51 protein-coding genes and 1 pseudogene (2 of these 52 running past the window's edge) are annotated in these 57,671 nt (G+C 34.8%); 45 read left to right on the top strand and 7 right to left on the bottom strand.

Annotated elements, in window-relative coordinates; all coding sequences use genetic code 11:
* The 26 genes from nifE to CHB72_RS06270 form a co-directional block, all read left to right on the top strand.
* Window positions 1-942: the 3' portion of a nitrogenase iron-molybdenum cofactor biosynthesis protein NifE gene (gene nifE / locus CHB72_RS06395; RefSeq protein WP_089282034.1), read on the top strand. Its footprint begins 426 nt before the window's first position; the window shows 942 of its 1,368 coding nt (coding positions 427-1,368); its start codon lies off the left edge, out of view; its stop codon occupies window positions 940-942.
* The gene (locus CHB72_RS27250) at window positions 939-2,300 is read left to right on the top strand and encodes a nitrogenase component 1 (RefSeq protein WP_089282033.1); all 1,362 of its coding nucleotides are present in this window, start codon (window positions 939-941) and stop codon (window positions 2,298-2,300) included. The genes nifE and CHB72_RS27250 overlap by 4 nt, the downstream gene beginning before the upstream one ends.
* 55 nt (window positions 2,301-2,355) lie before the next feature.
* Window positions 2,356-3,597: a nitrogenase cofactor biosynthesis protein NifB gene (gene nifB / locus CHB72_RS27245; RefSeq protein WP_242975051.1), complete on the top strand. Its 1,242-nt coding sequence runs from the start codon at window positions 2,356-2,358 to the stop codon at window positions 3,595-3,597.
* 40 nt (window positions 3,598-3,637) lie between these two features.
* Window positions 3,638-3,946, top strand: a complete 309-nt coding sequence (locus CHB72_RS06380) for a 2Fe-2S ferredoxin (RefSeq protein ID WP_089282031.1) — start codon at window positions 3,638-3,640, stop codon at window positions 3,944-3,946.
* 36 nt (window positions 3,947-3,982) lie between these two features.
* A complete protein-coding gene (gene nifV / locus CHB72_RS06375; RefSeq protein WP_089282030.1) occupies window positions 3,983-5,116 on the top strand; it encodes a homocitrate synthase in 1,134 nt (377 codons plus the stop codon).
* Window positions 5,117-5,412: 296 nt separating this feature from the next.
* Window positions 5,413-6,807 carry a PTS mannitol transporter subunit IICB gene (locus tag CHB72_RS06370; RefSeq protein WP_089282029.1) on the top strand — a complete coding sequence of 465 codons (1,395 nt, stop codon included), beginning with the start codon at window positions 5,413-5,415 and terminating at the stop codon, window positions 6,805-6,807.
* A gap of 106 nt (window positions 6,808-6,913) precedes the next feature.
* A complete protein-coding gene (locus tag CHB72_RS06365; RefSeq protein WP_089282028.1) occupies window positions 6,914-9,022 on the top strand; it encodes a BglG family transcription antiterminator in 2,109 nt (702 codons plus the stop codon).
* Window positions 9,023-9,040: 18 nt separating this feature from the next.
* Window positions 9,041-10,921, top strand: a complete 1,881-nt coding sequence (locus CHB72_RS06360; RefSeq protein WP_089282027.1) for a PTS mannitol transporter subunit IICBA — start codon at window positions 9,041-9,043, stop codon at window positions 10,919-10,921.
* Between the two features lie 38 nt (window positions 10,922-10,959).
* Window positions 10,960-11,907, top strand: coding sequence for a 1-phosphofructokinase (pfkB, locus tag CHB72_RS06355; RefSeq protein WP_089282026.1), 948 nt, complete (start codon window positions 10,960-10,962; stop codon window positions 11,905-11,907).
* 3 nt (window positions 11,908-11,910) lie between these two features.
* Window positions 11,911-13,176 (top strand): zinc-binding dehydrogenase, encoded by a 1,266-nt coding sequence (locus tag CHB72_RS06350; protein WP_089282025.1) that lies wholly within the window; start codon window positions 11,911-11,913, stop codon window positions 13,174-13,176.
* Window positions 13,177-13,209: 33 nt separating this feature from the next.
* On the top strand, window positions 13,210-13,476 hold the full coding sequence (locus tag CHB72_RS06345; RefSeq protein WP_089282024.1) for an HPr family phosphocarrier protein: 267 nt from the start codon (window positions 13,210-13,212) through the stop codon (window positions 13,474-13,476).
* A 773-nt stretch (window positions 13,477-14,249) separates the two neighbouring features.
* Window positions 14,250-15,110 (top strand): MetQ/NlpA family ABC transporter substrate-binding protein, encoded by an 861-nt coding sequence (locus CHB72_RS06340; RefSeq protein ID WP_089282023.1) that lies wholly within the window; start codon window positions 14,250-14,252, stop codon window positions 15,108-15,110.
* Between the two features lie 91 nt (window positions 15,111-15,201).
* The gene (locus CHB72_RS06335) at window positions 15,202-16,248 is read left to right on the top strand and encodes a methionine ABC transporter ATP-binding protein (protein WP_089282022.1); all 1,047 of its coding nucleotides are present in this window, start codon (window positions 15,202-15,204) and stop codon (window positions 16,246-16,248) included.
* A complete protein-coding gene (locus CHB72_RS06330) occupies window positions 16,229-16,876 on the top strand; it encodes a methionine ABC transporter permease (RefSeq protein ID WP_089282021.1) in 648 nt (215 codons plus the stop codon). The genes CHB72_RS06335 and CHB72_RS06330 overlap by 20 nt, the downstream gene beginning before the upstream one ends.
* A 30-nt stretch (window positions 16,877-16,906) precedes the next feature.
* On the top strand, window positions 16,907-17,707 hold the full coding sequence (locus CHB72_RS06325) for a DUF169 domain-containing protein (RefSeq protein WP_207652509.1): 801 nt from the start codon (window positions 16,907-16,909) through the stop codon (window positions 17,705-17,707).
* A 323-nt stretch (window positions 17,708-18,030) separates the two neighbouring features.
* Window positions 18,031-19,068: an aldose epimerase family protein gene (locus CHB72_RS06320; RefSeq protein WP_089282020.1), complete on the top strand. Its 1,038-nt coding sequence runs from the start codon at window positions 18,031-18,033 to the stop codon at window positions 19,066-19,068.
* Between the two features lie 219 nt (window positions 19,069-19,287).
* The gene (gene trhA / locus CHB72_RS06315; RefSeq protein WP_089282019.1) at window positions 19,288-19,971 is read left to right on the top strand and encodes a PAQR family membrane homeostasis protein TrhA; all 684 of its coding nucleotides are present in this window, start codon (window positions 19,288-19,290) and stop codon (window positions 19,969-19,971) included.
* A 308-nt stretch (window positions 19,972-20,279) separates the two neighbouring features.
* Complete coding sequence (locus CHB72_RS06310) at window positions 20,280-20,891, top strand: TetR/AcrR family transcriptional regulator (protein WP_089282018.1); 612 nt, start codon at window positions 20,280-20,282, stop codon at window positions 20,889-20,891.
* A gap of 134 nt (window positions 20,892-21,025) precedes the next feature.
* Window positions 21,026-23,710 (top strand): PAS domain S-box protein, encoded by a 2,685-nt coding sequence (locus CHB72_RS06305; RefSeq protein WP_089282017.1) that lies wholly within the window; start codon window positions 21,026-21,028, stop codon window positions 23,708-23,710.
* 20 nt (window positions 23,711-23,730) lie between these two features.
* On the top strand, window positions 23,731-24,141 hold the full coding sequence (locus CHB72_RS06300; protein ID WP_089282016.1) for a response regulator: 411 nt from the start codon (window positions 23,731-23,733) through the stop codon (window positions 24,139-24,141).
* Between the two features lie 44 nt (window positions 24,142-24,185).
* Window positions 24,186-25,229: an HD-GYP domain-containing protein gene (locus CHB72_RS06295; RefSeq protein ID WP_089282015.1), complete on the top strand. Its 1,044-nt coding sequence runs from the start codon at window positions 24,186-24,188 to the stop codon at window positions 25,227-25,229.
* A 586-nt stretch (window positions 25,230-25,815) separates the two neighbouring features.
* Window positions 25,816-26,064 (top strand): ABC transporter permease subunit, encoded by a 249-nt coding sequence (locus CHB72_RS06290; RefSeq protein WP_330396986.1) that lies wholly within the window; start codon window positions 25,816-25,818, stop codon window positions 26,062-26,064.
* A 71-nt stretch (window positions 26,065-26,135) separates the two neighbouring features.
* Window positions 26,136-27,299 (top strand): galactokinase, encoded by a 1,164-nt coding sequence (locus CHB72_RS06285; protein WP_089282014.1) that lies wholly within the window; start codon window positions 26,136-26,138, stop codon window positions 27,297-27,299.
* Window positions 27,300-27,374: 75 nt separating this feature from the next.
* Window positions 27,375-28,364, top strand: a complete 990-nt coding sequence (galE, locus tag CHB72_RS06280) for a UDP-glucose 4-epimerase GalE (RefSeq protein ID WP_089282013.1) — start codon at window positions 27,375-27,377, stop codon at window positions 28,362-28,364.
* Window positions 28,365-28,378: 14 nt separating this feature from the next.
* A complete protein-coding gene (galT, locus tag CHB72_RS06275) occupies window positions 28,379-29,875 on the top strand; it encodes a UDP-glucose--hexose-1-phosphate uridylyltransferase (RefSeq protein WP_089282059.1) in 1,497 nt (498 codons plus the stop codon).
* 243 nt (window positions 29,876-30,118) lie between these two features.
* Window positions 30,119-31,120: a LacI family DNA-binding transcriptional regulator gene (locus CHB72_RS06270; protein ID WP_089282012.1), complete on the top strand. Its 1,002-nt coding sequence runs from the start codon at window positions 30,119-30,121 to the stop codon at window positions 31,118-31,120.
* 119 nt (window positions 31,121-31,239) lie between these two features.
* Here the strand turns inward: CHB72_RS06270 and tpx are convergent, their stop codons facing one another.
* The gene (gene tpx / locus CHB72_RS06265; protein ID WP_089282011.1) at window positions 31,240-31,752 is read right to left on the bottom strand and encodes a thiol peroxidase; all 513 of its coding nucleotides are present in this window, start codon (window positions 31,750-31,752) and stop codon (window positions 31,240-31,242) included.
* A 600-nt stretch (window positions 31,753-32,352) separates the two neighbouring features.
* On the opposite strand from tpx, the gene CHB72_RS06260 reads away from it, so the two are divergent.
* The 7 genes and pseudogenes from CHB72_RS06260 to CHB72_RS06235 all read left to right on the top strand — a co-directional run bounded on the left by CHB72_RS06260 (window position 32,353) and on the right by CHB72_RS06235 (window position 38,234).
* Window positions 32,353-32,721, top strand: coding sequence for a response regulator (locus CHB72_RS06260; protein ID WP_089282010.1), 369 nt, complete (start codon window positions 32,353-32,355; stop codon window positions 32,719-32,721).
* A gap of 80 nt (window positions 32,722-32,801) precedes the next feature.
* Window positions 32,802-32,897 (top strand): annotated as a pseudogene (locus CHB72_RS28220) (hypothetical protein); the annotation flags it as partial.
* Window positions 32,898-33,442: 545 nt separating this feature from the next.
* Entirely contained in the window at window positions 33,443-34,231 is a 789-nt protein-coding gene (locus CHB72_RS06255; RefSeq protein WP_089282009.1) for an alpha/beta fold hydrolase, read from the top strand.
* A gap of 228 nt (window positions 34,232-34,459) precedes the next feature.
* Window positions 34,460-34,903 carry a MarR family winged helix-turn-helix transcriptional regulator gene (locus CHB72_RS06250; RefSeq protein ID WP_176431226.1) on the top strand — a complete coding sequence of 148 codons (444 nt, stop codon included), beginning with the start codon at window positions 34,460-34,462 and terminating at the stop codon, window positions 34,901-34,903.
* 115 nt (window positions 34,904-35,018) lie between these two features.
* Window positions 35,019-36,407: an MATE family efflux transporter gene (locus CHB72_RS06245; protein ID WP_089282007.1), complete on the top strand. Its 1,389-nt coding sequence runs from the start codon at window positions 35,019-35,021 to the stop codon at window positions 36,405-36,407.
* A 149-nt stretch (window positions 36,408-36,556) separates the two neighbouring features.
* A complete protein-coding gene (locus CHB72_RS06240; protein WP_089282006.1) occupies window positions 36,557-37,051 on the top strand; it encodes a prolyl-tRNA synthetase associated domain-containing protein in 495 nt (164 codons plus the stop codon).
* 184 nt (window positions 37,052-37,235) lie between these two features.
* Window positions 37,236-38,234: an MFS transporter gene (locus tag CHB72_RS06235; protein ID WP_089282005.1), complete on the top strand. Its 999-nt coding sequence runs from the start codon at window positions 37,236-37,238 to the stop codon at window positions 38,232-38,234.
* Window positions 38,235-38,265: 31 nt separating this feature from the next.
* Here the strand turns inward: CHB72_RS06235 and CHB72_RS06230 are convergent, their stop codons facing one another.
* The gene (locus CHB72_RS06230) at window positions 38,266-39,330 is read right to left on the bottom strand and encodes a hypothetical protein (protein ID WP_089282004.1); all 1,065 of its coding nucleotides are present in this window, start codon (window positions 39,328-39,330) and stop codon (window positions 38,266-38,268) included.
* A gap of 287 nt (window positions 39,331-39,617) precedes the next feature.
* On the opposite strand from CHB72_RS06230, the gene CHB72_RS06225 reads away from it, so the two are divergent.
* The 6 genes from CHB72_RS06225 to CHB72_RS06200 all read left to right on the top strand — a co-directional run bounded on the left by CHB72_RS06225 (window position 39,618) and on the right by CHB72_RS06200 (window position 46,243).
* Complete coding sequence (locus tag CHB72_RS06225) at window positions 39,618-40,418, top strand: methyltetrahydrofolate cobalamin methyltransferase (RefSeq protein ID WP_089282003.1); 801 nt, start codon at window positions 39,618-39,620, stop codon at window positions 40,416-40,418.
* 39 nt (window positions 40,419-40,457) lie between these two features.
* On the top strand, window positions 40,458-41,486 hold the full coding sequence (locus tag CHB72_RS06220; RefSeq protein WP_089282002.1) for a LacI family DNA-binding transcriptional regulator: 1,029 nt from the start codon (window positions 40,458-40,460) through the stop codon (window positions 41,484-41,486).
* 84 nt (window positions 41,487-41,570) lie between these two features.
* The gene (locus CHB72_RS06215; protein WP_089282001.1) at window positions 41,571-42,863 is read left to right on the top strand and encodes a uroporphyrinogen decarboxylase/cobalamine-independent methonine synthase family protein; all 1,293 of its coding nucleotides are present in this window, start codon (window positions 41,571-41,573) and stop codon (window positions 42,861-42,863) included.
* 100 nt (window positions 42,864-42,963) lie between these two features.
* Window positions 42,964-43,596: a cobalamin B12-binding domain-containing protein gene (locus CHB72_RS06210; RefSeq protein WP_089282000.1), complete on the top strand. Its 633-nt coding sequence runs from the start codon at window positions 42,964-42,966 to the stop codon at window positions 43,594-43,596.
* Between the two features lie 337 nt (window positions 43,597-43,933).
* Entirely contained in the window at window positions 43,934-44,692 is a 759-nt protein-coding gene (locus tag CHB72_RS06205) for an ATP-binding protein (RefSeq protein ID WP_089281999.1), read from the top strand.
* A gap of 594 nt (window positions 44,693-45,286) precedes the next feature.
* Window positions 45,287-46,243 carry a lysine exporter LysO family protein gene (locus CHB72_RS06200; protein WP_089281998.1) on the top strand — a complete coding sequence of 319 codons (957 nt, stop codon included), beginning with the start codon at window positions 45,287-45,289 and terminating at the stop codon, window positions 46,241-46,243.
* Between the two features lie 427 nt (window positions 46,244-46,670).
* On the opposite strand, the gene CHB72_RS06195 is transcribed toward CHB72_RS06200, so the two are convergent.
* The 3 genes from CHB72_RS06195 to pepT form a co-directional block, all read right to left on the bottom strand.
* Window positions 46,671-47,882: a cation:proton antiporter gene (locus tag CHB72_RS06195; RefSeq protein WP_089281997.1), complete on the bottom strand. Its 1,212-nt coding sequence runs from the start codon at window positions 47,880-47,882 to the stop codon at window positions 46,671-46,673.
* A 29-nt stretch (window positions 47,883-47,911) separates the two neighbouring features.
* Window positions 47,912-48,265: a hypothetical protein gene (locus CHB72_RS06190; protein ID WP_089281996.1), complete on the bottom strand. Its 354-nt coding sequence runs from the start codon at window positions 48,263-48,265 to the stop codon at window positions 47,912-47,914.
* 239 nt (window positions 48,266-48,504) lie between these two features.
* Window positions 48,505-49,731 carry a peptidase T gene (gene pepT, locus CHB72_RS06185; protein WP_089281995.1) on the bottom strand — a complete coding sequence of 409 codons (1,227 nt, stop codon included), beginning with the start codon at window positions 49,729-49,731 and terminating at the stop codon, window positions 48,505-48,507.
* Window positions 49,732-50,006: 275 nt separating this feature from the next.
* Between pepT and CHB72_RS06180 the strand changes: the two genes are divergently transcribed.
* Window positions 50,007-51,170, top strand: coding sequence for an iron-containing alcohol dehydrogenase (locus tag CHB72_RS06180; protein WP_089281994.1), 1,164 nt, complete (start codon window positions 50,007-50,009; stop codon window positions 51,168-51,170).
* A gap of 301 nt (window positions 51,171-51,471) precedes the next feature.
* Here the strand turns inward: CHB72_RS06180 and CHB72_RS06175 are convergent, their stop codons facing one another.
* Both CHB72_RS06175 and CHB72_RS06170 read right to left on the bottom strand, forming a co-directional pair.
* Window positions 51,472-52,050, bottom strand: coding sequence for a DUF3841 domain-containing protein (locus tag CHB72_RS06175; protein WP_089281993.1), 579 nt, complete (start codon window positions 52,048-52,050; stop codon window positions 51,472-51,474).
* A gap of 32 nt (window positions 52,051-52,082) precedes the next feature.
* Window positions 52,083-52,676: a DUF3841 domain-containing protein gene (locus CHB72_RS06170; protein ID WP_089281992.1), complete on the bottom strand. Its 594-nt coding sequence runs from the start codon at window positions 52,674-52,676 to the stop codon at window positions 52,083-52,085.
* Window positions 52,677-52,966: 290 nt separating this feature from the next.
* On the opposite strand from CHB72_RS06170, the gene CHB72_RS06165 reads away from it, so the two are divergent.
* From CHB72_RS06165 to gltB, 5 genes are all read left to right on the top strand, one after another.
* Entirely contained in the window at window positions 52,967-53,674 is a 708-nt protein-coding gene (locus CHB72_RS06165; protein WP_089281991.1) for an aspartate/glutamate racemase family protein, read from the top strand.
* Window positions 53,675-53,908: 234 nt separating this feature from the next.
* Window positions 53,909-54,022 (top strand): NUDIX domain-containing protein, encoded by a 114-nt coding sequence (locus CHB72_RS26345; protein ID WP_176431225.1) that lies wholly within the window; start codon window positions 53,909-53,911, stop codon window positions 54,020-54,022.
* 142 nt (window positions 54,023-54,164) lie between these two features.
* The gene (gene sigI, locus CHB72_RS06160; protein WP_242975050.1) at window positions 54,165-54,899 is read left to right on the top strand and encodes an RNA polymerase sigma-I factor; all 735 of its coding nucleotides are present in this window, start codon (window positions 54,165-54,167) and stop codon (window positions 54,897-54,899) included.
* Complete coding sequence (locus tag CHB72_RS06155) at window positions 54,889-56,343, top strand: anti-sigma factor domain-containing protein (RefSeq protein WP_089281989.1); 1,455 nt, start codon at window positions 54,889-54,891, stop codon at window positions 56,341-56,343. The genes sigI and CHB72_RS06155 overlap by 11 nt, the downstream gene beginning before the upstream one ends.
* A 337-nt stretch (window positions 56,344-56,680) precedes the next feature.
* Window positions 56,681-57,671 carry the 5' end (the start) of a glutamate synthase large subunit gene (gene gltB / locus CHB72_RS06150; RefSeq protein WP_089281988.1) on the top strand. It continues 3,521 nt past the right edge of the window, so the window shows 991 of its 4,512 coding nt (coding positions 1-991); it begins with the start codon at window positions 56,681-56,683; its stop codon lies beyond the right edge, outside the window.

Genomic DNA, 57,671 nt, shown 5'->3' with positions numbered 1-57,671 from the left:
ATAGCTAAGGCAGCAGAAAAAAAGCATAATATTCGTGTTATTCCGATACAATCCTCTGGATTTGCAGGCAATAAAAATGCAGGATATAAGGCTGCTTGCCATGCCCTTCTAGACTTAATGGGAAATAAAGCATCTCAAGAAAAATTGGAGGGTATCAACTTCCTAGGCGATTTCAATCTTGCGGGGGAGATGTGGATTAATCAATCTTATTTTCGCGCTATGGGTGTATCTTTGATTTCTAAAATAACAGGAGATGCTTCCTACAAAGAACTTGTAAAGGCGCCACAGGCAAAACTCAACATTGTCCAGTGTGCTGGCTCTATGACTTATTTAGCAAAACAAATGCAAAAACGTTACGGAATTCCATTTATTAATATCAGTTTCTATGGTCTAGAGGATACTCTGAGGTCTCTTAGAAAAATAGCCTATGCGCTAGATAGTCAAGAAGTTATTCGTAGAACTGAAATATTGATTAAAGACCAATTAAAACAGACCAACAAAGCCTTAGATTATTATCGAGAAAAACTGAAGGGGAAAAAAGCTGCCATCTATGTTGGTGGTGGATTTAAAGCGATTTCTCTAATCAAACAATTTCGTGATTTAGGCATGGAAACTGTTATGGTGGGAACCCAGACAGGAAGAGAAGAGGAATATGAGACCATTCGGGAACTGGCAGCAGAGGGCACTGTGATTCTAGACGATACAAATCCTACAGAACTGGAGAAGTTTATGAAGGAAAAAGGAGCGGATATTTTAGTAGGGGGAGTGAAGGAAAGACCCCTTGCCTATAAATTGGGTGTAGCTTTTTGTGATCATAACCATGAACGGAAACATCCCTTAAATGGTTTTGAAGGAGCTATTCATTTTGCAAAGGAAGTGCATGCTTCTATTAATAATCCTGTGTGGGGAATTATTAATAGAGAACAGGGGAGATGTAAATGAAAAAAAGAAATTTTGTCAATTTAAATGTAAATCCCTGTAAATCTTGTATGCCAATGGGAGCCTCCACTGCCTTTAAAGGAATTGAAAGCACCATGGTATTACTTCATGGTTCACAGGGATGCAGCACCTATATCCGAAGACATATGGCAGGTCACTATAATGAACCTATTGATATTGCTTCATCCTCTCTAAACGAAAAAGAAACCATACATGGTGGAGGGGCAAACTTAAAAAAGGGTTTAAAAAATACACTTCGGTTGTATAACCCTAAAATGATAGGTATTTCTACAACCTGTTTGGCTGAGACCATTGGAGAAGATCTACAACGAATTATTATGGAGTTTAAAGAAGAAGAACCAGATTATGAAGATGTATTGTTTATTCCAGTGGCAACACCAGGCTATGGCGGTACCAACTATGAAGGATTTTATTTTACTTTAAGAAAAATATTAGAAGAAATTGCAATAGATACAACGCCAACAAATGCTATTAATATCATTGCAGGGAATTTAACGCCGGCTGATGTTAGAAAAATCAAAGAAATGCTGGAGCTTTTGGAGATAGAATATACTATTCTACCGGATATTAGTAAAACCTTGGATGCTCCCTTTACCCCAAATTATCAAAAACTATCGCCAGAAGGCACAAAAATTCATGAAATTAGAAAAATGGCAGGTGCCTCAGCAACCGTTGAAATGGGAATGCTGGTTCCTGACCATCTTTCTCCAGGTAAATATTTAGAGGAACAGTTCGGAGTCCCCCTTTACCGTTGTTCCTTACCTATTGGACTGGATAATATAGATGAATTTCTAGAGATTCTACAAAAAATCAGTGGGAAAGAAATGTCGGATAAGCTGAAGGAAGAACGAGGTAGAATGCTGGATGGTATGATTGATTCCCATAAATATAATGCAGAGGGTCGTGCCGCTATATTTGGCGAACCAGACATGGTATATGCTGTTAGCAAATTGTGTTTAGAAAATGGAATTCAGCCATTATTGATTTCAACTGGAACGAAGGCGGGAAAGCTCAAGGAACTATTGGCACCGGCTTTGGAAAAAATGGAGAAAAACTGCATGGTTATTGATGATACTGACCTGGAGACAATACAGTCCTATGTAAAGGCACTGGGCGTGAACATCCTTATTGGAACCTCTGAAGGAAAATTTATAACAGAAAAAGAAGGTGTGCCTTTGGTACGGGTGGGATTTCCTATTCATGACCGGGTAGGAGCTCAAAGAAGGCTTTATTGTGGTTATGAAGGTTCTATGAGGTTCTTAGATGATATTACCAATACCCTTTTAGAAGAAAAATATAGTCATTATCGGGAAAATATGTATCAAAAGTATTATAAATAAAGATGTTTGAAGATTGAAAAAAAGATTTGGATATTTTAGAAAGGGAGGGATCATGATGGAGGAAAACTGGACCACTGAAGTCAGGGAAAAAACCGAGAAGCATCCCTGCTACTGTGATACCGCCCATAAATACGCTAGAATGCATATTCCTGTTGCACCGAAATGCAACATCCAATGCAACTATTGTAATAGAAAATATGATTGTTTAAATGAAAGTCGTCCGGGAGTTACCAGCGAAGTGTTAAAGCCACAAGAGGCATTGGAGAAGTATAAACTGGTGAAATCGAAGCTAAGCAATCTAATGGTGGTGGGAATTGCTGGACCGGGAGATGCTTTGGCTAATTTTGAAGAGACAAAAAAATCGATTGAACTCATTAAAGCCTATGATCCAGATGTGACCTTTTGTCTCTCAACAAATGGACTGATGTTACCGGAATATGCAGAAGAGATCAGTAAGATGGGGGTTACCCATGTTACGGTTACCATCAATGCTATTGATCCTAAAATTGCAGGGGAAATATATAGTAAAGTTTATTATAAAGATAAAATTTATACAGATGAAGAGGCAGGTGCATTGTTAATATCAAAGCAGCTACTGGGTTTAAAAATGCTGCAGGAATTGGGAATTGTTTGTAAGGTGAATATGGTTATGATTAAAGGGTTGAACGATCATCACCTTGAAGCAGTAGTGAAGAAGATTAAAGATTATGGAGTTTATATAAATAATATTATGCCATTGATTCCTGCTGAAGGCAGCAAATTTCAAAATATGAAGCTTATCAGCAATGGTGAATTGAATGCCTTAAGAAAGAAATGTTCTATCAATTTAAAGCAAATGTATCATTGTCGACAGTGTAGGGCGGATGCTATTGGAATTTTAGCAGAGGATGTTTCTTTAGATTTTAGAAAAGGTAGCTGTGGTAATAGATTGGATATACCAGAAATCCAACAGGAATATATCATTGCCGTTGCCTCTAAAACCGGCAGACTAATTGATCAGCATTTTGGACACGTACAGGAGCTTTTGATCTATAAATATACTTCTAAAGGTGCGAGTTTCCTGGAGAAACGTTCTGTAGATCAATACTGTACAGGCTTCGATAGCTGTAATGATACAGAAACGAAAACAGAAAAAATGTTGAAAGTACTTGCTGATTGCAATATTGTCCTCTGTCTGCGAATTGGTAGTGTACCTAGAAAAAATTTAGAAGCCAATAGTATCCATATTATTGAGGTGTATGAAGAGATTGAGAAGGGAATTCTCAAGGCAGTCAATCAATTAAAGTGTGCTTCATAGTGAACTGGTTTCATAAATACGAGAAAGGATGTGAAGGTAAGTGCATAAACCTAAATATCATATTTTTGTCTGTTCTAGCTCTAGAATTAATGGAGAACAGAAAGGCTTCTGTTTTCAAAAAGGAGCTGTAGAAATTGTAAACAATTTTATTGAAGAGATTCAGGAGCGTGAATTGGATGGAGAAGTGATGGTAACCAATACAGGATGTTTTGGCATTTGTAGTAAAGGCCCTATTGTGGTGGTCTATCCGGAAGGAGTTTGGTATGGAAGTGTAACTCCAGAGGATGTAGAAGAAATTATGGACTCTCATATTGAGGAAGGAAAGATGGTTTCTAGATTAGCGTTATAATATAGATGATTTTATGAAAAATTGGGAGGTGCCAGCATGAAGGATTTTTATATTGTGGACACAACTCTACGGGATGGGGAACAGACGCCAGAGGTTGTATTTCTTAGAAATGAAAAGATAGAGATTGCAAAAATCCTTGATGAGGCAGGGGTGGACTATATCGAAGCTGGAATTCCTGTGATGGGAAAAGAGGAAAAGGAAACGATAGCTCAAATCATTGCTAGAAAGGGTAAGGCTAAAATCCTGACATGGAATCGCATGAATAAAATCGATATTGATGCATCGGTGGACTGTGGTGCAAAATATATTCATATTGCTGTACCTTCTTCTGATATCCATATTTTTCATAAATTCAAAAAAGATCGAAGATGGGTAATACAACAGCTAGAGAAGGTGGTTTCCTATGGGATTGAAAAAGGATGCATCGTATCAGTGGGAGCTGAGGATGCTTCCAGAGCAGAAGAAGATTTTCTAATTAAAATTTATCAAACTGCTTTAAAGGCAGGGGCAGTTCGTCTTCGATATGCAGATACCCTAGGGATATTGACTCCCTTTACCACCTATCAGATTATTAAGCGCATTAGAGAAAATGTGGAGAACGATCTAGAGTTTCATGGACACAATGATTTTGGCATGGCAACAGCCAATAGCTTAAGTGCTTATGAAGCAGGAACAAAATATATCAACTGCAGTGTAAATGGACTTGGAGAACGGGCTGGTAATACTGCATTAGAGGAAATCGTAATAGCATTGAAGTTTTTAATGAAAAGACAGCATCCTTTTGAGGTAAAGAAACTAATAGAATTGTCTAAAAAGGTACAAGAAGCCTCAGGAAAAACCATCAGTGAGGGTAAACCTATTGTAGGAAGCGGTGTATTTTCCCATGAATCAGGAATTCATGTGGATGGATTATTAAAAAATCCAATCGTGTATGAAACTTTTTTTCCTGAAGAAATTGGAAGCCGAAGAAAAATCGTGTTGGGAAAATATTCTGGAAGGGCCGCCATTATTCATGGATTACAGGAACTGGGAGTAACAGTAACAAAAAAACAAGCGAATGAAATTCTTGAAATGATCCATAAGGCTTATACCTATGATAAAAAACCAAATATAAATGAGATTTTGCAGCAATGGATTCAACTGAAAAACAATAAATACTGCTTTTTTTAACTCTTCAGATGCAGTAGAGAAATATTAATATTTTTGTCGATTCCAAATTCCCGTAGTGAATGAAGATGAAATCTTGATTTGCTACGGAATTTTTATTTTGAAAGAGATATCCATATAGATAGCTTATTAGCAGTATATTTAGTTTTGTCACTAGTACTTATTGACTTATGACAATTATCTTTTGATTGAAGGGTTGATTTTATAAGTATATAATAAATAGTGAGAAAATTAAAAACATTTCTGCAGAGATGTCACTATTTAATTATGTCATGATTAAATAAAGGGGGATTATATTTATGTCAAATCTAAGTGCCAAAGCAGCAACTAGGCCTCAGAGTAATACCCAAGAGACAATACAGAAATTCGGAAGATTTTTAAGCGGAATGGTAATGCCAAATATAGGGGCCTTTATCGCCTGGGGAATCATCACAGCATTGTTTATTCCGACAGGCTGGAGACCAAATGAGAATTTAGCAGCATTGGTTGGTCCAATGATTACCTATTTACTGCCATTACTTATTGGTTATACGGGAGGAAAAATGGTAGGAGAAACAAGAGGCGGCGTGCTAGGTGCAGTAGCAACCATGGGAGTGATCGTTGGTGCAGATATACCGATGTTTATCGGAGCTATGATCATGGGACCCGTAGGAGGCTATGCCATCAAAAAGTTTGATGAAGCAGTAGAAGGAAAAATCCCAGCAGGTTTTGAAATGCTAGTAAACAACTTTTCAGTAGGAATTATTGGTACCATCGTAGCATTACTGGCATACTTAGCCATCGGTCCTGTCGTACTGGGACTAAACAATGTACTTAGGGCAGGAGTAGAGGGGATCGTTAATGCAGGTTTACTACCCTTAAGCTCACTATTCATCGAACCAGGTAAAATTCTATTTTTAAATAATGCTATGAACCATGGAGTATTGGGACCATTGGGGATACAGCAGGTAAATGAAATAGGCAAATCACTCTTTTTCCTGCTGGAAACCAACCCAGGCCCAGGACTCGGAATACTATTGGCCTACTGGGTATTCTCAAAGGGCATGGTGAAGCAATCAGCTCCGGGAGCAGTTATTATCCACTTCCTGGGGGGAATCCATGAAATCTACTTCCCTTATGTATTGATGAACCCCATATTATTGTTGGCGGTTGTAGCGGGTGGAGCCAGTGGTATCTTAACCTTTAGTGCATTGGGAGCAGGTTTAGTGGCCACACCTTCACCGGGAAGTATATTTGCATTAATGGCAATGACCCCAAGGGGAGGATATATTCCTGTTTTGGCAGGAGTAATTGTATCAACGGCAGTGAGCTTTTTAATCGCAGCCTACTTCATCAAAAGAAACAACAACAAGTTAGATGAAAATGAATTAATGGAAGCGAAGGAAAAGGCAGCGGAATTGAAGGGAAAGAAATCGAAGCTGGCGGTTAGCAAGATCATATTTGCATGTGATGCTGGGATGGGCTCCAGTGCTATGGCTGCCACAAACCTAAGAAATAAGCTAAAGAAGGCGGGACTAAATATCAATGTTGTGAACTGTGCAATTGATGAAATACCTTCAAATAGTGCAATCGTTATCACTCATGAAAGCCTAACTGATAGGGCAAGAACAAAGGCACCAAATGCGGAGCATATTTCTATTAAGAATTTTATGAACAGTCCAGAATTTGATGAACTAGTTAATAGACTTTCCTAATCATTACTTTATGTGAGAACAGGGGGACTACAATTTCTCTGTTCTCACAAAATATATTCTCAAGCAATCTAAACACTGTGTAGGAACCCGCTATAGGAGGAGTTTTATGAAGAAGATAAAAATGACCACAAGAAAAAAAGAGATATTAAACAGACTCTGCAGTGAGTATGATTATATTACCATATCCAATATTGCACAGGATGTTGACGTCAGCTCAAGGACAGTTTTAAGAGAATTAGAGGGGATCGATGAGTGGTTAGAAGCAGAGGGAGTGTATTTAGATAAAAAGACAGGTGTTGGGATTCGTTTAAGTTGCTCATTACAAAAAAGAGAAGAATTAATGGAGTTAATTGATCATGCCAATTCAATAAAAACCTTCACACCTCTGGAAAGACAGACAATCATCGCAAGTGAGCTTTTACAAGCAAATCAGCCTATTAAGCTGTACTATTTAACCAAAATTTTAAATGTATCTGAAGGTACCATTAGTAATGATTTAGATAAGCTAGAGGAATGGGTAAACGTCTACAATCTTAATTTAATTAGAAAGCCAGGGCTTGGAGTTTACATTGAAGGACGGGAAAAACACAAGAGAAGAGCTATCATAAATCTTATTTATGAAAATGTAGAGGAGAAGCAACTTTTAAATTTTGTCCAAGAAAATATAACGAAATCGCCTGAAGTATTGGGTAGTATTGAGATAAAAACAAGAAATAGACTTTTGAATTTGATAGACAAAGAGACAATTAGAAAATTAGAAGAACTGATATATGCGGCTGAAGAGGAGATGGGATACAAGCTGGCGGACAGTGCCTATGTTGGCCTTATTGTTCATCTTGCCCTAGCAATCAAAAGAATTAAAAATAACGAAAAAGTAGTAATGGATAAAGAATTTTTGCAGGAGCTTAGTAAAAATCCAGAATTCATCACTGCTAGAAAGCTTTCCTTCGATATATCAGATTTCTTTAATATAGATATACATGAGGACGAAATAGGCTATATCACCATGCATCTTATGGGGTCGAAAAACAGGGGAAATGTTACTAAAAATGATAAAGCAGCTATTGGCAATTTTGAACTTGTTAAATTAGCAAGAGAGATGATCAAAATAGCTGAAGCAGAAACTGGAAGCTTCATAGGGAACAATGAAAAACTGCTAATGGGGCTTGTTAATCACCTGGAACCTGCTATAAAAAGATTAAAGATGAAAATGGATATTAGAAATCCTTTGCTGCAGGAGATTAAAACCCTATATCCCTATTTATTAGAAATAAGCAGCAGGTGTGCCAAAGTGCTGGAGGATTATTTAGGGATGAAGCTTCCAGAATCTGAAATAGCCTACATTGCTATGCATTTGGGAACAGTCATTGAAAAAAAGGAAATTATTCCTCAACCAAGGTATAGAGTAGCAGTCGCTTGTCCTAGTGGAATTGGAACTTCAAAGCTATTGGCTACTAGAATAGAAAGAGAATATGACAATATTCAAGTTGTTGACGTGATATCCTCCATTCGCTTAGAGGAAAGTTGGTTAAAGCAGGAGGAAATTGATTTTATTATTTCTACAATCTCTATTGAAAATAGTAGTATGCCTGTAATTGTAGTAAATCCTCTATTGTTAAAGGAGGATAAAGAGCATATTCATGAGACGATTAAAAAAATCTTGACAAAACCTAAGGAAAAGAAAAAAGAAACCCTAAAACTCAAAGACAAACTATTACAAATCCACAATTATAGCGAAGGGATTATACAGGTATTGGACAATTTCTTTCTTGAAACCTTGAAGGTTGATGGTATTGAGGAATTGATTGATATTGTCAGTAGTAGGAATGTAAATGAAGAAATAAATCAAAAAAAGTTAAAGAGGGATTTACTATCTAGGGAGGAAAAGGGAGGAACACTAATTTCTGATAAAGGTCTCAGCTTGCTCCACTGTAGAAGCGCTAGTGTTGAAGAATTGCATTTTGGGGCAGTGAGGTTAACCAATCCTCTTTCCTATTTCAACAGTCGAGGTAAAAAAGAGGCAATTAACCTGGTTGTTGTAATGATAGCTCCTGAAAACAGCAAACAAGCACATCTTGAGGTTATCAGTGAAGTTAGCAAAATGATTATTGATAAACCCAATTTCGTAGAATTGTTGAGAGAAAATCTAAAGGATGAAGCTTATTTAGAAATAAGTAATTGTTTGAATGATTTTTATAAGCATAAAAGTAATTAAATGACAGGAGAGATTCACATGAATGAAAATATAGCAGCAAGTGAAAATCAGCTTAATAAAAATACGAAAGATACTAAAGAAAAAATACAAAGCTTTGGAAGATTTTTAAGCGGAATGGTAATGCCAAATATAGGGGCCTTTATCGCCTGGGGAATCATCACAGCATTGTTTATCCCAACAGGCTGGAGACCAAATGAGAATTTAGCAGCATTGGTTGGTCCAATGATTACCTATTTACTGCCATTACTTATTGGTTATACGGGAGGAAAAATGGTAGGAGAAACAAGAGGCGGCGTGCTAGGTGCAGTAGCAACCATGGGAGTGATCGTTGGTGCAGATATACCGATGTTTATCGGAGCTATGATCATGGGACCCGTAGGAGGCTATGCCATCAAAAAGTTTGATGAAGCAGTAGAAGGAAAAATCCCAGCAGGTTTTGAAATGTTAGTAAACAACTTTTCAGTAGGAATTATTGGTACCATCGTAGCATTACTGGCATACTTAGCCATCGGTCCTGTCGTACTGGGACTAAACAATGTACTTAGGGCAGGCGTAGAGGGGATCGTTAATGTAGGTTTACTACCCTTAGCTTCATTGTTCATCGAACCAGGAAAAATCTTATTTTTAAATAATGCTATGAACCATGGAGTATTGGGACCATTGGGGATACAGCAGGTAAATGAAATAGGCAAATCACTCTTTTTCCTGCTGGAAACCAACCCAGGCCCAGGACTCGGAATACTATTGGCCTACTGGGTATTCTCAAAGGGCATGGTGAAGCAATCAGCTCCGGGAGCAGTTATTATCCACTTCCTGGGGGGAATCCATGAAATCTACTTCCCTTATGTATTGATGAACCCCATATTATTGTTGGCGGTTGTAGCGGGTGGAGCCAGTGGTATCTTAACCTTTAGTGCATTGGGAGCAGGTTTAGTGGCCACACCTTCACCGGGAAGTATATTTGCATTAATGGCAATGACCCCAAGGGGAGGATATATTCCTGTTTTGGCAGGAGTAATTGTATCAACGGCAGTGAGCTTTTTAATCGCAGCCTACTTCATCAAAAGAAACAACAACAAGTTAGATGAAAATGAATTAATGGAAGCGAAGGAAAAGGCAGTAGAATTAAAGGGGAAAAAATCAAAGCTGACAGTCAGTAGGATTATCTTTGCATGTGATGCCGGGATGGGCTCCAGTGCTATGGCTGCCACAAACTTAAAATCAAAATTAAGAGATGTCGGTTTAGATATAGAGGTGATTAACACTTCAATCAACGAAATTCCCAAGGATGCAGAGCTTGTTATAACCCATGAAGGGCTATCCAGTAGAGCCAAAGCCATTGCGAAGGATGCTGAACATATATCCATTAAAGATTATTTCCATGATTCTGAGATTGATTGCTTGATTACTAGACTTCAAAAGAAAACTAATGTAGCAGGCAACAGTGAGGTCAGTGAGACAGAAGATAATGGTATACTAAAAAAATCAAATATAAAGCTGAATCAAAAAAGTGTAGAAAAAACGGAAGCCATCAAAATGGCAGGGCAGCTATTGGTGGATAGTGGATATGTAGATAAGGATTATATAGATGCTATGCTTAAAAGAGAAGAACAACTTAGCACCTATATTGGCATGGGAGTGGCAATTCCCCACGGAGTTGGATCTTCAAAGAGCAGTATAAAAAAATCAGGGATGGTAGTCCTGCAATTTCCAAATGGAGTAGATTTTGGGGAAGAAAAAGCTTACCTAGTGATTGGCATAGCTGGATCTGGAAATGAACATTTAAATATCTTATCAAATATTGCCTCCGCCCTTGAGGATGAAGAGGATGTGGAAATGCTTAAGAACACAAAAAATGTGGAAAAAATTTACAACAAATTCACAGCAGAGACGATGTAGTTAAGCGTAATGACAAAATGTTAAATTGAGGTGAGATGATGATCATAACTTTAACGTTAAATCCTGCAGTTGATAAAACTATAGAGATAGATGCATTCCAAGTGAATCATGTTAATAGAGTATCTTCAGCCAGGTTAGATGCTGGTGGCAAAGGGATTAATGTATCAAAGGTGGTACATGTACTAGGAGAAAAAAGCAAAGCCGTGGGCATTTTAGCTGGAAAATCAGGAGGATTCATAAAAAAACAATTAGATTTATTAGAAATTGAGAATGACTTTGTATTTGTAGAGGGAGAAACAAGAACCAATATAAAGATTGTTGATAGAATAAATAGTTTAAATACTGATATTAATGAGAAGGGACCTGACATATCTGATTATGATTTAGAAGAGGTAATCAATAAAATCATAGAGTCAGTAAATGACAAAAACATTTTGGTTTTATCAGGAAGTGTTCCTAGCAATATAGATAGTAGTATTTACAAGGTTTTAATAGCTAAGGCAAAGAAAAAGGATGTAAAAACAATATTAGATGCAGATGGAGAGCTTTTAAGGCAGGGGATTGAGGCAGGACCCTATTTAGTTAAGCCTAATATCCATGAACTTGAAAGACTTTATAATACCAAAATTGCAAGCATAAATGAAGCAATAGAGATTGCAAGGGATATTTTAAAATATGGCGTTGAACTGATTGTAATATCATTAGGTGGAGAAGGCTCAATATTTATGACGAGGGAAGAGACTGTCATCGTAGAGGGAATTGAAGTGGATGCCATCAGTACTGTAGGAGCAGGAGATTCTATGGTTGGAGCCCTAGCAGTATCAACCCATAGGGGATATTCGCTAGAAAAAGCAATTAAGCTAGCAGCAGCAACCAGTGCAGCCGCCGTAATGACTTCTGGTACTGAACCAGGTGAGCTTAGGGTTATTAAGGAGTTACAAAAAAAGGTTAAGCTGATTACTTACGACAATAGAAGGGTGGTTTAATGGATGAAAACAAAAGCAGTACGATTATATGGAGCAAATGATTTGAGATTAGAAGAATTTGAATTACCTAAAATAAAGAATGATGAAATCTTAGTTGAGGTAATTACCGATAGTATTTGTATGTCAACCTATAAGGCAGCTATTTTAGGAGAAAATCACAAGCGAGTTCCAAAGGATGTTTCTGAAAACCCCATCATTATTGGTCATGAATTTGCTGGTGTAATCGTGGAAGTGGGGGAGAAGTGGCAACATCAATTTAAAGCAGGTGATAAGTTTGCCATACAACCAGCGCTAAACTACAAAGGCAGTATGGATTCTCCAGGTTATTCCTATAAGTATTTTGGTGGAAACTGCACCTATACAATTATTCCACAGGAGGTTATGGAGTTAGGATGCTTGCTGCCCTATGAGGGAGAAGCCTTCTATGACGCTTCTCTTGCAGAGCCAATGTCTTGTGTCATAGGAGCCTTTCATGCTACCTATCATACTGTTCCAGGAAGGTATGACCATGCTATGGAAATCGTTGAAGGTGGTAAAATGGCGATTTTAGCAGGTTGTGGTCCTATGGGCTTAGGAGCCATAGATTATATCATTCATCGAGACAAGAAACCAAGCCTAATAGTAGTGGCAGATATTGATGAGGATAGAATAGCGTGGGCTCGTTCACTTTTCACTATAGAAGAGGCCAAAAAAAATGGCGTAGAATTAATCTTTGTCAATACAAAAAATCTTGATAATGCAAGTGAGCATTTAAAGGGCTTTACAAATGGCACAGGCTATGATGATGTTTTTGTTTATGCTCCAGTGAAAGGATTAATTGAGGATGCAGATAAAATCCTAGGTAAAGATGGATGCCTAAACTTTTTCGCAGGACCTACAGATACAAATTTTTCAGCACAGGTAAATTTCTATAATGTTCATTATGGTGCAACTCATATCATGGGAACGACTGGAGGGAATACTGATGATATGAGGGAGTCTCTGGAAATGTCAGCGGCTAAAATAATTAATCCGGCAGTTATGGTGACTCATATAGGAGGATTAAATGCGGTAGCAGATACAACTTTAAATCTACCTGACATACAAGGGGGGAAGAAGCTGATTTATACTCATATGGATATGGAATTAACTGCTATAGATGAATTTGAGGAAAAGGGAAAGAAGGATCCATTCTTTGCGGGACTTGCGGAGATTACGAGTAGGCATAAGGGGTTATGGTCCGCTGAGGCTGAAAAATATTTATTGGAAAACTATACAAAAACTATATGATGAACTAAATTCATTTTATAAAGAGGTGGAATGATGAAAAAAATTACTTTAACAATAAAAAGCAGTGAGGGATTACATGCAAGACCAGCATCTATTTTTGTTAAAGCAGCTTCATCCTTTAAATCAAATATAAAGATTATTAAAAATGATGATGCATCAAAGGAATATGCAGGGAAAAGTATTATATCTATCATGGCAATGGCTGCAGCTAATGGTGATAAAATAACCATTATTGCAGACGGTGAAGATGAGGATATAGCTATCAGTGAACTAGGCACATTAGTTGAGACTGGATTTTAAGAAAAATAGACATTGAAAAGACTACTAAGCATATATCCTTTCTTATGACTGGTATGTGCTTAGTAATTTTAATATGCTAAGGGCTACATTTGCAATCCTTGGTTACGTTTTTCAGCCAAGAGCGAAACCGTAGACCGTGTATATTAAAATTAAAGTATACAGGCTAATGTCTATACCTATTATTCTTTTTCCTATAGAACAGAAGGAAAGTGTTGATATAAGGGGGAAATAAAATGCTAAAGGGTATTGCTGCTTCCTCAGGGGTAGCTATTGGTAAAGCTCTAGTAATACGAGAAGTGAATCAGAATATCAATAAGAAAAGTAATCACTAATATCGAATATACCAAGGTCAAAGATATGGCAGAAAAAATATTAAAGCTTGGAACAGCTGAGGGAATAGAAAATTATATTACAATGAATATGTAAAGAATAAGCTGCTAAAGTTTGTATAATCATGATGAAAAACTTGCAGATGCTACTTAAGAAACAAGGTAGCAAGTTAGGGGCAAGTAAAATGGAATAATTATCTTATAAAAATTCTCGTAGTGAATGCAGGAGAAATCTTGATTTGCTGCGGGAATATTTTTGGTAGGGATAAGGTTTAAGAGTAGAAGATCAAAGGAAATATGTTCATCAGTTATAAATTTCATCTATAGATAATGTTTTAATCATTAAATTTTTGTATTGGACGTTGTTACAGTGCTATGATATATTTTTCCTGAGTTGCTCTAATGTAAAAATAAATAATTCATAGAAATGAGGAGAAAAATACGATGAAGTCTGCAATTTTAAAAGCTTTATGCCTAACACTAGTTTTAGTTATGTCTCTTTCTGTTATAGGTTGTGCAAAACAAGAGGCAACAACACCATCAGAAAATCCAACAGAAGCTTCTACAGAAAATCCTGAAGTAAAGGGAACTATTAAATTAGGAGCTCTTTCCACCATAGAACCCTTCACTTCTTTATTAAAAGATGCACTTATTGAGAAGGGTTATGATGCTGAAGTAGTACTTTTTGATGCAAACAATATGCCTGCAATTGCTACAAAAGATGGGGATATAGATGGATTTATCCATAATCATCTGCCATGGATTGAAACATTCAATAAAGAAAACGATAGTAATCTTCAGATGATTGAGCCTTACCTTGGTTACTACAGGACAGCCATTTATTCATCTAAATATAAGAGTATTGAAGAGATTCCCAACAATGCAATTATTGCAGTTCCTGGAGATCCTACAAATATAGAAAAAAGCTTAGAAATGCTAGAAAAACTGGGCCTTTTAACCCTTGGAGAAAAGACTGAAAACTTCTATACAATCCTTGATATTGAAGATAACCCAAGAAATATTAAACTTTTAGAGACAGAAATTAGTGCGACTGCAAGAAGTATAGATGATGCCGATGCCGTTATTTGTCCAGCCACTAGAATCAGAGCTGCTGGCATTGATCCTAACTCTTTTCTTGCTGAGGATATGACTACAGTAGATTTCCCTGTTGGGCTTACTGTCGCACCTAATTCAGTAGATAAAGAATGGGTTAAAGATGCTATGGAGATTCTTGAGTCAGATGAAATGAGAGGGAAATTTGACGAAATCTTTCAGGGTACATTGGTTCGCTATGAAAAGAAATAATTCTTTAGTTTGATATTTAAACAAGTGTAGAAAGTGGAAAAAAATTTTTCCACTTTTTATATATTATATTTAGGATTGATGGTGTTGCGATGTGATTGAAATTAAAAACTTGAAAAAATCCTTTGGAGAACTACAGGTATTAAGCGATATAAACCTTACTATTGGCAAAGGCAAGATTTATGGCTTGGTGGGTCGCAGTGGTGCTGGTAAATCCACATTACTTAGGTGTATCAATGGGTTAGAAAACTATGAGGAAGGTAGTCTTATTGTAGATGGTATAGAGGTTAAAAGCTTAAACAATGAAGCCGCAAGAGAATTTAGAAGAGAGATTGGAATGATCTTTCAACAGTTCTCGCTACTAAGTCGAATGACAGTATACGAAAACATTGCTTTGCCAATGAAATGTTGGAAGTATAGCAAAAAACAGATTGATAAAAAAGTAAAGGAATTAGTAGAATTAGTAGGTATCTCTGATAAGCTTTATGCCAAACCTAGAGAGATATCAGGCGGTCAAAAACAACGTGTCGCTATCGCACGGGCACTTTCGATGAATCCAAAAATTCTCTTGTGTGATGAAGCTACCTCGTCACTTGATCCACAAACTGCAAAATCAATAATCTCCCTTATAAATAAAATTAACAATGAGCTTGGAATTACTATTGTTATTGTTACACATCAAATGTCGGTCCTGAGAAGCGCATGTGAAGAGATTTCCATTCTAGAAAACGGAAGAATAGCAGAGGCTGGGGTGGTAGAAGAAATCTTTTTAAGGCAGCCAAAAGCCCTACGCAACCTTATTGGTGTTAAAGACCTTACTCTACCGCAAAAGGGAATTAACCTACGTATACTCCTATCTAAAGAGCTGTCTGATAAACCTGTTATTACTAGAATGGCAAGAGAACTTGAAACTGATTTTATGATTTTGGGTGGAGAGATGGAGAACTACCGCAACAGTGTTTTAGGATCAGTAATTATAAATATATCAGAGGAAAATCTTAGAGATGTAACGGAATACCTTAATAAGCATAAAGTTACTTGGAAGTTTATAGACTGTACTGAAATTGATGATGATAATAGGAAGGGAGGAGAACACAATATTAAACGAAGCTTTTTGGACAATGTGGTGGAAATACTTTAAAGGAATCATTGCTCCATCTATCTTAAGTACACTAAGAATGCTAGTTTTTACCATGCTATTTGCGTTTGTTTTAGGATTTGCTTTATCAATTGCGATGGTCATCACTCGTCCTGACGGTTTAAAACCAAATAATAAAGTTTATAAGGTTTTAGACTTTATAGTTAATAGTGTTCGTTCTTTTCCAATTATCATATTAATTGTTGCAATTTCTCCCATTACCAGAATGATAGTTGGAACAACAATAGGTGAAAAAGCCGCGATATTGCCGTTAACCATTGCAGCAACACCATTTTTAGCAAGAATTTTTGAAAATGCCTTCATTCAAGTAGATAAGCAGCTTATTGAGGCTGCTCGCTCATTTGGTGCTTCCAATATGCAAATTATCTTTAGGGTAATGTTAAAAGAAGCTATTCCCACCATTGTCTCTGGGACAATACTCACTACCATTACCTATCTTTCCTGTACAACAATGGCAGGGGCAGTGGGGGCTGGTGGTTTAGGTGCAGTAGCCCTAAATTATGGATATCAAAGCTTTAATAATGCAGTACTCTACACCTCTGTGTTATTGTTATTTATTATGGTGCAGCTAATTCAGTGGTTGGGAGACTGGTTGAATAAAAAATTATAGAGTATAGTGAAGTAATGTGAGGTGAAACTCTTGAATAGAGAAAATATGATTCAGGCGGTAATAAAACTGAACTGTGCATTAGAATTGGAAAGAAAAATTGTAGCCATGAAATTTTTGTTTAGCAAAGAAGATTTTGAAGCTGCCGATGCCAAACATATTACTAATAAAATGAACTACTGCGTTATGGTTAAATTAGCAATGAGGGGAGAAGCACTTAAAGCTGAAGGAGACAATCTTGCTTGTATTGCAGGGGGAAGAGCTCTGGGACTTATTGAAATAGATGATTTTCACCGTTCAGGACAAAATGGTAAAAGGCTTGGAATCTATCACGATATGACTACTGCAAAAAATACTAGAGATCGTATGAGCTATTGTACTCATAAGGCATACGGAGTTATGGTGAAGCCTTTAGAGGATTACACTGCTGAACCAGATGTTGTGCTTATAGTAACCAGCCCATATAATGTGATGAGAATTTTGCAGGGTTATTCTTATTTTTACGGAATGCATTCCAACTATCAAATGGTAGGTAACCAAGCGATATGTTCCGAAACTACAGCACTTCCATATATGAGCAATACTATTAATGTTTCAATGCTCTGTATTGGAACAAGACACACAGCTGGTTGGAAGGATAATGAGCTTGCTGTGGGATTACCCTTTAATCGCTTTCAAACCTTAAGCCAGGGAGTAATGGAAACCGTTAATATAATGGAGAACAATGAAAAGAAAGCAGTAATCGAGAAAAAGCTTAAAGAAAATAACATTGATGAGCTTAAAATAAAATATAATTATAATTACTATAGAAAATTATATAAACAAAATGAGTAGTGATTGTGGAGCACATTTTAGCTGAATTCCCGTAGTAAATAGAGGAGAAATCCTGATTTGCTACGGGAATATTTTATAAGCTTTGCAATCAACTGAAGTCAAAGTTTTGGGTAGGCTTAAGCAAATATTTTTAGTATTGTTATATCTCACCAATCCAATGTCTTTTCCAATTTCATAAGTATAAAAATGATAAAAAACTAGAAAGAAATTTAAGAAAAATATAAAATATTTTATTATACAAAGGTTTTAGCAATAAAAAGTGGTATAATTTTATAAATGGAAAAAATTCACGGAAAAACCAACTTGAAATGGGGTAGATAATTATGTACTCAGTAACAGAAGGTTTTAACATAGGGGATAGAGAAATAAAATTGATTACCATAAAAAATAATAGCAATATGGAGGTCAAATTAATAAATTATGGAGCTACCATAGTAGAACTATTGGTGCCTGATAGAAATGGTACCATAGAAAATGTTATATTGACCTATGAGGAAATAGAAGACTACATTAAAAATCCACCTTATTTCGGGGCAACTTTAGGTAGAACCTCGGGACGCATTGCCAATGGACTTTTTATGTTAGAGGGAGAAGAATACCAGCTCCATAAAAACTTTGAGATAAATCACGGGCATGGAGGCTCTAAAGGTTTTACCTTTCAATGTTGGGATTATGTTGTGACAGAAGAACCAGGTAAAACCATTGTTGAATTTATATACAATAGTAAAGACATGGAGGAAGGCTATCCTGGCAATCTAAATGTAAGGGTAACTTACACCTTAACAGACGGAAATCAGTTACTTATTGAATATGAAGGGGAAACAGACAAAAAAACTCTATGCAACTTGACCAATCATAGCTATTTTAATTTATCCGGCAATTATAAAAGAAAAGTTACTCAACAATATTTACGGATTAAATCAAATGAGTTCTTAGAATTGAATAAAAAAGTAATACCTACTGGTAAATTGATTGATGTTAATAGCACGCCAATGAATTTTAAAGAAGAAAAATTAATTGGTAAAGATATTGAAAGCAATTATGAACAATTAACAATTACAAATGGTTATGATCATGCATGGCTTTTATCTAATGAGGGTAATCAGATTGAGATGTATGATGGAGATAGCGGTAGGAAAATGGTGGTTTCTACTACCTATCCTAGTGTTGTAATCTATACTTATAATCATCCAAATAATGAAAAATTGAAATATAATATGCTGGGAAGTAAATATGATGGTATTTGCTTTGAAACACAATATGAGCCTGACGGTATAAATCATGAAAAGCTTAATTCAGCTATTTTAGACGTTGGGGAAAAATATTATGAAAAAACCGAATTAAGGTTTTTAATTGTTTAGGTGCAATTCAGAGGGAATATAAACTCCTCCTGAATTAAGTCAAATTTTATTGACAGGTGTTTGAGACTACTATAAAAATTGAAAAAAAATCGGGAAAAATGAATAAAAAAATAAATGAAAGAAAATAATATTTCTAAATTAAAGGAAATAATCTTTAAGAGGGGAAATACTATAATATATAGTAGATATAAAAATCACAGATAATTGGAGAGGAATTAAATGAAGGAAATAAGTAATCAATTTAAAAAGAAACATTCTTTTAACAAGAAATATTCTTTTCGTGAAGAATTAGCAAATAGTATCACTCATGGGGTAGGCATCGTATTTAGCATTGTTGTTTTGACAATTCTGTTGGTTTATGCTATTTGGCAAAGAAATGCTACCTCTATCGTTGCTTTCAGCATATATGGCCTTTGTTCAATTGTTTTATATAGTTCATCAACGCTTTATCATAGTTTTCGAAAGGAAAAGATAAAAAAGATTTTTAGAGTGTTTGATCATTCCTCTATATTTTTGTTTATTGCAGGTACGTATACCCCTGTAGCACTACTGGCTTTGGAGGGCTATTGGAGGATAGGCATATTAGTGGGTGCGTGGGTTATAGCAGCAGCTGGCATCGTATTTAAAATCATCACCTTCAATCAGTTTGACAAGTATAAGGCTTTTTCATTAATATTATATATTGCCATGGGATGGTTGCTGGTTATTGCAATTAAGCCTATGATTCAATCAATGCCTTTAGCATTTTTTGGATGGCTCTTGGCTGGAGGGCTAGCCTATACTTTAGGAACAATTTTCTATGCTATTAAGAAGATACCCTACAATCATGCTATATGGCATCTGTTTGTATTAGGCGGAAGTGTTTTGCACTTCTTAGGAATTTTTCGATACCTGGCTGTATAAAGGTAGTCTGGAGACGATAATAAACATACAAAAAACGTGATTTATAGAACAGATTAGAAGAAAATAGCCTATTGGCTATTGAAATAGGAATAAAGTTAGGGAAGATTATAGAAAAATAATTAACCTAACTTTATTTTTTTGCAATAGCTTGTAGTAAAAATAAAATTGCAAGTACAAATATCATCTATATAGACTGAAAAATACATAATAATACAGAAATAAACAATAATTGACAATAGGTAATTTTCCAAATATAATAACCTTAAAGTAAGTAAGTGTTCACTCACTGCGGAGGTGAAGTCATAAATATGGTAGTATCATTATTACATCGAAAAGAAAGAATTATCTTATCTACAATTGAAGTCATCAATGAACTTGGGATACAAGGGCTTTCCACTCGGGAAATTGCAAAAAGAGAGGGCATCTCGGAAGGAACTATATTTAAGCATTTTCAAAGCAAAAATCAATTACTCCTTGCAGTATTAGATTACTACTCTCAGTATGATTCTGATATCGTGAAATCAATTAATCTAAAGAATTTGGAACCGATAGACGCTATTCTATATTTTGTTGATGCCTATGCTACATATTATGAAAGCTATCCCGCCATCACGGTTATTTCTCAATCCTATGATGTCCTCTCCTATAATCCAAAGCTAACAAATAAAATAAAGGACATTTTTTTGGGACGTATTAAAACCATGGAAACATTGGTAAAAGAGGGACAAACATTAGGAGAAATACATCCTAATGCAGATGCAGAAAAGCTTGCATCTATGATTTTAGGTTCTTTTAGAATAATTTGTCTTAAATGGAGAATGGAGGAATACAAATTTCCATTAAAGGAATATATCCTATCTGCACTTAAAATGCTTTTAGATGAATTTATCACAGAACCCCATGAAAAAAACTTAAAATAAAAAACTAGCGTATGTTAGTAAATAGAAACAAAAAGATAACAAATTGGTAGATTATTATTCCTATGAATCGATAAAGGCAAATTTGGAATATTTTTATATATTCATCAGAATATAGAAATAGAAGGTGATGTTCAGTGAATAAGGAATTAACTATGGGAGAAATGAATGAATTTTTACTTACAGCTCTTGCTTCAATTGGCGATGGGGTAATAGCAAGTGATACTGAAGGAGCAATCCTTTATATGAATGCTTCAGCAGCAGAAATTTCTGGATGGAGTATAGAGGAGACGGTAGGAGAGTCTATTGACAAGATCTTTCCTGTTATCAATGGGCATACAGGAGAAGCTATGGAGAGCATTGTTACCAGAGTATATAAAGCTAAGGCTGCTATTGGACTTGAAAAAAACTCTGCCCTTATCACAAAAGGCGGAGGAACAAGATATGTTTCTGCTAGTTGTTCTCCTATCCAGACGGAAGATGATGAGATTAATGGGATTGTTATTGTCTTCCGTGATATTAGCCTTCATATGCAAAATGAGGAAAGACTGATTCGTTCTAATAAAGCTCGAATTAAAATGTTGGAAAATTTACCAATGTTATTGTGGATTTTAAATAAAGATAAAAGATGTAATTATCTTAATAGCAGCTGGTTGGACTTTACTGGAATGAAGAGGGAAAGAGCCTTGGGATTTGGGTGGCTTGATGCCTATTATCCAGAGGATAGGCAAGGATGTAAAAGAGTATATGAAGAAGCTTTTGAAAAACGGATTCCCTTTCAAATAGAAAGCAGAATCAGGAGACATGATGGTGTATACCGTTGGATAATGAGTGTTGGGACTCCCTATTATGACATTGAGGATGAGTTTGCTGGTTATATTAGTCTTGCCTATGATATTACTGATCGTATAGAAGCAGAAAAGGCATCAAGGGAAAGTGAAGAAAAATACAGAGAACTTTTCCATGCAGCCACCGATAGCATTTATCTTCAAGAGGTGATTGAAGGTAGTGATAAGATCAGTAGAATCGTTGAAGCTAATGAGATGATGTGCCAACGATTGGGATATACCAAGGAAGAGATATTAAAGCTTTATGTCACTGATATTAGTGAAAAGGCAAATACGTTGGATCGGTATTATATCATGAATCAACTTATAAAAAAAGGTTATCATACCTTTGAAAGCTTTCATATGACTAAAGAAGGCCGTAAAATTCCTGTTGAGATAAATGCTCATTATATTAGGATGAATGGAAGAAAGCATATTTTAGCCTTTGCACGAGATATAACAGAAAGAAAAATTGTGGAAAATCAACTTAGAAGGGCAAAGGAGGAGGCAGAAACCGCTAATAAATCAAAAAGTGAGTTTCTTGCCAATATGAGTCATGAAATTCGAACGCCTATTAACGGAATTGTAGGAATGATTGATCTTGCGCTACTAACAGATTTAAATTCTGAACAGCAGGAAAATCTAACGATAGCAAAAACCTGTGCAAACTCGTTATTAAGATTAATAAATGATATACTAGATTTTTCTAAAATGGAGGCGGGGAAACTTAACTTTCAGAATATAAGCTTCGAAATAAAGGAACTAGTAGAAGAAACGGTCAAGGCCCATTCCCCTAGTGCACTGAGAAAGGGATTAGAGTTGAGGTATATTTTATCTGACAATATGCCGAAAATATTAACCGGAGATCCCAGTAGGCTGCAGCAGGTACTTAACAACTTACTGAACAATGCTATTAAATTTACGGCCAAAGGTGAGGTGGTGTTGTCTATAAAAAAGATAGCTGTTGTGGGAGGATATGCTGAATTGAAAATTACTGTATATGATACCGGAATTGGTATAGCGGAAGATGATAAATCAAGACTCTTTAAAGCTTTTAGTCAAATAGATGGTTCCGTTACTAGAAAGCATGGGGGTACAGGACTAGGTCTTGCTATATCCAAGCAGTTGGTAGAAATCATGGGAGGCAACATGTGGGTAGAAAGTAAAGTGGGAAAAGGTAGTATGTTTCATTTTACAGTAAGATTTAGAGAGGGAGGAGAAATTGCAAAAGGATTAAATCAACAGTTCAGCATCAATAGGGCACTTGATTCTAAGGAAGTACTTCTAGCTGAAGATGATCATGTAAATCGAATTGTTATTGCAAAAATGTTGAAGGAAAAAGGCTATAACGTAGATATTGCCAAAAATGGAAAAGAAGTTTTAGAATTATATGGACAAAAGAACTATGATGTAATTCTTATGGATATACAAATGCCAGAATTAGATGGTATCGAAGCTACAAAAATAATACGGCAGAAAGAAGCTTCCAGTGCTAAGTTAACTCCTATTATTGCAATTACAGCCTATGCCTTAAAGGGAGATAGAGAGAAGCTTTTAGGACTAGGCATGGATGAATATGTTTCAAAGCCGATTAGAATGCAGGCTCTGTTCAATAAAATAGAGAAGGTTGCTGCATTAAAAGAAAAACAGTTTATACTTAATGATCTTGGGAACGTCAGAATCAGTGAAGTTGGTAAAGTAGAATTTGGCGATGCTATTGTAGAAAATACCAAGGAAGAAGTATTAACGGTATTAGAGGAAATTAGAGAAGTTATCACAAAGCTTGAGGAGATACTCCATCTAAACAATTTAGCATTGATAGAAGAAGTAGCCAACAAGATAAAGTGTTTATCTAATTCAATAGATGCTGATGATCTAAAGAGAGAGGCTTTTAGGATAGAACTTGCTGCTAGACGTGGCAATCTACAGGAAGCAGCTGATTATGCGTTACAAATGAGACATGAATTTGAAACCTATAAAAAATCTATTATATAAGTATAGAGAAGGAGCGTTTTATGAGAATATTAATTTCTGAAGATGATTTAACTAGCAGAAAATTTCTGGCAAAATTTTTAGGTCAATATGGAGAAGTTGATTTAGTTATGGATGGACTTGAAGCTTTAGATGCATATCTGTTAGCTATCAAAGACAATAAACCCTATGATTTAATTTGCCTAGATATAATGATGCCAAAAGTAGATGGAGTAAAGGTTTTGAAGGCAATCAGAGATTATGAATTACAAAAGAAAATTCCTATAGAGAATCGCAGTAAAATTATTATGACTACTGCCTTAGCAGAAGCTGAATATGTTCAAAATGCCTTTGAAATTGGTTGTGATGCTTATGCAGCAAAGCCTATTGACACGGAGAAATTGGTTGAGGTGATGGAAAAACTAGGATTGATTACTAAGGAAAATGATATATAAATAAGTATACTTAATGAGCCTATATTTAAATCAGGGGTGATGTTATGAGGAAAGTAGAAGTACCTTTATCTCAGTGTACTGAAGAGGATATTCTAGCAGATGATATATACAATGATAAAGGTGTAATATTGGTGGTAAAGGATACAGTAATCAATAATTTTATTAAGGGAAGATTGTTAGAAATGAGAATAAATACTGTCCAAGTCTACAGTCCTTTAAATAGAACGAACTGTCTTGAGGATACTGCCTATGGGCGTTTTAGAAAAAACTATAAAGACACAGTATTATCACTGAAGCAGATTATCCATGACATCTCTGCGGGAAAGAAGCTGGATTATCGTCAGTTGATAAATGTTACGGATTTAATTTATAAGACTGTAAAGGAAAACAATCATATTATATCCTGCTTGAGAGAGATTCGTGATAGTGATCAATATACTTATACTCACTGTGTGAACGTAGCCCTTTATTCAATGCTAATAGCTAACTGGATGAAGTTACCAGAAGAAAAAATAAAGAAGGCAATCCAGGCGGGACTACTACATGATATAGGCAAAACTAAAATTCCTAATGAAATCTTAAATAAAAAAGGACGGCTTACTTCAGGGGAATTTGAATTAATGAAGAAGCATACTTTGTATGGTTATGATATCGTCAATGAGATTGAAGGGATTAGCATTGGAGTAAAAAGGGCTGTACTATTACATCATGAAAGAATTGACTGTTCGGGCTATCCCTTAAGTGCTTCAGCGGAATGCATTGGTATCTATGCCAGGATAGTTGCAGTTGCGGATGTTTACGATGCAATGACCTCTGAAAGGGTGTATAAAAAGAAGGCCTCTCCTTTTGATGCCTTTGAGATGTTCAAGACGATAGGGGTTGGTATGTTTGACCCTAAGATATTAAATGTTTTTTTGAAAAATCTTGCTACGTACTATATAGGAACAGATGTAGTTCTTAGCAATGGTGACCTTGGAAGAATTGTATACATACCTCCACAAAATATTATAAGTCCTGTGGTAGATATATATTCTAAGTATATCGATTTATCAAGAGAAAAAGAATTAAAAGTAGCAATGATCGTTTAATTTATTGACCATAGGGGAGTAAAGAATTGGAGAGGACAGTTGAAACATTGTCCTTTTTATTATTGTCGAAAAAGTGGGGTTAAGGAAGTTAAATTAGTTTCGTAAAAACGAGTAAAAATAAGTAAAGTTTTTAAAATAAATTTACTCAAATATAAAATAAAAAAGTAAATTTATCTAACTAAATCTAGATATTTGAGAATTGGATAAAGAATCCGAATTAATTACATAAAGAATTGCTTGTAGAGTTGAGAATTGAGACAGGTGAAAAATTGCAATATAGATCAGGTATAAACTTTGAAATTTCTAGGTGATTTCAAAAAACAATGTATACATTTCGAGAAAAATATCGAATTATTTAGAATAAAAAAAATTTACACTAAAAACAAATCATTCTATTGACACTCAAGTAAAAATTTAGTAAATTAGTAATGAGGTGAGAACGATTTTATTATAGAAGTAGAAGAGTTAGAGCTTCAAACAGGAATGTGGGATAGTGTAAGAGGTAGAGAACTAATGGACGCATGGTTAGCTAAACATGGAGACAACATCGAATTAGTAATTGCCAACAACGATGCCATGGCATTAGGTGCTATCCAATAATACTGGAAACATGTATGAACTAGATGCCATAGCCGCTTGTGTTGTAGGAGGCGTATCTTTTACGGGAGGGATAGGTACTGTAGGCGGTATTGTGACAGGGGTTTTAATTTTCCAGGTTATCAACTATGGCTTAGCATTTATTGGTGTAAACCCTTACTTACAATTTATTATCAAAGGGTTAATCATTATCATAGCTGTTGCTATAGATAATCGTAAATATATTAGGAAAAAATAAATAATGTCAGGAAGAAAATTTGAAAAAGGGAGTACAGCTTAGATTTTACTTTAGAAGCAGAGGTGTTCATTATGAACTTAGATTATTTAATAGAGAATTTTAAAAAAAACTTTCAAACAGAGGAAGGGACTCTGACATTTTTTGCACCAGGACGAGTAAATTTGATTGGAGAACATACTGACTATAACGGTGGTTATGTTTTCCCTTGTGCACTAGATGTTGGCACTTATGCCATAGCTCGGAAAAGGGAAGATTCAAAGATTCGAATGATCTCTAACAATTTTCCAGAGAGAGGAATAATTGAAGCTGATATAAACAATCTAATTTATCATCAAGAAGATGATTGGGCAAATTATCCAAAGGCAGTTGTGAAGACCTTCAAAGATGTTGGATTTAAAATTGATGAAGGATTTGAAGTCTTATTTTTAGGGAACATTCCTAATGGAGCTGGTTTATCATCAAGCGCCTCCATTGAATTAGCCACCTCTGTGCTATTAAAAGCCCTATTCAATTTAGACATTGATATGATAGATATGATAAAACTAAGTCAAAAAGCAGAAAATCAATTTATTGGTGTTAATTGTGGCATTATGGATCAGTTTGCATCAGGTATGGGAAAAAAGGATCATGCAATTCTATTAAATACTACTACCTTAGAATACCAGCATGTTCCAGTAAAATTAGAGGGAATATCTATTGTAATTGGAGATACAAATAAAAGACGTGGGTTAACTTCATCTAAATATAATGAAAGGCGTAGTGAATGCGAAGGAGCTTTAGAAGCATTGCAAAAAACTCTAGAGATTTATGCATTAGGAGATTTAGATGAAGAAGCCTTTGAAAACAATAATCATTCAATTGAAAAAGAAGTTCAGAGAAGACGAGCTAAGCATGCGGTATACGAGAACCAAAGAACAATTAAAGCAGTTAAAGCATTAAATGATAATGATATAAAACTATTAGGCGAATTAATGAATCAGTCTCATATATCTCTTCGGGATGATTATGAGGTCTCTTGTATTGAATTGGATACTTTAGTAGCCTCTGCTTGGAAGTATGGGGCTATTGGCTCAAGAATGACTGGAGCTGGTTTTGGCGGTTGCACAGTAAGTTTAGTATATGATAATATGATTGAAGAATTTATTGAAAAGGTTGGGAACGTGTACAAGGAGAAAATTGGATATACAGTTGATTTTTATGTAGTTTCCATTGGAGATGGAGCTCGACAAATTTAGTTAACCACAATAAGAGGTAGTTTTCCCCCTAAATATAAAAACTACCTCTTATTGTAAATATAAGGAGGTAATGATATGGCAGTTTTAGTGTGCGGCGGTGCCGGCTATATAGGATCCCATTGTGTATATGCTTTAATTGATAGAAAACAAGAAGTGATTGTTGTAGATAATTTACAAACTGGTCACTTAAGTGCTATTCATAAAAATTCGAAATTTTACCAAGGAGATATTAAAGATCGAGAATTTCTAGGTAAGGTATTTAAAGAAAATAATATAGATGCAGTGATACACTTTGCCGCTAACTCGCTGGTTGGCGTAAGTGTAAAGGAACCTCTAACTTATTATAATAATAATGTATATGGCTCACAAGTTTTGCTAGAGACAATGCATAATCATGGTGTCAATAAAATTGTATTTTCATCAACAGCTGCCACCTATGGAGAACCAGAAAACATCCCTATTTTAGAATCAGATAGAACAGAACCTACTAACCCTTATGGTGAAACAAAGTTAGCAGTTGAAAAGATGATGAAATGGACTGATGAGGCCTGTGGAATTAAGTATATCGCGCTAAGGTATTTTAATGTAGCTGGCGCCCATCAAAATGCTATTATTGGAGAAGATCATGATCCAGAAACTCATCTGATTCCTTTAATTCTAGAAGTACCGCTAAATAAAAGGCCACATATTACTATCTTTGGAACTGATTATGAAACCCATGATGGTACATGTATTAGAGATTATATCCATGTGATGGATTTAGTAGATGCCCACATTTTAGCTTTAAATAAATTAAGAGAAGGCTCTGAAAGTGATGTTTACAATCTAGGAAATGGTGAAGGATTTTCTGTAAAGGAAATGATTGAAGCTGCTAGAAAAGTAACTGGACACTCTATACCTGCAGTTATAGGAGAAAGAAGGGCTGGAGATCCATCTAAGCTTATTGCTTCAAGTGGAAAAGCAAAGAAGGAGTTGGGCTGGGAGCCTACCTTCACAAAGGTAGAGGATATTATAGCATCTGCATGGAAATGGCATAGTAATAATCCAGAGGGTTTTGAAAAATAAGAGGTGATTTGTTGGTGAAAATATATAAAGAAATAAAACGGCTAATCTACTTCGGTATTAATAAAAAGCTTATTAATGAACAGGATGAAATCTATGTAAGAAATAGAATATTGGAAACTTTAAGTTTAGGGGAATACGAAGATGTGGAAGTAAATAAAGAGGATTTGGATCATCCTCAGGAGATTCTAGATAACATTCTAGAATTTGCTTTTGAAAAGGGACTATTGATTGACAATACAGTCACTTACCGAGATTTAATGGATACAAAAATTATGGACTGCTTGGTGCCTCTTCCAAGTGAAGTCACAAAGAAGTTTTATGAAGATTATGAACAATCTCCAGAAATAGCTACACAAAATTATTACAAAATAGCTAAGGACTCTAATTATGTTAGGACAGAAAGAACCAATAAAAATTTGTGCTGGAAATCTAATACGGATTTTGGAGAATTAGAAATAACCATAAATCTTTCTAAGCCGGAAAAGGATCCAAAGGCGATTGCGGCAGCAAAACGTGTAAAATCTAGCACATATCCAAGATGTTTATTATGTAAAGAAAATGAAGGATATGCAGGGAGTATTCATCACCCTGCAAGACAAAATCATAGGATTATACCATTGGAACTATGTGGTGAAAAATGGTTTTTCCAGTTTTCACCCTATATTTACTATAATGAGCATTCGATTATCTTTAAAGATACCCATGAGCCCATGAGAATTACTCAGATTACTTTTCAAAGATTGCTAGAGTTTGTAGATCAATTTCCCCATTATTTTATTGGGTCCAATGCTGATTTACCTATTGTAGGAGGCTCAATACTATCCCATGACCATTTTCAAAGTGGCAAGCATATATTTCCCATGGAAGTAGCACCTATATTGCAAGAATTTAATATCCAAGGCTTTGAAGATGTGGAAATGGGGATTGTAAAATGGCCCTTATCAGTGATAAGGATAAGAAGTGAAAAAAGAGAGAGATTAGTTAAAGTTGGGGGGATTATTCTAGATAGGTGGAGAGCGTATTCAGACAAAAGCGTGGATATTCTATGCAAAACACAGGATGAATCGCATAATACGATTACCCCTATAGCTCGATATAAAGATAATAAGTTTGAATTAGATTTAGTGTTGAGAAATAATAGAACAAGTGATGAACATCCATTGGGTATCTTTCATCCTCATAAAGATCTTCATCATATAAAAAAGGAAAACATTGGGTTAATAGAGGTTATGGGGCTGGCGGTATTGCCAGCTAGGCTTATAGAAGAGATGGCATTGCTAAAGGAATGTTTTCTAGGGAAAAAAGATATCCAGGAATGTGAAGCCTTAGAACAACATAATATATGGTTTAACTATTTAAAAGAAAAATATCAGCATGTCAATATAGATTTTGATGAAGTATTAAAATTAGAAGTTGGAAAAATTTTTAAAAGGATATTGATGGATGCAGGGGTATTTAAGCAAGATGTAAAAGGTTTGGAAGCTTTTCATAGATTTATTCATTCTCTATAGCTCTATACTTTAATCTTAATACACATGGATTTGCTGCAAATGTAGCCCTATCAAGCAATGGTTCATGGATGTGAAAATATATTATTTTTCAGATGTCGGGGTGTGACACGAGGGGCTGAACAATTCTGCGGAAGACAAAGCGTTTCGGGATAAAGTTATAGAAGCTTATGGAAGTATCATAATAAAAAAATCTAGGATTAAGAGAAGTATATAATAAGATTGAATTTCGAAAGGAAGAGTTCTATGACTACACTAAAAGATATAGCAAAGCTAGCGAGTGTTTCACCTGCTACTGCATCCCGTGTATTGAATAATGATATTAGCCTTTCAGTAGCGGAGGAAACGAAAAAACGAATCTTTGAAGCCGCAGATGAGCTAGGCTATAAAACCCTTAGACAGAGAAATAAAAATGCTGATAAATCACTAAAGATTGGAATAATACATTGGTATTCTCAAAAAGAAGAGGTGGGGGATCCCTATTACCTATCAATAAGGAAGGGCATCGAAAAAGAATGCGCTAAGAAAAAAATTGAAGTGAAGACAATATTTAAAAATCTTGATATAGACGCTTCTCAGCAATTAAAAGATTTAGACGGAATTATAGCTATAGGCAAATTTAGTGACGAAGAAATTAGGCAGTTTGCTACATGCTCCAAAAATCTTGTTTTTGTAGATTTCTCTCCAGATGAAAAAAAATATGATTCTGTTGTAATTGATTTTAAGAAAACGATGATAGAAGTGTTAGAATACTTATTGGGTCTTGGACATAAACGAATAGGTTTTATTGGGGGAAGAGAATATGTAGGAAAAAACAAAGAGCCTCTTAAAGATGAAAGAGAAATTACTTATCAAGATTTTATGAAAAAGAAAAACATATATGAGCTTCAAGATGTATATATAGGCAAGTTTGCTCCACAGGACGGGTACAATTTAATGAAAAAAGCTATTGAAAAAGGTCAATTACCTACTGCTTTTTTCGTTGCCAGTGATTCAATGGCTATAGGGGTGATTCAAGCATTATATGAATCCAACATTCATGTACCAAAGGATGTGAGCATTTTGGGATTCAATGATATCCCTACAGCAAAATATCTCATTCCTCCTTTAACTACTGTGAAGATATATACGGAGTTTATGGGAGGTACTGCTGTTGGTTTATTACTAGAACGAGTGAATGAAAATAGAGGGATAGCGAAAAAAGTTATAATACCTACTGTGCTAATTATTAGAGAAAGTTGCAAATAGAGAAACTGGCTATAATAAAATTCGGCTACAATTCAGAAAGGTTTTTTTCCTCTGAATTGTAGCTAAATTTATTTCGAGGATGTAGTGCTTAGATTGTCGCTTTCACTTATAGGTACTGCTTACATTAGCTTTCTTACTGCCTCTAATGCTTTATCATAATCAGGATGATCGGTTACTTCCTTTACATATTCTACATAAATCAAGGTGTTGTCCTTGTCTAACACCACTACACCTCTAGATAGAAGTCTAAGTTCTTCTATAAGAAAACCATAGTTTGTTCCAAAAGAAGCATCCCTGTGATCCGATAATGTTTCTAATTGATCGATATCTTTTGCAGCGCAGTAACGACCAAGAGCGAAAGGCAAATCCATGCTTATAGTAACTATGGCTACATCCTTTAACTTTGCTGCCTCTTCATTAAAATGTAAAGTTTGTAGATCACAAACACCTGTATCGATAGAAGGTACAACACTGATCAACTTTACTTTATCCCCCAGGTCACTTAATCTATAGGGGCTTAAGTCTTTTTTCACTACAGTAAAATCAGGTGCCTGATCACCAACCTTTAATTCCTTCCCTAAAAGAGTAATAGGATTTCCCTTCATTGTAACGATTCCTGTTCTTTTTTCCATAAATATTTCTCCCTTCCTTTTAAGCTTATAAAATTTAGCTACTCTAAGTACTTTTATTCAAAAATATATTTATCTCTTCGTGAAAGCTAGTCATTTCTATTCTACCCCTATTTTTCTATTTGAAACGTTATAGATTTTATAAAATTCAAATCAACAGATGTTTAGGATATAGAAGGACAGGGGGGATTTATATAATGAAGGAGATAACATTGTAATTAGTTCTAGTTTCATATGAAACCTTCATAGCCATAGGAGAAAATGAGGCTTAATTCAGAGGAACTCTTAGCAATATATCGAAGGATAGAAGTATAAGGAAACGACATAAGAAAACACAGATTGACAATATAAAAATTCCCAACTATAATGAAGGTACAGGAGTGAGCAACTACTCCGCAAGGGAGGTATAGTGTGGAAAAACCATTACTCTTAATATGATACTGATATCATACTATCAATAAAAATGAAAGAATTGAATTTTTAAGAGGCTATTATTTTTTTTTGCAAAATTTCATACAGAATATTATGAAAATTATCCAGCGATAACCGCTGAAATAGTATTAAAAGCCTTTGATATAGAATAAAAGAATAGGGGAGAGATGAATGTATAGAGTACTAATTGTTGATGATGCCATTTTTATGAGGAAAGTAATTAAAACAATGCTTGAAAAGAATGGATTTCAGGTTGTAGGAGAAGCAGAAAATGGTGTAGTAGGTGTTAGTAAATACAACGAACTCCACCCAGACGTTGTAACAATGGATATTACGATGCCAGAAATGACAGGAATTGATGCACTTAAGGCAATTAGACAACAGGATCCAAGGGCAAAAGTGGTCATGGTTTCCGCTATGGGACAAGAAGCTTTAGTAGAGGAAGCGGTCATGAATGGTGCAAAATCTTTTATTATCAAACCTTTTCAGGAGGAGCATATTGTAAAAACTCTTACAGCAATAGCAGCAAGAAACCCTTAATGTTCAAACACATAGAACAAAATCATACGGTATAAACTAGATGTAATGACTTGGGATGTGGGAATGCCTAAGACGTTCTCTTTGAATCGGTAGCAAAGAAAGCAGAAAATCATGCTGTTGGAGTTATTCTTACTGGAATGGGTACGATGAAGCAAAGAGACTCTTTAACTCTTTAACACATACCTCAGTTGTTATATACAATGCTATATTATGTGAAGAAAGAAGGCCTAAAGAAAAAAGTTCTCTAGGCCTTGTTAATTTTAGATTAGCAGATAAAAAAACTGCGGCCACCAAACAAAACAATTAACAATAGGAAGAAGAAAAGTAAACTGTCACTTGTACCCACAAAGCAACGGGAATGACAGAAGATTAAAACTAATAGTAAAAAGAAGAACAATAAGCTACTTCCCCATACAACACCTGTACTCATACTTTTCACCTGCCCTTCAGCATCAAAAGATGATCCTTACCTCAGTATAAAATATGCAGTTAGTAGATAATGAGTGATAATGAAGATTCTTATTTGAAAAATTTGAAGGAATTTATAATTTTGCAACGAAATTGAATAATATTAATATATTATTATAAACAAATGGAGGTATTAATGTGAGGAACTCTACGGGAAATTAGATTTTAACAAATAGAGGAGGCATTGATATGAGTATTTTCTTTATGGCATTGCAGAAATCAACTTTGTAAATAATTAAAGGAGAGATTAATTATGCCATATTTCGAATATAATGATTTAAATATATATTATGAAGATGAAGGTAAAGGTAGAGCATTAATACTATTGCCAGGTAATACTGCTTCATCAGCAGTCCATAGAAGAGATATCGAATACTTTTCTAAAAAGTTTAGGGTAATATGTCCTGATTATATTGGATATGGTAAGTCTGATAGGGTAAGGGTGCTGCCTAGTGACTTTTGGTGGGTAAATGCTGTTATGGTTATAGAACTTTTAAAGCATCTAAAGGAAGAACGCTATCTATTAGTTGGAACCAGCGGAGGAGGGGTTATAGGACTAAACATTGCTATTCAAGAACCTGATAGGGTCTTAGGGATTGTTGTAGATAGTTTTGCCGGAGAGATTTTGGATATGGATGAGATTCATCATATAGTAATGTCTCGAAAGACAAAAACAAAGGAACAATGCACTTTTTGGTGTTATGCTCATGGGGAAGATTGGGAAAAAGTAGTGAATCAAGATTCAAATATGCTAATAGCTGCAGCTGAGCTACAGAAAAATCTAAATAAAGGAAGATTAAGTGAAGTAAAATCTCCTGTGTTATTTACTGCTAGTTTAGGAGATGAACTAATACCATCTGTAGAGGAGAAGATTACCAGTATGGTGACCAAAATACCTAATTGGAAGATTGTTCTGTATTCCAGTGGTAACCATCCTTTGATTTGGAGCAGAACAGCTGAATTTAGAGAAGAAGTAGAGGAATTTATAAAGGGATTAGATAATAAGGGGAGCATATTAGAAGATTTAAGCTCAATGCTATAAATATTTAGATATTAGCAGAATAACAGAGAATCAACGTAGAGTTTTTGGAGATATATCTATAATTACAAAGATTCAAGCTAACCTAATTAATAGGCAGGATTACTTTATTCCTGTCTATTAATTATTTAAGATAAAAATTAGTAATAAAACTATTGACAACAGACAGAAAAAGTAGTTATCATGTTAATAGTTAACATGTTAATCATATACATGAAAGGAGGGGGGAAAATGAATAAAAGACAAAGAAGTTTAGGTTGTCTTTTAAATAAAACTGCTCATTTGATTAAATGGGAGCTTAATAACCATCTAAAGGAATATGGTCTTACTTCAGCACAATGGAGGGTTTTAATAGATTTAAAAATCCAGGAAAATTTGGGGGATTCATTAAATAATACTACACCTGCTTTGATAGCAGAGAGATTAAACGTCGAGAGGCCAGCTATTACAAGAACCATTGATCTTTTGATAAAGGAAGGCTGGGTTTCACGGAGAGAGAACCCATTAGATAGACGTTCGCAGTTGATTGTGCTGGCAGAAAAGTCAAAAAAAATAATGCCTCAATTAGATTATATTAGTGATGAAGTTATGAAAAAGACATTAGAAGGATTTAATGAGGAGGAAACCAATCAATTAAAAAGCTTTCTGATAAGAATTATTGATAATTTTAGTTAAAAAGTATTTTAGTTGATATAAATATAAATAAATTATCAAATAGCATTATCTAAGGAGAAAACATACCCTTTATGATTTTTTCTATAAATGCATTGATTAGTTAGGAGAGAGAAGAATGGATCGTTCAAAGCAATTAGGAGAAGAAAAGGTTTTAAAACTATTATTGAAATTTTCCATTCCAGCAATTATAGGTATGCTGGTGAATGCTTTATATAATGTAGTAGATAGAATGTTCATAGGCAACGGAGTTGGTTCTTTAGGGATTGCAGGAATTACCATTGCATTTCCAATTATGATTTTCATTATGGCCTGTGGTATGCTGATAGGTCTTGGTGCGAATTCTCTAATATCTATTCGATTAGGAGAGGATAAAAAAGAAGAAGCTGAACTAATTATGGGGAATGCAATGGTTTTATTAATTGTGATATCTTTAGGAATATCTGTAGTAGGTCTTATATTTATTGAGCCTCTTTTGGAGTCTTTTGGAGCAAGTGAGGCAGTGCTGCCCTATGCAAAGGAATATATGCAGGTGATTCTATGGGGAACAGTATTTCAATCTATAGGCTTTGGAATGAACAACTTCATTCGTGCTGAAGGGAATCCAAAGGTTGCTATGGGGACTATGCTAATAGGTGCATTGCTAAACACAGCCCTTGATCCTTTATTTATCTTTGTATTTGACTGGGGAATAAGAGGAGCAGCATTAGCTACAATTATATCTCAAGGAGTGTCTGGCGTATGGGTACTTTATCATTTCCTTGGAGGTAGAAGTACATTGAAGCTTCGCCTTCAAAATTTAAGACTAGATTTTTCTACTATAGAAAAAATCCTAGCATTAGGTTCTGCGCCCTTTGCCATGCAGTTGGCAGCTAGCCTGTTAAATGTTGTGATGAACAAATCACTAACTACCTATGGAGGGGACATTGCCATCTCAGCCATGGGGGTGGTAACTAGTATCATGACTTTAATTATGATGCCAATATTTGGAATAAACCAAGGAGTACAGCCGATTATTGGATATAATTATGGTGCTAAGAAATTTGATAGAGTAAAAGAGGCTTTAAAACTAGGGATTACTGGAGCTACGGTTATTGTAATTATAGGCTTTATAGCAGTTCGATTATTTCCACAGCAAATGGTGGCTTCCTTCAATCGACAGGATATAGAGCTAATTGCTTTTGGAACACGGGCGTTAAAGATTTATCTAGCATTTTTACCGATCATTGGTTTTCAAATTATTTCTGCCAGCTATTTTCAAGCGATAGGAAAACCAAAGCAGGCTGCCTTCTTAAGCTTATCAAGACAGGTGCTAATCCTCATTCCGGCCGTGCTAATTCTTCCGAGATTTTTTGGAGTAGATGGTATTTTGATGGCAGGTCCATTAGCAGACCTAACCTCCTCAATTTTAACAGGAATATGGATTATAATGGAGCTGAAACATTTGGGAAGACAGCATCAAGAGGGTTTTAATTTAAATGAACTAAATGAAAGATATAGCAATTAAGCTAATTCAAAATACCTTTCTTATCACCATCGGTGTAGGGGAGGATTTTCTTTTTGCATGTTGAAAAAAAGAGAAAAAAATGGCATACTGTAAGGAAAAGATATAAAAGCAATAATCGTTGATAAACATTAGAAAGAGGTGTAGCAACTATGGAAGAGAAGGAATTAAAAGTATACGAGTTTTTAGAAAAATTGGATATATCTTATAAAAGATATGAGCATGTCCCTGTAGCTACGATTGCTGACATAGAAGAACAAGTAAAGGATTTAGAGGTAATACATTTTAAAAATATATTTCTACGGAATTCAAAAGGAGATAAGCATTATTTAGTGTTGATAGATAGTTCAAAAAAAGCCAATACAAAAGCATTAGCTAAGGAGATTGGAAGCACTAGATTGAGCTTTGCGTCTGATGACAGATTAGCAAAGTATTTAGGGCTAGAGCCGGGAGCAGTATCGCCTACTGGATTAATCAATGATAAGCATAAAGAGGTTGAAGTATTGGTGGATAAAGATTTAGCTTCTCAAGAGAAGGTTACACTGCATCCTAATGTCAATACTGCCAGTATAACAATTAACTATAAAGAACTACAAAGATTTCTTGAATGGTGTGGAAATAAAATCCAGTACATTGAGATTCCGTAGATTATTACATAGAGATAAATCAATTATCATAATTGATTTATCTCTATCTTTTAAAAAAATATAAAAGGATTTTTATTCATAGAAATATAAATGGAATAATTGTTGAGGTGTTTATAAGGCTAAGAAATCAGTTTAGATAAAGAACATTTAAAAAACAATAATTTTTATAGGGAAGGAGTATAGTATGAAGGACATAAAAGAGGAGCAAGAGGAACCTAAAATTACTGAAAAACCTGAAGATAAACTTTTGTCAATAATCACGGGAATAACTTGGGTTGCAGGTATAGCTGCTTTTGGAGCTCTATTTAGTAACAATATAGGTATGGCTTTTTTTGTATCACTTACTATCGCTTTTATTGCAGGATTTTTAGTGAAATCCCTTATAATTCTTATGAGGGAAAGTAAAGAAAGGCTTATATCTTTTAAAGAAAAAATTATTTTTGCAATAAAATCCTTTACAGTATTTATCAGTATACTATGTTCCTATATTATTTTTGTTTCACCTTACTATGATTTATATTGGAGCTATTGGGTATTTGTGGCATCCATACTTGTCTTAGTTCTAATGGAGCGGATTGAGAAAAAAAACAACCAAGAGGGAGTCAAGGAACAAGAGGAAAAACGTAAAAAACCATTACAAAAAATAAAACGAATAGGATATTTGATATTTTCTATTCTATTGGCAGTTCCGAACTTTTATCAGTTATATACTCCAAAGCTAACCATCACTCTGAAAGACTTAGCAATGCCATCCTATATGGACCTTAGGGAAATTGAGAAATTAGAAGCTATTCATGGTAGTGGAGTACGATTATATCAAGATTATGAAAGAGTTCATATTAAGGAAGAGGAAAAAATTCAGAGTCTAATAGAGGCGTTAGAAGGAATAACTGTAGAAAATATACGTTTGATTGAAGAGTTTAACTACTTAAAAATGAAAAGAATTGAAGCACCTTATTATAATTTAAATATACACTATGAAGGGGCTAGTGTTCTTCAAGAAGCCTTTAATGAAGAAAAGGGCACGGAAAACAATAGAAGGTATATATATGCTGTAGAGGTTTATCCAAATGGTAAGGTCTATCTAGAAATTGCAACGGGAGGTAGAAGGATGTTTCAAATCTTTCCAGTAAATATAAATAATAAAATCATTCAGGAGCTATTGGGAAGCAGTATGATTTAAATGAGGTAAATAATGAAAATTACGCCATTATTTAACATTCTTTTTCTAAACGCCAAAAAATAGATCTGATACCACGCCACCAATTAGGGTCCTCTGCATACCGGTGATTCATCCAGAAGAAGGGATCCATAAAAGGAGGAAGATCTCCTAAACTATTAAAAACTGTTCTTGCAGCAATTTCTGATGTTTCCTTCAAATTGGTGTTATATTTTTGCCAGCTACCAAATACATTGAAGGGATTATTGATCATAACCTCGCTATTAGGATGGTCCTGAGGTACAAAGGCTTGTTCATGACCAGCGATAGCAAATAACAAAAGAGGATTTAAATCAAACTCTTTTGCAGTATCTAGAACCTGAGAAAAATAAGGCTCTTTTCCTAAAAGGGAGTTCCTTGAAGATAAATAACTTTTTAAATCATCTTCATTTATATCACGATAATATAGATAATGAGGAAAGTTTCTATTAGGCATATGATATTTTTGAAGAACGTAGGCAGGTACTGTATTTTTAAACAATTCCTCCTGAGGTAAATCCTCCTGGATGACCACTAGATTATCAGACGGGAATATTGTATCCTTAAAGGTGGAAACACTTAAAAAAATCATGATGGCTATAGCACACCAAAATATCCAACGCGAAGCCTTTCCCTGTGGTAAAGTAGGAAGGGGCAAAGCTGGATTTTCTTGCAATGCAATATCTTTATCGAAATAATAATGATCATGGTAATATTTTTCTAGTATATCCTTATGTAAAGGAATTTCTATTTTATCGCTGACCCACTTTGTTACGCTTTGTAACAAGCCGTCGGAATGTTCTCCTTCTAATACAACCTTTTGAAGAATTTTATCAGCGCAAAGGTCTTCTTTATCCTCCAATAGGGTTTTTTGGACTAAAGAACTAACGAAACCTTCTTCGTCATCTATCTTAAGCTCAGCCAAGTCCCTATTTACTACATAGGTGATGGAATTCTTTAAAATGGCATGCTTCTTCTCATCTCCGAAAGCTTCGTACTTTTCATCAATATAGCTTTTAAATTTATCTATATCCTTCTGAGATATTATTTTTTTTTCTTTTAATTGGTTTAGAAAATCCATTATATAGAATTCACCACACATCTTTACCAGTATTATATTATAATAACATATTTTATCAACATTAAGAAAGTATGGAATAACAGATTACCTAATATAAATATGAAAATTGAAAAATTTTAAAAATTATCAGAATTTTATATTGAATAGAAATAGAAAAAAATATATAATGATAGCATAAAGAGCTCGGACACTTAACGAAACACATAGAGGATTTTATCTGTTGTAACTATAGAAGGGTCAGGGCTCCTAAAAATTATAAAAGCTAAACTTGGGGAGGGAATAACACAATGATTATTGTGGGAGAAAAGATCAATACTAGTTTAAAGGGAGTAACAGAGGCGGTAAAAAATCGAGATGTAGCGTTTATTCAACAGAGGGCAATTGAACAGGTGGAAAATGGTGCAGACTATATAGATGTAAATTGTGGAACCTTAGTGAATGAAGAAGTTGAAGCTCTACCATGGCTAGTAGAAACCGTTCAACAGGCGGTAGATAAGCCCTGTTGCATTGATAGTCCAAATCCTAAAGCCATAGAGGCTGCTTTAAAAGTGCATAAAGGAAAGGCTATGGTCAATTCTATTACTGCTGAAGAAAATAGATATAGTGAGATTGTACCACTGGTAAAGGAATATAAGAGTGGAATTGTGGCATTAGTAATGAATGATGAATGTGGTATATCAGAAGATGCAGCGAAAAGAATAGAAATAGGTGTGGGTTTGATAGATAGATTAAATAAAGATGGCATTCCGATTGAGGACATTTATATTGATCCATTAATTCAACCTATTAGCACTGCAAGTGATATGGGTATCGTATCGTTAGAAACCATTAAAGGCATCAAGACCACTTATCCCGAAGTGCATTTCATGTGTGGATTAAGTAATGTTTCCTTTGGATTACCTAAGAGAGGTTTATTAAATCGTACATTTTTAGTACTATGTATGATGGCAGGATTAGATGGAGCTATTTTAGACCCTGGAAATAAGCAAATGATGGCAATGATCTCAGCTGCAAAAGCTTTATTAAATAAAGATGAATATACAATGAACTATTTACAAGCCTTTAGAAGTGGGTTGTTGGAGGTATAGTATAAACAAAAAGAGCCCGAATACGTAAGGAGGGGTAATTTGAAGCCAACGATAAGAACTATAGCTGAAGCTGCAATGGTTTCAAGAGGTACAGTAGATAAGGTTTTGAATAATCGACCTGGTGTAAGCCAAGAGGTAAGGGATAAGGTAAGAAAAATATCAGAAGAGATGGGATATCAGCCTAATTTAGCAGGTAAAGCATTGGCCTACCAAAAACATCCCTTAAAAATAGGTGTTGTCATATTGAACAAAAATGACTCAATCTTCCATGAAATATATAAGGGAATACATCAAGCCTTTGAGGAATTGAAAGATTTTGGTATTTCAATAGAAACCCTTATGATGGAGAACATCACAGGTGATGAACAGCTAAAATGTATTAAAGAACTGCGACAGAAAAATATTGCAGCTCTTGCACTATCTCCATTAGAAGAAGAATTTATTAGGGAGGAATTACAAGAGCTAGCTAAAGAAGACGTTAAAATTGTTACCTTTAATACAGATATAGCAGGTATAGAAAAGCTATGCTTTATAGGGCAAAATTTAGTACAAAGCGGAAGAGTGGCTGGAGAATTGATGGGTAAGCTATTACCTAATGGAGGGGAAATTGCCATTATCACTGGCTCTAGAAAAATCAAGGCTCTACAGGAAAGGGTACAGGGCTTTAAAGAAATCTTAGAAGGAGAATATGTTTCACTAAAGATAACTGAAATGCTAGAGGATGTAGGAGATAATGATACTTCTTATGTAAAAACCCTAACATTACTTGAAAAATATTCAGACTTAAAGGCTATTTATATTACTGGTAGAGGTGTAGGTGGAGTTGGAAAAGCTTTACAACAGCTTAATCGTCGGGACATAAAGCTAGTAAGCTTTGATACAGCACCAGAGACAGTTGAATTAATTAGCAACAAAATAATAGATTTTACTATAACCCAAGAGCCTTTCATGCAGGGATACTTACCCATTAAGATGATCTTTGATTATTTCTTTAAAAACCAAATGCCTTTAAACGAAAACATTTATACAAAGCTACAAATAGTAACGAAAGAAAATATGGACTATTAGCAGGGCAGCACCATATTTTCTTTTGAACCAACCGAGCCCGAGCACTTAAACTATATTATTTATTATTTTAAGGAGGAATTATACATGTTTGAACATTTAAATCTTCGTGTAAACTTCAACAATGCTGATTACTCTAATCTTTCTTTAAGCAATGCTGATAAAGAGGTTCTAAGAGAACTAGCTAAAGAGTTAGCTGAAATTGCGGGCCGTCCAATTATGGCAGAAAGAAAGAAGTTATGGACTAGACACAACAATTTAGAGAAGACAAGACCTCTTATTCTTTGCGATCCAGAGAATGGGTGGAACGAGATCATATTAGATAAGGACATAAAGTGTGAGAACAGTATTGCTAGACATTGGGAATGTTATTTAAGAAAAATGATATTTTGGGGCAATGAGATGAAGGATGACTATGTATTAGAGCCCTACTTTAATGTATTCCATGTCTATAAAGAAACACAATGGAGCATAGATGGTAAAGAGGATCCGAGAAAATCCGCTAGAGAGGATGGGGGAGCCTATGAAATTCATACAATACTTGATAGCTATGATTTAATTCCCGCCATCAGAAAACCACGAATTGACATTGATTATGCAACAACAGAAAAGGTGTTAGAGATCGCCCATGAAGTCTTCGATGGGATTTTAGAAGTAAGGCTTCAAACCGTGTGGTTTTGGTCTGTAGGCCTTACAGATGAATATGTTTTCTTAAGAGGTATGGAGAAGCTGATGTTTGATTTCTATGATTCTCCCGATAAGGTACATGAGATAATGGCATTATTATTTAAGGGAACAATGGAAAAGCTAGATTTCTTGGAAAAGAATCGTTTGTTAAGCCTAAACAATGACAATTCCTTTGTAGGCTCAGGTGGTATAGGCTATACAGATCAGCTACCTGGAAAAAATTTTGATGGGCATGTGACTACAAAGCATATGTGGGCTCTAGCAGAGAGTCAGGTAACAGTGGGTATTTCTCCAGATATGTTTAAGGAATTTATCTTTCCCTATCAGAAAAAACTGATGGAGCGTTTTGAACTTACCTGTTACGCTTGCTGTGAGCCAATGGATCAAAGATTTGACATTGTTAAGGTTGTGCCTAACCTAAGAAGGGTATCTGTATCCCCATGGGCTAACAAAGAAATCATGGCAGAAAAGCTAAGAAACCAATATATCTATTCTTTAAAACCATCTCCATCACCATTATCAGTAAGTCATATGGATGAAGATTTGGTAAGAAAGGATCTTCGAGATGTATTGAGAAAGACAGTTAACAACCAAGTGGAAGTCATCATGAAGGATAACCATACCTTAGGAAACAATCCAAACAATATCGTTAGGTTTGCTGAAATCGCAAGGGAAGAAATAGAATCTTTATAGAAGATTATGAAAAGGATGTAGAAAATGGCAAACCTTTAGTGGCGAGGCCATTGAAAAAGATATGTTAGATAGGAAATACCAATTAATAGGAGGTAAGGACATGTCATTGTATGATCAAATTGCGGAGGTATTACAAAAAGGCCAAGTAGCGGAAGTTCAAAGATTAGTGAAAGAAGCATTAGACCAAGGATTAAAATCAGAAGGCATTTTAAATGAAGGATTATTAAAGGGTATGATGGATATCGGAGATCGATGGAAAAGAAATGAAGCTTTCGTACCAGAGGTTTTAATAGCAGCTCGTGCCATGAACGGTGGTATGGAGGTTCTAGAGAAAGCCTTAGCAGATGAGGATGTCAAGCCAAAGGGGACTGTGGTTATGGGTACAGTAAAGGGAGATTTACATGATATAGGAAAGAACCTAGTAGTTATGATGATGAAGGGTGCAGGCTATAAGGTAATTGACTTAGGAGTAGATATTCCAGCAGAAAAATTCGTAGAAGCAGCAGAAGCACATCAAGCAGATGTTGTCTGTATGTCAGCTCTATTAACAACAACCATGCCATATATTAAAACAGTTGTTGATGAGTTTGAAAATAAAGGTGTAAGAGAAAAATATGCTATAATGGCAGGAGGAGCACCTGTAACTGAAGAATATGTAAAGGAAGTTGGAGGAGATTTCTACACTAAAGATGCAGTAAGTGCAGCTGATAAGTTAGCAGAAATCATCAATTAGATATGCGCTTATAAAATGAGACTTAATTCATAAGTAGACAACCGAAAGTTTGATTTGCAACTTTCGTGTTGGTCACTTAGTTTGTTTATCTATAAGCAGATAACCAAAATCTTTGATTTTGTGTTAGTCGCTTAGTTTGTTTATCTAGAAGAAGCGGGAGTCTTAGCAATACACCGAAGGATAAATTTTAAATAGAAAATATAAAAAGTCACTATTTTTTACTACTACTACTATTAAAAAGGCCTACCAGTGTCGTAAAATAGTAGTAGTATTTGTTTTAGAAAGTGAATCTTTACTATTAAAACAGTACATGGATTGTTGAGGAGTGTGGAGCAAAATGAATATTACCGTTCATAGCAAAGATCGTGTAAAAGAATTCCAATCAGAAAAGGTGAATATGCTGATTGATATAGGAACTAATGGAGAAATTGTTATAGGCAAAAAAGATCGCATGTTGGCTACTGCCACTGCAGCTGGACCTGCCCTAGAAGGTGGAAATATCTCCTGCGGAACTGGTTGCATAGCAGGAGCTATAGCTTCGGTAACCTATCAAAAGGATGCTTTTATATATGAGGTCATTGGAAATCAACAACCCATAGGGATGTGCGGATCTGGCATTATTGATACAATCGCCGAAGGACTAAGGCATGGTTGGATAGACAGCACAGGACGATTAGCAGAAACATTTGCTAATGGAGAAGTCGTTGTTTATCATAATGACAAAGAGGGCTCTATAAAGATCACTCAAAAAGACATAAGAGAGATACAATTGGCAAAATCAGCTTTAAGATCGGGAATTGAGTGTTTAATGCAGGAATATGGAGCAAGTTCTAATGACATAAATCATGTCTATTTAGCAGGAGGATTTGGCAGCAATATCAACATAGAAAATGCAGTAAGGATAGGGTTGATACCAGAGGAGCTAAAAGATAAGATCAAGATTAGCGGTAATACTAGTCTAGGAGGAACTGTGAAATATCTCCTTGATAAAAACTGCAAGGAAAATCTGGATACAATAGTGGAGAAGGCAAAAGCAATTAATCTCTCCATGAGCCCACAATTCAATCATTTGTTTATTGAAAATATGTTTTATTAAAGCAATAAAGGTCTAAGTTTTTGTTGGACCTTTAGCTATGTACTTATAAAAAGCATGGCTCATTATTAATATAGGCATACCCCCATAAATTTCAATTCAAATGGATGGCTTTGTAACAGATATGCATCGACAGCGAATCCATATAGTAAAAAGCTTACTAGTGGAAGAAATTGAATTCTCCAATAATAGCAATCTATCAAGATCTGTAGAAACTCAATTTCTATTTGGCAGTAGTTTACTATTATGGTTTTTAACATTGTTGGCAATATGGCGCAGACCATATGGATGGGGTTATTATTAATAATAATATATAAAGGGGAAAGCAATGAGAATTATCATTCTTTCCCTTTTTGTTTTAAAGGAGTGATCTAATAAAGTCTTTAGTTTCCAACTGCTTAGCAGAAGGGAATACAGTATGATAGTAGTATATGAAGTGAGAGAGAGTCTGATTAGTTCAAAAGAAACATGTACTAATATAGAGGAATTTATAATATTTTAAAGAAGTAATTATTAATATAACTTTAACTGAACTATGTGGCACAATGAAGATGAAACCAAAGAAAAAGAATATGTAAAAACTGGAGGTGCTGTTGAATGACATGGATGCCTTTTTTATGCCTTGCTGCAGGACTTTTTATAGGTATGCGCAATTTGACGGAAAGGACACTGAAAAGAATTGATAGAATTATCAATATAGCCTTAGTTGTGCTTATGCTGACGATTGGAATGAATATCGGCATAAATGATTCCGTTATGTCAAATCTGGATTCCATAGGTCTAAATTGTCTTGCTATATCCTTATGTGCCATTGTCTTCAGCATCTTATTTACGGTAATTATAGAGAAAACTATGCTACCGCTGGAAAGGCTGAGGGAGAAGCTCTTATCGGAAAATATCAATATAAATAGCGAAATTGATATTTCGCAGGAAGAAAAAAGTAAAAGTTCACCACTGATTTGGATTATGCCTGTAAGCATTGTTATAGGTGTAATACTTGGTTATTTTGTTATGCTATACATTCCGATCTTTATACTTGATTATCTGCTGGTGGGATCTCTGATTACACTTTATGTCAGTGTTGGCATAAACCTTGGATCCAACAGAAAAGTTTTTAAATATATAAGGATACTTGGTTTTCGAGTCATTTATATTTCAATAGCAATTTTTTTGGGAAGTCTTGTGGGCGGCTTCACAGCGGGAATTCTTCTCGGAGTACCATTACACACATCCGTAATGTCGGCAAGTGGAATGAGTTATTACAGTTTAACGGGAGCATATATGACACAGATTTACGGAATTGAAGCGGGAACTTATGGGTTCGTTGTAAATGTAATGCGAGAATTTTTTACGGTACTGCTGCTGCCATTGCTGATAAGGATCAGTACCGGCAGTCCGATTGCAGGTGGTGCTGCCGGCAATATGGATACTATGCTCGTACCTGTAACGAAATTTGTAGGGGTTGAACTGGGGCTGGTTACTCTGATTACGGGAGCTATTTTGACATTTACGGTTCCTTTTATACTACCTGTTTTATATGGTTTGTTTTTATGAATAACAAGGGGCTGTTTAAAACGTCTACCTTGATGCTGAAATCCGAATCTAGCTCCACCATCCCTGCTAAAAATATCGGTAGTTGTTGAAAAGTGTGATTAGAGGATATCATTAACCCTACTTTTTCTATAAATAAAAATATCTGGGGAGTACAGTTCCATCCTGAATTTAATACAGATATCATACTTACATATATTAATGAACAGAAAGGCATTCTTATAAAAGAAGGGTACGATTTAGACAAATTATATGGTTCAGTGTAAGAGCATTCTTATGGCAAACTTCTATTAAAACGTTTATTGAATTTACATAGGTTTTATTTGAATGGTTAGTGGATATGAAAAAAATACTATCAGCCATGTGGCTGATAGTATTTTAACCATGTGAGAATATTTGATTTTTCCTTCAGTTTGGTTAAAGGAATTTTTTAATTATGTCCTTTAGCCAATGCTTCTTGTGGAGCTACAGTGTCTGGATGAATTTCTCCAGCTCTGTTTAAAGCAAATTTTGCCATAATGGGTCCGATTAATTCATATACGAAAACACCACCTAAAATAATGGTACTTATTTTATCGCCAATTTGAGGTATTTCTTGTTTTACTAACATGGCTAAACCAATTGCTACCCCAGCCTGAGGCAATAAACTAAACCCTAAGTTTTTTACAATCGTATCAGGATACCCTACCATTTTAGCGCCTAAGCCAGCTCCGAGGATCTTGCCAGTTGCTCTTGCTAGTATATAGCCAGCTCCTAATAAGCCCAATTGTCCTAAAACTTCAAGATGTAGACTAGCTCCTGCCAATGTAAAGAAAAACAAGTAAATTGGTGGCGTAAATCTCCCTATAGCATGAAAAGCTCTCATATGGTTCTGCATAAGATTTGTAAGTGTTCCACCAATCATCATACATGTCAATATTGGAGAAAGATGCAATCCACTGGCGATGCCGCTTCCAATTACAACAAAAGCAAGCACAAGTGTTAATAGTTCTTCATCATTTTTAGTTTTATTGGCTAAAAATGCTAGAATGAATCCTGCACCGAACCCTACAACCAATGAACCAACAATTTCAACTAGAGGAGAAATCATCATTTGTAAAAAAGACATATCCCCTGCTCCAAAGGAAATCTTTGTAATGGCCATAGCTATACCAAAACTCATTACACATAAAGCATCATCTATTGCCACTACTGGCAAAATCGTTTTTGTTAAAGGACCTTTTGTATTATATTGTTTTATAATCATTGTTGTAGCAGCAGGTGCTGTAGCAGCTGCTATTGAACCTAATAGGATGCTCAATTCAAAAGATTGATGCAACAAAAAATAACTTGCAGAAAAAACCATAATTATGGTAGCAAATGCTTGAACTACTGTAACAATAAATATTTTTTTTCCTACTTTTATTAATTCTTCAATGAGAAACTCACTTCCGATACTAAAGGCAATAGCTGCTAAAGCAATCTCGTTTATGATAGAAAAACCTTGTATGTTGACATCCGTAATAATATTTGTAAAGGAAGGTCCAATTAATAGTCCTCCTATTAAATATCCAGTTACATAAGGTAATCGTAAGAGTTTAGATAATCTCCCTCCTAAGATCCCTACTAATAATATAATGCTTATTTTTACTAAAAGATTCAAAAAAATACGCCTCCTCAATGCGCTACTATTTATTCATTAAAATTTCCAAGACCATATATTTTACCTACAGGTATTGTGAACATTACACCTGTACCTTCGCTGTTCATATCCCCAACAATTTCATTAACTGTCTCCATGGCTAAATCTGCCATTTTTTCATTCTCCACAACAGTAAAAATAGTCTTGTTATAGGGGCGTGAACTATCAACAAGACCTCTTAAGGTACCTATAATGGGAATGTTATTTTGGGGGCTTTTTACTAAAGCGCTAGCCATACCTTGGCTATCAATAATAGTAGCACCTCTTATACCAATATTTACAAATTCTTTTAGTATGTCGTCTAGACATTCTGTTTTGTTTAATACGATAAACAATGCTTGCATTTTATCCCTTCTTTCAATTTTTCACCATGTATTAAATTGTATACAAAGTGCCGCTAATATGCAAACCCCATTCTTCCTCTTATTTTCTTCTAAGATATTAAAGCCTTATTTCAATAGAAATTACGTGCCTATTTCAAAAGATAGCTTCCAATTTCATTGATATATATAAATAGATAAAAAAAGGGAAAGAATGAAATCATCATTCTTTCCTTTTATGTCATAGATAGATTTTTAAGACACTACTTATCACTATAAAGTTCTATGATTTTTATAATTACTTCTACCGCCTTCTCCATAGAGGGAATAGGAATAAATTCATACTTACCATGAAAGTTATGACCTCCAGTGAATAGGTTAGGGCTAGGGAGATTCATGTAGGACAATCGTGCACCATCGGTACCCCCTCTTATTGGCTTGATGATAGGGTTAATATTTAACTCCTTCATGGCCTTTTCAGCTGTTTCAACTACATGCATTACTGGAATAATTTTTTCCTTCATGTTATAGTACTGATCCTTCATTTCTAAAAGAATAGCATCTTCTCCATAGATAGCTTTCATATAAGCTACAATCTTATGAATTCTATCCTTTCTAGTTTCAAACTTATCTCTGTCATGGTCTCTGATAATATAGTGCATAAAGGTTTCTTCTACATTTCCTGTCATATCATTTAAATGGAAGAAGCCTTCATATCCTTCTGTACATGCTGGTGTTTCGTTGGAAGGCAGCATAGCATGTAGTTCCATAGCAATTAGGAGGGCGTTAATCATTTTATTTTTAGCTGAACCAGGGTGTACATTGCGACCTTTTATGATGATTTTGGCGTAGGCCGCATTAAAATTTTCGTATTCGAGTTCTCCAATTTCTCCCCCATCTAGTGTATAAGCAAAATCTGCAGCAAACCTTTGAACATTAAACCTATCTGCTCCTCTGCCTATCTCTTCGTCAGGGGTAAAAGCTATCTTAACCGGACCATGCTTTATATGGGGATGACTGATTAAATCCTCAAGAGCTGTCATAATCTCTGCTATTCCAGCTTTATCATCAGCTCCTAACAAGGTTGTTCCATCAGTTGTAATTAAATCCTGATGAACATAATTTTTCAACTCAGGAAAATCTTGAGGAGACAAGATAATATTTTTTTCTCTATTTAATATTATATCCTTACCATTGTATTGCTCTATGATCTGAGGTTTTACATTGATAGCGGACATATCAGGACTAGTGTCCATATGGGCGATAAACCCAATAGTAGGAATTTCTATATCAGTATTAGAGGGCAATGTTCCCATCACATAACCATTTTCATCAAGACTTACTTCTTCTAGGCCAAGTTCCTTCAGTTCTGCAGCCAACAATCTTGCAAGCTGTAACTGTTTTTCTGTGCTTGGACAAGAATCAGAATTAGGATCAGACATGGTATCCACACGAATATAATTTAAAAATCTTTCCACTACAGTTTTCATTAGGCGCCTCCATTCAATCCTCTTAAAGAGGATACTATTCTTTACCTTTAGATTGTACCTCAAAGTAATAATTATATACCCACTTCTTCTTAATATAGATAGCATTTCGATACCTGTAGCACATTATTTATTAACAGCATCTATATATAATAATATATAACATTGAGATGAGAAATCAATACAAAGAATAATAACTCTAAAAAATTTAGAAGGAAAAAAGAAATTTCTGATGAATATTAGAAAGATATAAAATGTTTTTAAAAGGAGGAATGGTAATGGATAACTTAATGAAAACTTTTAGCTTTGAACTTCCTACCAGAATAGAATATGGTATAGGGGTAGTCCATCAAGTAGGAGAAGAATTTAAAAAACTCGGTATTAATAAGGTCTTGATTGTAACAGATAAAGGGATTATGAAGGCTGGCTTGGTGGATAGAACAGTTGTTTCTTTGCAAGTGGCTGGTATAGAATATGAAGTTTTTGAGGAAGTTGAAGCTAATCCTAAGGACTATAATGTTGAAAAGGGAGCTGAAGCGGCCAAAAAGTTTGGGGCTAAAGGATTAATTGCAGTAGGTGGAGGAAGTCCTATTGATTGTGCAAAATCCATTAGCGTATTGGTAAGTTATAGTGCAGATAAAATAAAAAGCTTTGAAGGGAAAAAAGCTGTTGAAAAACCAACCATTCCATTAATATCTATCCCTACTACCGCAGGCAGTGGAAGTGAAGTTACCTTTTCTTCTGTAATCACTGATACTCAAAACAATTATAAGATGACAGTAAAAAGTCCTTTGATAGCACCTAAGATTGCCCTCGTCGACCCAGAGATGACCATCAGTATGCCAGCATCAGTAACCGCAGCAACTGGAGTAGATGCATTAACTCATGCCATCGAAGCCTATACAGTAAATGAGTCAGAGCCTATCAGCGATGCGGTAGCGCTACATGCTGTAGGACTAATATGGAAAAACTTAAAAACTGCAGTATTTCATCCAGATAATATAGAAGCTAGGGCAGGAATGCTTATGGGAAGCCTTTTAGCAGGTTTAGCCTTTAGTCACGCAGATGTAGCATCAGTACATTGTATGGCGGAATCTTTAGGTAGTATATACGATGCCCCCCACGGAGTATGCAATGCTATTCTTTTACCCTATGTAATGGAATATAATATGGAGTATTGCAAGGAAAAATATGCAAATCTTGCAAGAGTAATGGGAGCTAACTTCAATAATGTAGAAGAAGGGGCTTATAAAGCTGTGGAAATGGTAAAACAATTAACTATTGATGTACGGCTCCCCTCCTTTAAAAGCTTGGGAATAGAAGAAAAGGATTTTGAAGTACTAGCAGAGATGTCTGTGAAAAATATTTCTACTGCAAGCAATCCAAGACCTATGACAAAGGAGGACTATTTAGAGGTACTAAAAAAAGCATTTGTAGGATAACATATAACAGAGGGATAGGGAAGCAGTGAGCGCTGATTTAGTTTAATATTTTTAAGGTAAAAAGAAATTGTCACAAAAAATATTTGAAGAGAATAGAATTGGCACTAATAACAAATAATTAATTAACTGACAGGACCTGTATTTGTTACTTATTTGCATGTAGTATCAAAGTTTAGAAAAAAAAGAATGAAAGGTATCCTATAAAATCATGAAGCCAAGTGATTGACACAAAATCAAAGACTTTAGGTTGTCTACTTGCGAGAGAGATTAAAAGAAAGGCAGATTGTGATATTAGTATATTCTAGGGAGCATTGATGATTTTTACAATCCATTCTTTTCGTATTTCCCATAATGCAGCCTGCTGCGATTGTAATGAGATAACATCATTATTAAATAACCTATCCCAGCTTTTTTTTACTTTCCCTTTCAAATAGGGATAATAGTTTTTTAAATAGATATCTGTTTCATCATGAATTCCTTGCTTTTCCAATAAGCTTACATATTCTTTAGCGTCTTTGATATCTTTAGGTACATAAGAAAGATTTAAAATACGATTCCACTTTTGAGGGTCAAGTAAAATAGCTTTTTCTTTTTCTACTACTATTTCTAAGATATAGCAGTTCTCATAATGATCTATATACTTCAAATCTGTGAATAACCAAATGGGAAATTCGGCGCCTTCAGGCTTTGGCACGATTTTTTCTGCTTTGTGAACAAACCAGTTATAGGCTTCTAAAAAAATACCGGCTACCTCTCCATATTTTTTATAAATATAATCTTTTTTTACGTGATATACACCTTTTTCGGTAATTGTATCAAACACAATTTTATTTTGGGATGTCCATAGCGTAATCTTTTCACTTTGGTTATTATTATTCATTATTTAGAACTCCTAACTAAATTGATAAGTTTTTATTTATATGGAATATTTACAATCCATTCCTTTTTGATTTCCCAAAGGGTTGCCTGTGTCAAAATAGAGGCTTCATCAGATACTTCAAATATCCTTTCCCAACTCTTTATAATTTTATTTCTTAGCAGAGGGTAAAAGTTTCCTTTGTGGCTCATATATAATGCTGATTCATCTCCTATGCCATATTTTCTTAATTCCTCATTATGTCTTTTTTCATCTTGTTTATCGAGGGGTACATACCAATAGTTAACTACATACCCCCATTTATCAAAATTTGTTATGACCACATGCTTTCTTTCTACCTCCAACTCTAATATAATGGTATCCTCAGCAGGCTGCAACATCGCATCAGAGGAAGTTGAAAGCCAAATAGGATAAGTCACTCCTTCGGGTCTAGGCACAATCCTCTCTGCTTGTTTTACATACCAGTCATATAGTTTAAAATAATAGTTAGATATAGTATCATTTTTTAGCAGGATATATTCTTGCCTTGCACGGTAGACACCTTTTTCTTCTAACTCTATCAGTAGGTTTTTGTGCTGTCTAGTCCATAACTTTATTTTTTCATCGGAAGCTTTAAAATTATGTAACATAGGGAACCTCCTCTACGTAGAGCAATGTTAGCTAGAACATTATAATAAATACATTTAAAATATAATCTTGATTATATTTTATCAAACCTTTATAGACATAAGCAACCTTATTCTAAGAAAATTTCAAATTAAAAATATTAGCTTCGAAAACTATAGATGATATAGATTTTGTTTATTTAACTTATGCATAAGCGACTGACACGAAATCAAAGATTGCGGTCATCTGCTTATAATGATAGAATATCCATAAATAGGAAAATGAAACCAATGAAAATTTAGGAGCGATTTAGATGAAAACCATCGGTATAATTGGAGGCATGAGTTGGAAATCCTCACTAGAATACTATATATTAATGAACGAGTTAATTCAGAAAAAATTAGGGGGTTTTCACTCCTGTAAAAGTATTATGTATTCCGTTGATTTTAGTGAAATAGAAGAGTTACAACAAAATGGAGAATGGAATAAGATTGCAGAAAGGATGATAAGGATTGGAAAGCATTTGCAGGATGCTGGTGCAGACCTATTAATAATCGCCAGTAATACAATACATAAAGTAGCAGAGGAGATAGAATACCATATTTCTATACCTTTTCTTCATATTGTTGATGCAACTGGTGAAGAAATTTCAAAAATAGGGCTGCGAAAGGTAGGTTTATTGGGAACAAGATTTACGATGGAGGAGAATTTTTATAGGGGAAGATTACTAGAGAAATATGGTATTACTACTATTATTCCTTCCAGTTGTGAGAGGGAAATGCTACAACACATTATTTTCAATGAATTAATTCATGGCATTACTAACGAAATTTCTAAAAGGAAGTTAAAAAGAATGGTAGAGCAGTTAATGATGCAAGGCGCCGAAGGCGTCATTTTAGGCTGTACAGAGCTACCTCTGCTAATTGATAAAAAGGAAAGCACAAACCTGTTATTTAATACCACTGAACTGCATGGGAAGGCTGCAATAGAGTTTGTATTAAAAGAGGAATCATTAACCTAGGAAACTAATAAGGATGCCTATAAAGACGCCTCCTACATAGAAATCTTCCCCCCTACATAGTCGACCTTATTTAGAGACATACCAACAATCTATTATCAACGATGAAAACGTTGATAATTCTTGTCAATTATAACTTATATTTGCAAAATCTGCAAGCAAGGAATAAGAAAAAGCAAAAGAGGCAATTACTGATAATGTGATTCCCGGAAACCTAAGAACAGAAAGGAGTAGCATATGCTTGAAGTGGTAGCAGTAATTATCATAAATGAAGCAGGAGAAGTACTGATTGCCCAGAGAAAAGTAAGTAAAAGTATGGGAGGACTGTGGGAGTTTCCAGGTGGCAGATGAACCTTTTGTAGAAGAACTGATGAAGGTAGGTGAATAGTCATCTACCTTTTTTCTCGTCTATAGAGTATACTTATTAATAGACTCTATTATAACTGTAACCAGAAAGCTAAGACTTTTTCGTATAATATAATGAGGAGGGATTATGGTGACAAAACTTCTCGCGCTTTTCAAAAAGAAAAGAACAGTGGAAGACCGGATAAAGATAATCCAACAGGGAAATACAGAGGATAAAGATAAGCTGATTGAAGAATATATTCCCTTTATAATAAAAACCCTCAGTAATCAGTTAGGGAAATACATTGAGAAAGAAAATGATGATATTTTTAGTATTGGACTTATGGCATTTAATGAATCGATAGATAAGTATAATGAAGATAAAGGCAAATTTTTAACTTTTGCATCAGTAGTGATAAAAAATAGAGTGATTGATCAGCTCAGAAAGGAATCGCGACAATTATCAACAACCCAGTTTTCTGCAGAAGAAGATGATGATTGTGAAGGAAATATAGGCATAGTAGAGGGTTTTGAAAGTCAAATAGAATTAAAAATGGATATGGCAACTCTAGTACAAAGAATGGAATCCTTTGGCGTATCCTTAGATGATTTAATTCATGATTCACCTAAGCATAAAAACACACGAAGAACAGCAATTAAAATTGGGACATATATTTATGAACATCAAAAACTAAAGGAAAAATTTTTAAGAACTAAAACTTTGCCTATAACTGAATTAATGAAGAGTTTGCAAATAACAAAAAAAGTGATTCAAGGAAATAGGAAGTTTATTATAGCAGTAGCTCTAATATTAGATAGTAACTTAGACACATTGAAGGGTTATCTTTCCACAAACGAGGGGAGGGAGAAGAATGAAATATAAGGGCTGTATTATGGAAGTTCGAGAAAGTACTATGATAGTCATGACTACTGATTGTGGCTTTCGTAAAATTAAAAAGAAAAACAATGCTTATGAAGGAATGGAGATTGAATTTGATAGCGGTGATATGATCCTAGATAAAAAGAAGACTTTAGCACAATTTTGTGCAGTGGCTGTGGCAGTCCTTTTAATCATGATAACCTCTGTTTATGGATTCCAGTATTGGAATTTATCGAATCAATCGATCGCCTTAGTAACTATTGATATTAATCCTAGTCTTCAGCTTGAGGTGAATTATAAAAATGAAGTAATAAAGGCGTCCGCTCTGAACCAGGATGCAAAAAAATTACCTTTAGAAGATCTAAAAAGAAAGTCACTCCCTATAGCTTTAGAAATATTATTAGAGCAGGCTAAAGAGAAGGGATATATCATCCAGGAAGAAGAAAACTATATTTTAGTAACAACGGTTGTATTGCAACAGGAGAAGGCAGATGTTATAGAAATAAAGAGGATTCTTCAAGAAGCAAAAGAAAACATTGAAGACAGAGCATTAAAAGAGGGAGACAAAATAGAAATAATAGCAATAGATGCTAGTGAAGATATGCTATTAAAGGCAAAGGAACAAAAAATATCTGTAGGCAGATTGCAGATATATGAAGAAGTCAAGGAATCAAATAAAGAGAAATTAAATGGTCATATAATACAAGGTATGAAAATAAAAGAACTAATAGAAATGAGAAAAGAAGCAAAATCTGAAAAAAAACATCCAGTATTTGATAATCATCCTAGTGAGAAGGAAGATGATAAAGTAAAAAATGAAGAGAAAAAAGAACATCCGGTATTTGATGATCATCCTAGTGAGAAGAAGGATGATAAAGTAAAAAATGAAAAGAAAAAAGAACATCCAGTATTTGATAATCATCCTAGTGAGAAGGAAGATGATAAAGTAAAAAATGAAGAGAAAAAAGAACATCCGGTGTTTGATGATCATCCTAGTGAGAAGAAGGATGATAAAGTGAAGAATGGAGAGGAAAAAGAACATCCAGTATTTGATAATCATCCTAGTGAGAAGAAGGATGATAAAGTGAAGAATGGAGAGGAAAAAGAACATCCAGTATTTGATAATCATCCTAGTGAGAAGAAGGATGATAAAGTGAAGAATGGAGAGGAAAAAGAACATCCAGTATTTGATAATCATCCTAGTGAGAAGAAGGATGATGAAGTGAAGAATGAAGAGGAAAAAGAACATCCGGTGTTTGATAATCATCCTAGTAACAGCAAAAATGATAATGATTCTGATGAAGTACAAAAGCAAACTCCAGTGATTGATGAATCCCCCAGTAATAATAAGAATAATAAAGACAAAGATAAACAAGATAAGGAATCTTCGATAACAAATGAACAATCTAATAAGACAAAACAAAATAATAAAGATAGTAAAGAATAGAAAATAGAGAGTGGATGACGCTCTCTATTTTGCAATTTGAAAACGTTTCTATTTCATTTTGAAAACGATTTCAAAAAAAATAACAATTTTTAAAACCTAAATCAATAATCACCAGTGGAAACCATAATATTTAAAACAACAAGAATATTAATGGATAACCCTTGGAATAACAGCATAAAAAAACTATTGATTCCTTGAGAGAAACATGATAAAATATTTTTTAAAACAATAGATAGACTTTTCAAAAACTAATAAATTGTTTAAAAATTTAAAAAAATGAAATTGAATACAAAAAACATTCAAATATGTATAAAAGGGAAGGGGATGTAATGGTGTTATGGGACAGTATGGATTACCTCAACGACAGGGTCTTTATGACCCTGCTATGGAGAAAGAAAACTGTGGTGTTGGCTTTATTGCCAACGTAAAAGGAGAGAAGACCCACGACATTTTGAAGCAGGGACTACAAATTTTGAAGAAGCTAAAACATCGTGGAGCTGTAGGTGCAGATGCCACAACAGGGGATGGAGCAGGAATATTGGTTCAAATCCCACATGATTTTTTTAAAAAGGAAATAGAAAAAAGAGGAGATACACTTCCAGTACTTGGTGAGTATGCGGTGGGCATGCTATTTTTACCTAGAGAACCAAACGCTAGATTATATTGCGAAGGGATGGTAGAAAGAATACTGCGAGAAGAAGGTCAAAGACTTATAGGGTGGCGAGAGGTACCAGTGGAAGAAAAGGAATGTGGGAATTCAGCAAGAGCCACAAGACCTGTAGTAAGTCAAGTTTTTATTGCAAGAGATCATCAATCCTTGGACTTATTTAGAAGAAATTTATTAATTATTCGGAAGTGCATACAAAATGCAATTAACGAAAGCAACCGACCTTATACAGATGCCTTCTATATATGTAGCTTGTCAACAGATACGTTGGTTTATAAAGGACAAATTTTAGGCTATAAACTGGAGGATTTTTATATAGATTTAAAGGACAAATCCTTTAGAACTGCATTAGCTGTTGTTCATGAAAGATATAGTACTAATACATTTCCTTCCTGGAAGCTAGCTCATCCCTTTCGGTATATCGCCCATAATGGTGAGATTAATACGATAAGAGGAAATATCAATTGGATGAAGGCGAGAGAAGGATTAATGAATTCAAAGGTTTTTGGAGAAGACTTTAAGAAAATTTTACCTGTTATTGAGGAAGGTGGAAGTGATTCTTCAAGCCTAGATAATATATTTGAGCTTTTTGTAGCAAATGGGCATTCTTTAGAACATGTAATGATGATGTTGATTCCTGAAGCATGGCAAGAGGATGACA

The sequence above is a fragment of the Anaerovirgula multivorans genome (assembly GCF_900188145.1).
Taxonomy (GTDB): domain Bacteria; phylum Bacillota; class Clostridia; order Peptostreptococcales; family Natronincolaceae; genus Anaerovirgula; species Anaerovirgula multivorans.
This window is presented reverse-complemented; position numbering and strand designations above follow the sequence as displayed.

Coding starts and splice junctions, on each gene's coding strand:
- CHB72_RS06260 (WP_089282010.1), top strand. CDS start 32,353: ATGTATAGAGTACTAATTGTTGATGATGCCATTTTTATGAGGAAAGTA.
- galE (WP_089282013.1), top strand. CDS start 27,375: ATGGCAGTTTTAGTGTGCGGCGGTGCCGGCTATATAGGATCCCATTGT.
- CHB72_RS06270 (WP_089282012.1), top strand. CDS start 30,119: ATGACTACACTAAAAGATATAGCAAAGCTAGCGAGTGTTTCACCTGCT.
- CHB72_RS06255 (WP_089282009.1), top strand. CDS start 33,443: ATGCCATATTTCGAATATAATGATTTAAATATATATTATGAAGATGAA.
- CHB72_RS06155 (WP_089281989.1), top strand. CDS start 54,889: ATGAAATATAAGGGCTGTATTATGGAAGTTCGAGAAAGTACTATGATA.
- CHB72_RS06200 (WP_089281998.1), top strand. CDS start 45,287: ATGACATGGATGCCTTTTTTATGCCTTGCTGCAGGACTTTTTATAGGT.
- CHB72_RS06245 (WP_089282007.1), top strand. CDS start 35,019: ATGGATCGTTCAAAGCAATTAGGAGAAGAAAAGGTTTTAAAACTATTA.
- CHB72_RS06300 (WP_089282016.1), top strand. CDS start 23,731: ATGAGAATATTAATTTCTGAAGATGATTTAACTAGCAGAAAATTTCTG.
- CHB72_RS06310 (WP_089282018.1), top strand. CDS start 20,280: ATGGTAGTATCATTATTACATCGAAAAGAAAGAATTATCTTATCTACA.
- CHB72_RS06350 (WP_089282025.1), top strand. CDS start 11,911: ATGAAAACAAAAGCAGTACGATTATATGGAGCAAATGATTTGAGATTA.
- CHB72_RS06240 (WP_089282006.1), top strand. CDS start 36,557: ATGGAAGAGAAGGAATTAAAAGTATACGAGTTTTTAGAAAAATTGGAT.
- CHB72_RS06215 (WP_089282001.1), top strand. CDS start 41,571: ATGTTTGAACATTTAAATCTTCGTGTAAACTTCAACAATGCTGATTAC.
- nifB (WP_242975051.1), top strand. CDS start 2,356: ATGGAGGAAAACTGGACCACTGAAGTCAGGGAAAAAACCGAGAAGCAT.
- pfkB (WP_089282026.1), top strand. CDS start 10,960: ATGATCATAACTTTAACGTTAAATCCTGCAGTTGATAAAACTATAGAG.
- CHB72_RS06225 (WP_089282003.1), top strand. CDS start 39,618: ATGATTATTGTGGGAGAAAAGATCAATACTAGTTTAAAGGGAGTAACA.
- trhA (WP_089282019.1), top strand. CDS start 19,288: ATGAAGGAAATAAGTAATCAATTTAAAAAGAAACATTCTTTTAACAAG.
- CHB72_RS06360 (WP_089282027.1), top strand. CDS start 9,041: ATGAATGAAAATATAGCAGCAAGTGAAAATCAGCTTAATAAAAATACG.
- CHB72_RS06365 (WP_089282028.1), top strand. CDS start 6,914: ATGAAGAAGATAAAAATGACCACAAGAAAAAAAGAGATATTAAACAGA.
- CHB72_RS06250 (WP_176431226.1), top strand. CDS start 34,460: ATGAATAAAAGACAAAGAAGTTTAGGTTGTCTTTTAAATAAAACTGCT.
- CHB72_RS06320 (WP_089282020.1), top strand. CDS start 18,031: ATGTACTCAGTAACAGAAGGTTTTAACATAGGGGATAGAGAAATAAAA.
- sigI (WP_242975050.1), top strand. CDS start 54,165: ATGGTGACAAAACTTCTCGCGCTTTTCAAAAAGAAAAGAACAGTGGAA.
- CHB72_RS06230 (WP_089282004.1), bottom strand. CDS start 39,330: ATGGATTTTCTAAACCAATTAAAAGAAAAAAAAATAATATCTCAGAAG.
- CHB72_RS06175 (WP_089281993.1), bottom strand. CDS start 52,050: ATGAATAATAATAACCAAAGTGAAAAGATTACGCTATGGACATCCCAA.
- CHB72_RS06170 (WP_089281992.1), bottom strand. CDS start 52,676: ATGTTACATAATTTTAAAGCTTCCGATGAAAAAATAAAGTTATGGACT.
- CHB72_RS27250 (WP_089282033.1), top strand. CDS start 939: ATGAAAAAAAGAAATTTTGTCAATTTAAATGTAAATCCCTGTAAATCT.
- pepT (WP_089281995.1), bottom strand. CDS start 49,731: ATGAAAACTGTAGTGGAAAGATTTTTAAATTATATTCGTGTGGATACC.
- tpx (WP_089282011.1), bottom strand. CDS start 31,752: ATGGAAAAAAGAACAGGAATCGTTACAATGAAGGGAAATCCTATTACT.
- CHB72_RS06190 (WP_089281996.1), bottom strand. CDS start 48,265: ATGCAAGCATTGTTTATCGTATTAAACAAAACAGAATGTCTAGACGAC.
- CHB72_RS06235 (WP_089282005.1), top strand. CDS start 37,236: ATGAAGGACATAAAAGAGGAGCAAGAGGAACCTAAAATTACTGAAAAA.
- CHB72_RS06165 (WP_089281991.1), top strand. CDS start 52,967: ATGAAAACCATCGGTATAATTGGAGGCATGAGTTGGAAATCCTCACTA.
- CHB72_RS06210 (WP_089282000.1), top strand. CDS start 42,964: ATGTCATTGTATGATCAAATTGCGGAGGTATTACAAAAAGGCCAAGTA.
- CHB72_RS26345 (WP_176431225.1), top strand. CDS start 53,909: ATGCTTGAAGTGGTAGCAGTAATTATCATAAATGAAGCAGGAGAAGTA.
- CHB72_RS06205 (WP_089281999.1), top strand. CDS start 43,934: ATGAATATTACCGTTCATAGCAAAGATCGTGTAAAAGAATTCCAATCA.
- CHB72_RS06345 (WP_089282024.1), top strand. CDS start 13,210: ATGAAAAAAATTACTTTAACAATAAAAAGCAGTGAGGGATTACATGCA.
- CHB72_RS06330 (WP_089282021.1), top strand. CDS start 16,229: ATGTGGTGGAAATACTTTAAAGGAATCATTGCTCCATCTATCTTAAGT.
- CHB72_RS06285 (WP_089282014.1), top strand. CDS start 26,136: ATGAACTTAGATTATTTAATAGAGAATTTTAAAAAAAACTTTCAAACA.
- CHB72_RS06370 (WP_089282029.1), top strand. CDS start 5,413: ATGTCAAATCTAAGTGCCAAAGCAGCAACTAGGCCTCAGAGTAATACC.
- CHB72_RS06295 (WP_089282015.1), top strand. CDS start 24,186: ATGAGGAAAGTAGAAGTACCTTTATCTCAGTGTACTGAAGAGGATATT.
- nifV (WP_089282030.1), top strand. CDS start 3,983: ATGAAGGATTTTTATATTGTGGACACAACTCTACGGGATGGGGAACAG.
- CHB72_RS06180 (WP_089281994.1), top strand. CDS start 50,007: ATGGATAACTTAATGAAAACTTTTAGCTTTGAACTTCCTACCAGAATA.
- CHB72_RS06340 (WP_089282023.1), top strand. CDS start 14,250: ATGAAGTCTGCAATTTTAAAAGCTTTATGCCTAACACTAGTTTTAGTT.